General features: G+C 33.7%; 65 protein-coding genes, 1 tRNA gene and 1 pseudogene (1 of these 67 only partly in view). 56 read left to right on the top strand and 11 right to left on the bottom strand.

Translation table 11 applies throughout. The annotated features are described in order from the left end of the window. From PF572_02120 to PF572_02110, 3 genes are all read left to right on the top strand, one after another. A protein-coding gene (locus PF572_02120; protein ID MDA3839861.1) for an ABC transporter permease crosses the window boundary here: on the top strand, positions 1-815 show its 3' portion. It extends 379 nt beyond the left edge of the window; 815 of the gene's 1194 nt are visible here — the last part of the coding sequence; the start codon falls outside the window, past its left edge; its stop codon occupies positions 813-815. Positions 816-897: 82 nt separating this feature from the next. Continuing rightward, entirely contained in the window at positions 898-1458 is a 561-nt protein-coding gene (locus PF572_02115; GenBank protein MDA3839860.1) for a hypothetical protein, read from the top strand. Between the two features lie 81 nt (positions 1459-1539). Then, positions 1540-2724, top strand: a complete 1185-nt coding sequence (locus PF572_02110; protein MDA3839859.1) for an HD domain-containing protein — start codon at positions 1540-1542, stop codon at positions 2722-2724. A gap of 66 nt (positions 2725-2790) precedes the next feature. On the opposite strand, the gene PF572_02105 is transcribed toward PF572_02110, so the two are convergent. The 3 genes from PF572_02105 to PF572_02095 all read right to left on the bottom strand — a co-directional run bounded on the left by PF572_02105 (position 2791) and on the right by PF572_02095 (position 8930). Further along, positions 2791-3900, bottom strand: a complete 1110-nt coding sequence (locus tag PF572_02105; protein ID MDA3839858.1) for a metallophosphoesterase — start codon at positions 3898-3900, stop codon at positions 2791-2793. A gap of 127 nt (positions 3901-4027) precedes the next feature. After that, positions 4028-7189 carry an efflux RND transporter permease subunit gene (locus tag PF572_02100; GenBank protein ID MDA3839857.1) on the bottom strand — a complete coding sequence of 1054 codons (3162 nt, stop codon included), beginning with the start codon at positions 7187-7189 and terminating at the stop codon, positions 4028-4030. Between the two features lies 1 nt (position 7190). Then, positions 7191-8930 (bottom strand): efflux RND transporter periplasmic adaptor subunit, encoded by a 1740-nt coding sequence (locus PF572_02095; GenBank protein MDA3839856.1) that lies wholly within the window; start codon positions 8928-8930, stop codon positions 7191-7193. 398 nt (positions 8931-9328) lie between these two features. On the opposite strand from PF572_02095, the gene PF572_02090 reads away from it, so the two are divergent. The 3 genes from PF572_02090 (at position 9329) to PF572_02080 (ending at position 11312) form a co-directional block, all read left to right on the top strand. Then, complete coding sequence (locus PF572_02090) at positions 9329-10423, top strand: HAMP domain-containing sensor histidine kinase (protein ID MDA3839855.1); 1095 nt, start codon at positions 9329-9331, stop codon at positions 10421-10423. A 75-nt stretch (positions 10424-10498) separates the two neighbouring features. Next, positions 10499-10906: a response regulator gene (locus tag PF572_02085; GenBank protein ID MDA3839854.1), complete on the top strand. Its 408-nt coding sequence runs from the start codon at positions 10499-10501 to the stop codon at positions 10904-10906. Between the two features lie 127 nt (positions 10907-11033). Further along, positions 11034-11312 (top strand): acylphosphatase, encoded by a 279-nt coding sequence (locus PF572_02080; protein MDA3839853.1) that lies wholly within the window; start codon positions 11034-11036, stop codon positions 11310-11312. Positions 11313-11380: 68 nt separating this feature from the next. On the opposite strand, the gene PF572_02075 is transcribed toward PF572_02080, so the two are convergent. After that, a complete protein-coding gene (locus PF572_02075; protein MDA3839852.1) occupies positions 11381-11551 on the bottom strand; it encodes a 50S ribosomal protein L28 in 171 nt (56 codons plus the stop codon). A gap of 148 nt (positions 11552-11699) precedes the next feature. Here PF572_02075 and PF572_02070 point away from each other — a divergent pair, with 148 nt between their 5' ends. Continuing rightward, positions 11700-12323 (top strand): site-2 protease family protein, encoded by a 624-nt coding sequence (locus tag PF572_02070; protein ID MDA3839851.1) that lies wholly within the window; start codon positions 11700-11702, stop codon positions 12321-12323. 54 nt (positions 12324-12377) lie between these two features. Continuing rightward, positions 12378-12878 carry a hypothetical protein gene (locus PF572_02065; GenBank protein MDA3839850.1) on the top strand — a complete coding sequence of 167 codons (501 nt, stop codon included), beginning with the start codon at positions 12378-12380 and terminating at the stop codon, positions 12876-12878. 492 nt (positions 12879-13370) lie between these two features. On the opposite strand, the gene PF572_02060 is transcribed toward PF572_02065, so the two are convergent. The 3 genes from PF572_02060 to PF572_02050 form a co-directional block, all read right to left on the bottom strand. After that, the gene (locus PF572_02060) at positions 13371-13919 is read right to left on the bottom strand and encodes a transposase (GenBank protein MDA3839849.1); all 549 of its coding nucleotides are present in this window, start codon (positions 13917-13919) and stop codon (positions 13371-13373) included. A gap of 94 nt (positions 13920-14013) precedes the next feature. Next, positions 14014-14541 (bottom strand): hypothetical protein, encoded by a 528-nt coding sequence (locus tag PF572_02055; protein ID MDA3839848.1) that lies wholly within the window; start codon positions 14539-14541, stop codon positions 14014-14016. A 225-nt stretch (positions 14542-14766) separates the two neighbouring features. Beyond that, a complete protein-coding gene (locus PF572_02050) occupies positions 14767-15087 on the bottom strand; it encodes a hypothetical protein (protein MDA3839847.1) in 321 nt (106 codons plus the stop codon). A gap of 280 nt (positions 15088-15367) precedes the next feature. Between PF572_02050 and rpsL the strand changes: the two genes are divergently transcribed. The 48 genes and pseudogenes from rpsL (at position 15368) to PF572_01810 (ending at position 52447) form a co-directional block, all read left to right on the top strand. Beyond that, positions 15368-15793: a 30S ribosomal protein S12 gene (gene rpsL / locus PF572_02045; GenBank protein MDA3839846.1), complete on the top strand. Its 426-nt coding sequence runs from the start codon at positions 15368-15370 to the stop codon at positions 15791-15793. Between the two features lie 78 nt (positions 15794-15871). Next, entirely contained in the window at positions 15872-16339 is a 468-nt protein-coding gene (gene rpsG, locus PF572_02040; protein ID MDA3839845.1) for a 30S ribosomal protein S7, read from the top strand. Positions 16340-16846: 507 nt separating this feature from the next. Next, the gene (gene fusA, locus PF572_02035; protein ID MDA3839844.1) at positions 16847-18928 is read left to right on the top strand and encodes an elongation factor G; all 2082 of its coding nucleotides are present in this window, start codon (positions 16847-16849) and stop codon (positions 18926-18928) included. 215 nt (positions 18929-19143) lie between these two features. Beyond that, positions 19144-19596, top strand: coding sequence for a hypothetical protein (locus tag PF572_02030; GenBank protein ID MDA3839843.1), 453 nt, complete (start codon positions 19144-19146; stop codon positions 19594-19596). A gap of 108 nt (positions 19597-19704) precedes the next feature. After that, positions 19705-20892 carry an elongation factor Tu gene (tuf, locus tag PF572_02025; GenBank protein ID MDA3839842.1) on the top strand — a complete coding sequence of 396 codons (1188 nt, stop codon included), beginning with the start codon at positions 19705-19707 and terminating at the stop codon, positions 20890-20892. Positions 20893-20975: 83 nt separating this feature from the next. Beyond that, positions 20976-21323, top strand: coding sequence for a 30S ribosomal protein S10 (gene rpsJ, locus PF572_02020; protein ID MDA3839841.1), 348 nt, complete (start codon positions 20976-20978; stop codon positions 21321-21323). Positions 21324-21598: 275 nt separating this feature from the next. After that, positions 21599-22351: a 50S ribosomal protein L3 gene (gene rplC, locus PF572_02015; protein ID MDA3839840.1), complete on the top strand. Its 753-nt coding sequence runs from the start codon at positions 21599-21601 to the stop codon at positions 22349-22351. A gap of 41 nt (positions 22352-22392) precedes the next feature. After that, complete coding sequence (gene rplD / locus PF572_02010) at positions 22393-23097, top strand: 50S ribosomal protein L4 (protein MDA3839839.1); 705 nt, start codon at positions 22393-22395, stop codon at positions 23095-23097. 47 nt (positions 23098-23144) lie between these two features. Then, positions 23145-23594: a 50S ribosomal protein L23 gene (rplW, locus tag PF572_02005; protein ID MDA3839838.1), complete on the top strand. Its 450-nt coding sequence runs from the start codon at positions 23145-23147 to the stop codon at positions 23592-23594. Positions 23595-23628: 34 nt separating this feature from the next. After that, positions 23629-24468, top strand: a complete 840-nt coding sequence (gene rplB, locus PF572_02000) for a 50S ribosomal protein L2 (GenBank protein ID MDA3839837.1) — start codon at positions 23629-23631, stop codon at positions 24466-24468. Between the two features lie 123 nt (positions 24469-24591). Then, complete coding sequence (rpsS, locus tag PF572_01995; protein ID MDA3839836.1) at positions 24592-24867, top strand: 30S ribosomal protein S19; 276 nt, start codon at positions 24592-24594, stop codon at positions 24865-24867. Between the two features lie 44 nt (positions 24868-24911). Further along, a pseudogene (gene rplV / locus PF572_01990) lies at positions 24912-25238 on the top strand (50S ribosomal protein L22). Positions 25239-25559: 321 nt separating this feature from the next. Next, on the top strand, positions 25560-26249 hold the full coding sequence (gene rpsC / locus PF572_01985; GenBank protein MDA3839835.1) for a 30S ribosomal protein S3: 690 nt from the start codon (positions 25560-25562) through the stop codon (positions 26247-26249). A 73-nt stretch (positions 26250-26322) separates the two neighbouring features. After that, the gene (gene rplP, locus PF572_01980) at positions 26323-26730 is read left to right on the top strand and encodes a 50S ribosomal protein L16 (GenBank protein MDA3839834.1); all 408 of its coding nucleotides are present in this window, start codon (positions 26323-26325) and stop codon (positions 26728-26730) included. A 39-nt stretch (positions 26731-26769) separates the two neighbouring features. Continuing rightward, on the top strand, positions 26770-27003 hold the full coding sequence (gene rpmC, locus PF572_01975) for a 50S ribosomal protein L29 (GenBank protein MDA3839833.1): 234 nt from the start codon (positions 26770-26772) through the stop codon (positions 27001-27003). A gap of 64 nt (positions 27004-27067) precedes the next feature. After that, positions 27068-27319: a 30S ribosomal protein S17 gene (rpsQ, locus tag PF572_01970; protein MDA3839832.1), complete on the top strand. Its 252-nt coding sequence runs from the start codon at positions 27068-27070 to the stop codon at positions 27317-27319. Between the two features lie 43 nt (positions 27320-27362). After that, the gene (rplN, locus tag PF572_01965) at positions 27363-27734 is read left to right on the top strand and encodes a 50S ribosomal protein L14 (protein ID MDA3839831.1); all 372 of its coding nucleotides are present in this window, start codon (positions 27363-27365) and stop codon (positions 27732-27734) included. Positions 27735-27756: 22 nt separating this feature from the next. Continuing rightward, positions 27757-28089, top strand: a complete 333-nt coding sequence (gene rplX, locus PF572_01960) for a 50S ribosomal protein L24 (GenBank protein MDA3839830.1) — start codon at positions 27757-27759, stop codon at positions 28087-28089. Positions 28090-28146: 57 nt separating this feature from the next. After that, entirely contained in the window at positions 28147-28680 is a 534-nt protein-coding gene (rplE, locus tag PF572_01955) for a 50S ribosomal protein L5 (protein MDA3839829.1), read from the top strand. A gap of 75 nt (positions 28681-28755) precedes the next feature. After that, positions 28756-28941: a type Z 30S ribosomal protein S14 gene (locus PF572_01950; GenBank protein MDA3839828.1), complete on the top strand. Its 186-nt coding sequence runs from the start codon at positions 28756-28758 to the stop codon at positions 28939-28941. 43 nt (positions 28942-28984) lie between these two features. Further along, positions 28985-29395 (top strand): 30S ribosomal protein S8, encoded by a 411-nt coding sequence (gene rpsH / locus PF572_01945; GenBank protein MDA3839827.1) that lies wholly within the window; start codon positions 28985-28987, stop codon positions 29393-29395. Between the two features lie 27 nt (positions 29396-29422). Continuing rightward, positions 29423-29968: a 50S ribosomal protein L6 gene (rplF, locus tag PF572_01940; protein MDA3839826.1), complete on the top strand. Its 546-nt coding sequence runs from the start codon at positions 29423-29425 to the stop codon at positions 29966-29968. A 16-nt stretch (positions 29969-29984) separates the two neighbouring features. Further along, on the top strand, positions 29985-30341 hold the full coding sequence (gene rplR / locus PF572_01935) for a 50S ribosomal protein L18 (GenBank protein MDA3839825.1): 357 nt from the start codon (positions 29985-29987) through the stop codon (positions 30339-30341). Between the two features lie 21 nt (positions 30342-30362). Next, positions 30363-31133, top strand: coding sequence for a 30S ribosomal protein S5 (locus PF572_01930; GenBank protein ID MDA3839824.1), 771 nt, complete (start codon positions 30363-30365; stop codon positions 31131-31133). Between the two features lie 97 nt (positions 31134-31230). Continuing rightward, the gene (rplO, locus tag PF572_01925; protein ID MDA3839823.1) at positions 31231-31716 is read left to right on the top strand and encodes a 50S ribosomal protein L15; all 486 of its coding nucleotides are present in this window, start codon (positions 31231-31233) and stop codon (positions 31714-31716) included. 12 nt (positions 31717-31728) lie between these two features. After that, positions 31729-33003: a preprotein translocase subunit SecY gene (secY, locus tag PF572_01920; protein ID MDA3839822.1), complete on the top strand. Its 1275-nt coding sequence runs from the start codon at positions 31729-31731 to the stop codon at positions 33001-33003. Between the two features lie 108 nt (positions 33004-33111). After that, positions 33112-34563: an ABC transporter ATP-binding protein gene (locus PF572_01915; GenBank protein MDA3839821.1), complete on the top strand. Its 1452-nt coding sequence runs from the start codon at positions 33112-33114 to the stop codon at positions 34561-34563. A 4-nt stretch (positions 34564-34567) separates the two neighbouring features. Then, entirely contained in the window at positions 34568-35758 is a 1191-nt protein-coding gene (locus PF572_01910; GenBank protein MDA3839820.1) for an ABC transporter permease, read from the top strand. 4 nt (positions 35759-35762) lie between these two features. After that, on the top strand, positions 35763-36395 hold the full coding sequence (locus PF572_01905) for a hypothetical protein (GenBank protein ID MDA3839819.1): 633 nt from the start codon (positions 35763-35765) through the stop codon (positions 36393-36395). Positions 36396-36407: 12 nt separating this feature from the next. After that, positions 36408-37379 (top strand): calcium/sodium antiporter, encoded by a 972-nt coding sequence (locus PF572_01900; GenBank protein MDA3839818.1) that lies wholly within the window; start codon positions 36408-36410, stop codon positions 37377-37379. A 4-nt stretch (positions 37380-37383) separates the two neighbouring features. Further along, the gene (gene map, locus PF572_01895; GenBank protein ID MDA3839817.1) at positions 37384-38172 is read left to right on the top strand and encodes a type I methionyl aminopeptidase; all 789 of its coding nucleotides are present in this window, start codon (positions 37384-37386) and stop codon (positions 38170-38172) included. A 1-nt stretch (position 38173) separates the two neighbouring features. Then, positions 38174-38560 carry a Holliday junction resolvase RuvX gene (gene ruvX / locus PF572_01890; protein ID MDA3839816.1) on the top strand — a complete coding sequence of 129 codons (387 nt, stop codon included), beginning with the start codon at positions 38174-38176 and terminating at the stop codon, positions 38558-38560. Next, positions 38560-39270 (top strand): DNA repair protein RecO, encoded by a 711-nt coding sequence (gene recO / locus PF572_01885; protein MDA3839815.1) that lies wholly within the window; start codon positions 38560-38562, stop codon positions 39268-39270. Before ruvX ends, recO begins: the two co-directional genes overlap by 1 nt. A 12-nt stretch (positions 39271-39282) precedes the next feature. After that, entirely contained in the window at positions 39283-39486 is a 204-nt protein-coding gene (locus tag PF572_01880) for a hypothetical protein (GenBank protein ID MDA3839814.1), read from the top strand. Positions 39487-39516: 30 nt separating this feature from the next. After that, positions 39517-39774: a hypothetical protein gene (locus tag PF572_01875; GenBank protein MDA3839813.1), complete on the top strand. Its 258-nt coding sequence runs from the start codon at positions 39517-39519 to the stop codon at positions 39772-39774. Between the two features lie 566 nt (positions 39775-40340). Further along, on the top strand, positions 40341-42122 hold the full coding sequence (aspS, locus tag PF572_01870; GenBank protein MDA3839812.1) for an aspartate--tRNA ligase: 1782 nt from the start codon (positions 40341-40343) through the stop codon (positions 42120-42122). A 222-nt stretch (positions 42123-42344) separates the two neighbouring features. Then, complete coding sequence (asnS, locus tag PF572_01865) at positions 42345-43736, top strand: asparagine--tRNA ligase (GenBank protein MDA3839811.1); 1392 nt, start codon at positions 42345-42347, stop codon at positions 43734-43736. A 91-nt stretch (positions 43737-43827) separates the two neighbouring features. Next, a complete protein-coding gene (locus PF572_01860; GenBank protein ID MDA3839810.1) occupies positions 43828-44778 on the top strand; it encodes a DUF5671 domain-containing protein in 951 nt (316 codons plus the stop codon). 92 nt (positions 44779-44870) lie between these two features. Then, positions 44871-45017 carry a hypothetical protein gene (locus PF572_01855; protein MDA3839809.1) on the top strand — a complete coding sequence of 49 codons (147 nt, stop codon included), beginning with the start codon at positions 44871-44873 and terminating at the stop codon, positions 45015-45017. 181 nt (positions 45018-45198) lie between these two features. Continuing rightward, entirely contained in the window at positions 45199-45885 is a 687-nt protein-coding gene (locus PF572_01850; protein MDA3839808.1) for a YbaK/EbsC family protein, read from the top strand. A 57-nt stretch (positions 45886-45942) separates the two neighbouring features. Continuing rightward, positions 45943-46656 (top strand): segregation/condensation protein A, encoded by a 714-nt coding sequence (locus PF572_01845; GenBank protein ID MDA3839807.1) that lies wholly within the window; start codon positions 45943-45945, stop codon positions 46654-46656. A gap of 5 nt (positions 46657-46661) precedes the next feature. Further along, on the top strand, positions 46662-47336 hold the full coding sequence (gene scpB / locus PF572_01840) for an SMC-Scp complex subunit ScpB (GenBank protein MDA3839806.1): 675 nt from the start codon (positions 46662-46664) through the stop codon (positions 47334-47336). After that, the gene (locus PF572_01835) at positions 47336-48337 is read left to right on the top strand and encodes a serine hydrolase (protein MDA3839805.1); all 1002 of its coding nucleotides are present in this window, start codon (positions 47336-47338) and stop codon (positions 48335-48337) included. The genes scpB and PF572_01835 overlap by 1 nt, the downstream gene beginning before the upstream one ends. 55 nt (positions 48338-48392) lie before the next feature. Beyond that, positions 48393-49163, top strand: a complete 771-nt coding sequence (tpiA, locus tag PF572_01830) for a triose-phosphate isomerase (GenBank protein ID MDA3839804.1) — start codon at positions 48393-48395, stop codon at positions 49161-49163. A gap of 3 nt (positions 49164-49166) precedes the next feature. Continuing rightward, entirely contained in the window at positions 49167-50021 is an 855-nt protein-coding gene (locus PF572_01825) for a class II fructose-bisphosphate aldolase family protein (GenBank protein MDA3839803.1), read from the top strand. Positions 50022-50042: 21 nt separating this feature from the next. Continuing rightward, positions 50043-50861: a hypothetical protein gene (locus tag PF572_01820; GenBank protein MDA3839802.1), complete on the top strand. Its 819-nt coding sequence runs from the start codon at positions 50043-50045 to the stop codon at positions 50859-50861. A 131-nt stretch (positions 50862-50992) separates the two neighbouring features. Continuing rightward, positions 50993-51067 (top strand) — tRNA-Thr (locus PF572_01815). 204 nt (positions 51068-51271) lie between these two features. Beyond that, positions 51272-52447, top strand: a complete 1176-nt coding sequence (locus tag PF572_01810; protein ID MDA3839801.1) for an IS256 family transposase — start codon at positions 51272-51274, stop codon at positions 52445-52447. A 483-nt stretch (positions 52448-52930) separates the two neighbouring features. Here PF572_01810 and PF572_01805 read toward each other — a convergent pair whose 3' ends face one another. From PF572_01805 to PF572_01790, 4 genes are all read right to left on the bottom strand, one after another. Continuing rightward, positions 52931-53167, bottom strand: a complete 237-nt coding sequence (locus PF572_01805; protein MDA3839800.1) for a hypothetical protein — start codon at positions 53165-53167, stop codon at positions 52931-52933. Positions 53168-53729: 562 nt separating this feature from the next. Further along, positions 53730-54068, bottom strand: coding sequence for an inorganic diphosphatase (locus tag PF572_01800; protein MDA3839799.1), 339 nt, complete (start codon positions 54066-54068; stop codon positions 53730-53732). A gap of 102 nt (positions 54069-54170) precedes the next feature. Next, positions 54171-55544 carry a glycoside hydrolase family 57 protein gene (locus PF572_01795; protein ID MDA3839798.1) on the bottom strand — a complete coding sequence of 458 codons (1374 nt, stop codon included), beginning with the start codon at positions 55542-55544 and terminating at the stop codon, positions 54171-54173. Between the two features lies 1 nt (position 55545). Then, the gene (locus PF572_01790; protein ID MDA3839797.1) at positions 55546-56817 is read right to left on the bottom strand and encodes a glycosyltransferase family 4 protein; all 1272 of its coding nucleotides are present in this window, start codon (positions 56815-56817) and stop codon (positions 55546-55548) included. Positions 56818-57042: the final 225 nt, after the last annotated feature.

Below are 57042 nucleotides of genomic sequence, written 5' to 3'. Positions count from 1 at the left end.
ATTTAGAATTAAGTAGCGGACGTTTTTTTACTGAAGAAGAAGAAAAAGAAAAGTATATTATTTTGGGTAGTGATTTGTATGATAATTTTTTTGAAGAAGGAGAAAATGCTATTGGTGCTGAGATGACTGTAAATCAAAAAAAGATGGAAGTTATCGGTGTCTTGAAAGAAACAGGGAGCACTCTTGGGAGATTAAGCAAAGACGAAGCAATTTACATTCCTTATAAAATAGCTCTCTCAAGTATTTTGGGAAGCGGAGGACAGATCATGTTAACATTAGAAGCTGATTCAGTGGAAAATGTTACCCTGGCCACTGAAGAGGCAACAGAAATATTAAGGGAAGAGCATGGACTGCGATCTTCTCAGGATGATGATTTTCGTATAATGGATGCCGGTTCTATGGTCGGAGCAGCTCAAGATTCAGCAAGTTTAATGTCGACAATTCTAACTCTTGTGGCAGCTATTACCTTGCTTGTTTCTGGTATTGGTATTATGAATGTTATGTTTGTAACTGTTGCTGAGCGTACAAAAGAGATTGGAATAGCAAAAGCAATTGGAGGGAAACAAATAGATATTTTAGGACAATTCTTAATGGAGTCAGTTATTCTCTCTACTTTTGGAGGACTAATCGGTGTTATTATAGGACAAACCGCTGTGCCAATTATTTCAAATCTAAACATCCTAGCAATGTCTGCCTCTGTTACAGGACCAATTCTTGGTTTTTCATTTTCAGCACTTGTCGGAATAACTTTTGGTTTTTATCCTGCTTTAAAGGCGAGCCGACTTGATCCTGTGGACGCGCTTAGAAGTGAATAAGGGTCAGTTAAAAGATAAAAGTATAAAGTTAAAAGGTAAAATAGTATTGTTTAAAATTTCTTTTAACTTGTAACTAAAATATATGCCAAATAAAAAAATATTATTTTCATTATTTCTACTGTTGTTTGTGTTTTCGGCTTGCTCTTCTTCTACTTCAACAGAAGCAGGAAGTGTTATTGATAGCGATGGAACTATTTTGGAAAATTTTGGACAACCAGAAAGAACAGCAGAAATTGACGGTGTTATTAAATCAATAACTGGTAATTTAGTTACAATTGCTATCGTTGAAAAACAAGCAGGAGAAAATACCACAGAAACAACAACCGAGAAAGATGTAGTAGCAGTTGGTTTAACATCAACAACAAACATTCCAGGTGGCGGTGGTGGTGAAGGAGGAGGACCTGGTAGAGATTCTACGGTTAGTGACTCAGATAGATTGGAAAAACTACTAGAACGAAGCACTGACCAAGAAACCATTACAGTCCCTGTTGGAATAGCAATGACTAAATTTTCAGAAGAAGGAGAAGATAGAGAAAAAATGGAAGCAAGTCTAGGCGATCTTAAATCTAGCTCCATGATAAGCGTCTGGTTAAATCAAGAAATCCCAGATAGAAAGGTGGCTGAGTTTGTAAATATTAGGTAAAATAACTAAGTTTTTCATTAAAAGTTCTTATTGTGAGAACTTTTTTTTGATTTTTTAAAAGAAAAGTTATAGAATGGATATATGGAAATATCTTTGAGTAAAATAAATTCAAGAACGGCTGGTTTTAATGAGTCAGAGATTTTAGTTTTAAAAAAATACAAAGAAATTGATGAGATATTTAAAAAATTTCCCTACAATGGAAAATTTCAAGAAGAGAAAATAATAACTAGTAAAAAATGCAGGGATTTCTTTAGTTCTTCGATTAAGATGAATGAAAAAGACTGGGAAATATTGACCATGATTCGTCTCTTTGATGAACAGACATATGAACATTCCGTGGGGGCATTTATGATAGCTAGGGATAAGATAGAAAATGCATTAGAGAATGGATCTATTATTAAAAAAGGAATAGAAGATGAAGTCGGTAATATTGAAATTTTTTATAGAGCTTGTTTATTTCATGATGTCGGCAAGACGACAATCCCCAAATTTATTTTAAGGAACGACTTAACTGACAAGGACTGGGCAGAACGTTTTTATAAAGCAATGAAAAAACAAAAAAACAAACTTTGCTTTACTACAAAAAAATATTTAAAAAAATACAATATCTTTCATTTCGCAGATAAAATTGCTTATGCAGATAGTTCAAATAGAATATTGGAAATTTTGGGAGAAAAAAAAATAAGGCCAGCACAAGTTTTCCCTATAAAATATGGTGCAAGTAAAGGGGAATTAAAAAGATTAAAAAAAGATTACAATATTGACCACGATGTCTCCCTGAAAGATCTTATGCATTCACATGAGAAGGAGTCTTATAATATTCTTTTTTTGCTGGGCTATAAGAAAGAGGCGCTGATTGCTGGAAATCATGGACATGGAGGACACACATTTTCTGACAATGTTTCAAGGGCATATTCTTCCATGAGGGTTGGTTCGAGGATGAGTGATATAGTGGATTTAATTTATTTGGCTGACATTCAGGATTCATTGGGAAATGACAGATATTATCACAAATCCTTCACAAAATTAAAAATAATGGCTTTTTTGGTTGACGATGTTGATAGGGGAATAATTGATAAAACTGTTGGGTGTTTATGGGTAGGTGATGAGTTTGAAAAATTGAAAAAGGATAAAAAGTTCCAAGAAACAGTAAAAAGTTTAGATAAAAATATTGATGATTTGAATGAAAAAGAATTAGAAATTGTTAAAGATTTAAAATTAGTTAAAAATTTTCTCGAAAGTCTTTGTATATTAGAAAAAAAATAGCAAGAAAAAACATAGAATTATTTCTGCTGGCACAGAAGAGGTTCTATGTTTTTTTGTATGATAGTATTATTCCTTTGTAACTTTAATTGCAACAATTTCTGAGGGACCGAAACTCCTTAAGGGAGGACCCCATGTTCCAGCGCCACTTGTGGTATAGAGATTATAAGCTCCGTCAGTAAAAAGACCATAGTCATATCCCCTATAGATAATTTTAGTAAAGAAATTAAAAGGAAACATTTGGCCATGGTGAGTATGCCCTGCTAGCTGAAGGTTGGTTCCTGTATTTTTGAAGTAATCAATTTTAATCGGTTCATGTGTCATGACAATGCTGGGGACATTTTTATCAATTTTATCAAAAATATCATCAAGGCTAATTGCTTTCCCTGGCGCTGGATAATCGACTCCTGTTAACTGAAGACCATCAAGATTGACTGTCTTATAGGGAAGATGAATTATTTTAGTATTTTTTAGTGCATTGAGTGATTTATCAACCCCTAAATATGTTTCATGGTTTCCAGTAATATAATAAATTCCATATTCTGGCACCACTTTATTTATGGGTAGAATACTATGCTCTATATCATCGCCAGCGCCATCAAACAAATCACCCGTAATAAGAACAAGGTCAGGATTTATTTCATCTACTAGGGTGGCTATGTAGTCCATGTATTTTTTTCCATGGATAATACCAATATGAATATCGGATAATTGTACAATGGTTTTCCCTTCCCAGGTACTAGGAAGATTTTTTATTTTAACTTCAATATTTTTTACCACGGGATGTCTGGCATTTAGATAAGAAAAACCAAACCATATAAAAGATAAAAATATTATTAAATAAGCCAAGTAGCTTAGATTGACATTAATTTTTAGTATGCTGGCTGAGAAATATATTATAAAACCCAAAATGGAAAATATCAAAAGACTAACCATCATTCCCATCCAGAGGGAGCTAATATAGTAAAATGTTTTGGTAAAAAGATTGTCATATTTGTGGATTAACAAACTAGCCAAAATAAAAGAAACCGCTAAAAGAGGCAAGGAATAGAATAAAAGATGTTTGCTGGCCTTCTTCTCAATAGAAAAAAATTTAACCAAAGCAAGATATATGGGAATATTGCTAACTATTAAGATAATAATTGCAATTCCAAAGAATGAAATAAATTTAAAAACCATATTATTATTTCACTGTATTATAGCATCTAGGTATGAAATAAACAAAAAGAGACTTCACTGAAAGAAATCTTTTTAAAATAGGGTACCCTATAGAGTACCCTATAGAGTACCCTATAGAGTACCCTATTTATTTCTTATCAGTAAGTCCTTGGTAGAGAATTGGTATAACAACTAGCGTGAGAAGTGAGCCAAAACTGAGGCCAAAAATAACAGCAACGCTGAGACCAATCCAAAGCTCAGAAGCAAAAATAAGAGGAAAAACACCAGCTACTGTAGTTAGAGTAGTTAGAAGTATTGGTTGCATTCTTGCTTGCCCGCCTTCAATTATGGCAGGAATCATTTCCATCCCATGGTTTATATTTTTATTAATTTTATCAATCAAAACAATAGCATCATTAACAACAATCCCTGATAGGGCAACAATTCCCAAAAAGGCTGTGAATGAGAAGGGAAGACCAAGAATAAGAAGACCAAAAATTACTCCAATTATTGCCAACGGTAAAGAAAGGAGAATAATTAATGGTTGTCTAAAGGAATTAAATTGTAATACTAAAATAAAGGCAATGAGAATGACAGCCAAAATCATTGAATAAAATATTTCTCTAAAAGATTGTTCAATGTCTTCAACTTCTCCTCCGACTTTAATGCTGAATCCTTCAGGCAATTCTATATTTTTTTGCTTCTCATCAAATTCAGTTAGTATTTTTTGTAAATCACCCCCTTCAACTAAAGAGGCATTTATGGTTACAACTTGATCACCATCCAAATGGTTGATACTTAAGACAGAAGGTTCAAGACTAACATCAGCAACCTGGCTCAATCTTATTGATTCTCCTTTTTGGTTAAATATTAAAATGTTTTTCAAATCTTCAATATCTTTAAAATCATTTTCAGCATATTTTATAGTGATATAAACATCCTCTGAATCGATAGTGATTAAAGAAGCTTCTTTTCCAAAAATTGCATTTCTCATCGCATTGGCAACATCAACTGTTGTTAGACCGTAAAAACTTGCCTTTTGTCTATCTATGGAAAATACAAAATCTCCACTTGAATCAGAAACATTATCTACAACATTTATTGTCCCGCCTATTCCGCTTAAAACTGACTTGACTTCATCACCAAGCGCGATTAGTTCCTTGAATTTATTACCGGAAATACGGACTTCAATCGGTGCACCCGTAGGAGGTCCTGCTCCTATTTCCTCAACAGTCACTTCAGCCTCTCTAATATCTTTTATTTCTTCTCGAACTCCGGAAGATATGTCAAAACTTTTCTTTTTCCTTTTATCTTTGTCAGTTAAGTTAACTGTGATTGAAGCTAGATGGGAGTTGTTTGAGCTAGCACCAGAGCTTGCTCCTTCAGTCATCCCGATAGAAGCGCTTGTTCCAAGGTTTGTAACATAATTATCAAGCTCAGGAATTTCATTTATTATTTTTTCTATATTACTAGCAACGTTCTTTGTGATATCGAGGGCAGAGCCAGCAGGGAGCTTGATGTTAACAACGAAATAGTCATTATCAATCGGTGGGAACATTTCAACTCTAAGCATTCCAAAAATAGGAACCAAGAGACTAATCACAAAGAGAATCCAGACGCTAGCCAGTAGTCTTCTTCTTTTTTTCTTACTTGGAAGGACTGAATTAAGATAGTTGGAATAAAGGTTTTTTATTCTATTCATTCTTGCCTCAACCCAGAGATGTCTTTTTTTGTTTCTTAGACTGTCTCCGTCTTTAGATCTTTCAATTTTTAGAAATCTAGAACTTAGTGTCGGTATTAGAACGAGTGACACAAAAAGAGAGGAAAGAAGGGCGGCCGTGATTGTTTTTGGGAGAACTTGGATAAATTCACCCATAATTCCAGAAACCAAAAGCATTGGGAGAAAAGCTGAAACAGTTGTGAGAGTTCCTGAAATGATTGGTTTTTTATAATTCCAAACAGAAAGAAGAGATGAGTGACAGGCATTTTTCTTGTGCTTGGAACTATATTCAGCAATTCCTTCAATAATAATAATTGAGTTATCAACCATTAGTCCCAGAGAAATAACCAGGGCAAAGAGAGCAAGGCTATTTATAGTTCCACCTTGAAGTTTTATAATAATAAAAGTTATTAAAAAAGCGAGAGGAATAGACATCGCTGTGATTAGGGAACCCCGAAAACTAAGAACCATCATTAGAATAACAAGGATTAAAAACATTGTCTGGAGAGCACTTGTCCCGAGAGTCTTTAAATCTTCTTTTATAAAAACGGCGTTATCATTTGTCTTTTGAATAAGAAGATTTTCTGGAAGACGATTGTCTTCTTGCAACATTGATATTTTGTATTGTGACTCATCAACAATGTCTAGAATATTACCTCCCGTTTTTTTATAAATTTGTAGAGATATGGTGTTTTTTGGGCTTGTTCCAGAAAACCCAATTCTTGATTCGGTTGTTTTTTCTTTAAAAGTGTCTATTACAGTAGCAACGTCACGCAAATAAATGGGAGTTTCAGAAATACTGGCAACGACAATGTTACTTAAATCATCAATGTTTTCAAAACGTCCCTTTACTCTAATATTATAATTAAAATTATCAATTTCAATATCTCCACTTGGAAGGTTAAAATTGTTTAGGGAAATTGTGTTTGCTATCCTTCCAATAGAAAGATTGTATTTACTTAGGTCGTCTTTTTTTACAATTATTTGGAATTCTCTTTCAATATCTCCTAGAATATCGACACGAGAAACATTTTTGATAGTTTCAAATTCGTCTTCCAAAAATCCAGCTATTTTATGTAGCTCAACGTCAGAAAAATCACCAACTAGAGAATATGTAACAATAGGGAAATCAGAAAAATTTATTTCGGAAACAACTGGATCACTTGCATCACTTGGGAGCTCAGGCTTAGCTAGGTCAACGGCATCTTTTAGGTCGGCAATACTTGTTTCTATATCAGCCTCAGCTTCAAATTCTACAAAGATACTAGAAAAACCGAGGGCTGATCCAGAGGTGTATCTTTTTAGGTTATCAAGATTCTTAATTTCTTTTTCAACTTTGTTGGTAACGGAGTCCTCAACATCAGATGGATTTGCTCCAGGAAATACTATTGAGACAAGGGCGTAGGGTACTTTTATTTCTGGGTTTGCCTCCCTTGGGAGAGTTGATACAGCAAAAAAACCGAAAACAAAAATAATCAATAAAACCAGGTAAGTAAATCTGTAATTTGTAATAAAAAAACCAAAAAAAGATTTTTTTTCTTTTTCAAGAGCTTTTTCTAATTCAGCTTCAATTCTTTGATTAATTTCCATATTATAAATTTATTTCAATTTTATCTCCATCGTTGAGGTTTTTATTCCCCTCAATAATTAGACTATCTTCTTCGGATAGTCCAGTTATTATCTCAACCAAATTGTTTTGAACTTCTCCAATTTCAACTTTTCTTTTAACTGCAATTCCATTTTCATTCAGAAAAACAAAATTTTCGTTTTGCGAAATAGAAACAGCCTTTAGAGGTAAGAGAAAAAAGTTGTTTTTTGATTTAATATTTTTATTGGTAGGAATATCAATATTTACAAAAGTTTCAGCAATTAAATCTTTGTTTTCATTATCGTAGGCTATTTCGACTTCTACCTTTTTGCTCAATGAATCAGCAGATGGATTTATTTGTGATATAAAGCCTTTGAACTTATTCTCAATAAGAACCCCGTCTCCAGTTTTTATTCTATATGCTTCGTCATATGGGAGCATTATAATTATTTTTATTAAGTCTAGTTTTGAGATCTCACCAATTTGCGTTCCAGGGCTCACTTCTTGACCAACTTCAATCATTTTTTTTGTGACGATTCCACTGATAGGACTATTAATACTAAGATCTCCAGCTCTCTGTCTTGCTAGGTTGAGTTGACCGAGAGTATTATTTTGAGCTATTTCAGCTGAAATAATTTGTTGGTCTTTTGCATTTTTTGTTTTTTCTAGGCCAAGTTCTGTATTTTGGAGAGCAATTTCTGAAAGTTTAATTTGGTTTTTGGCCGCAGCTAAAGAATTATCTAGCCTATCGATATCAGCCTTGGAATTTATTTCAATATTCTCAATTGACTGCTCTAAGCTTTTCGTTTTTGCTTCAATTCCTAATATAGATATTCTTAGTTGATTAAATTTTGAAATTTGCGTGCTTAAGGTTGTTTCGCTAAAATCAACAGAGCTAACCGTACTATCTAGGACTAGGATTAAATCATCTAGGGCGACCTTGGTTAGTTGCAGACAATTAACAGATTTATTTATTAAGTCTAGAGCTTTTTCTGGATTGGCTGGTTCGGAGAGAAGGGATGTATAGGAGTTTTTAGCATTGAAATATGACAGAGTTGATTTGCTTAGGCTCTGTTTATCTTTGGCGGCAATAACATTTTTAATTCCAGAAATCTGTTTATCTCCCTCGGCTTTTATAATGAAGTTAATTTGATCGAGAGTATCAAATAAAATACTTAAATTATTATTGTGTGTAATAACAGCATTATTTTTTAGATCAATTTTGTTTTTATCAATTTGAATAATTCCATTATCATAATTATCCTGAGCTGTTTTGAGTTGAATTTTGGATAATTCAAGGCTTTCCCTTGCGTTCGCTACATTAATTTCTGATGATTGGATGTCTTGTTCAGTCGATGTTTTGACAATTTCAAGACTATTTTTTCTGCTTAGGTAATCGTTCTGAGCGATGAGTAGATTGGAAGAGATTGTATTGTCCCCGAGAGATACCAATCTTTGACCCAAAACTATATTATCTCCAATGTCAAAAAAGACTCCTCTGACAGTGGCAGATTCCATGGCAACTAATTTAATTTGCGAATCAGCTTTTACGGAGCCAACAGCTTCTATTTTATCTTGGTCAACACTTTCATTCCCCACACTTATGACAGAAACAGGTATCGCTATTTTTTCAGGAACACTTTCTTCTTCTTCATTATCTTTTAATACAAAGAATGCAAGCAAGAATATCAATAAGACAATCAAACTAATAATTATGTATTTATTCTTAAAATTTATGTTCATAATGTTTTATGTGAAATTATTTTTAAAATTTATCGAAATGACAATTTATCATAATTGTATTTTTTTGTCAATCATAAATTTGTCTAATATTAAAAAGAAAAAAGAGTTTTTTACCTTCATTATTTTTAGCTAAATTGGTATTAGGCGTCCCATTCATGGCATTTATTATGTTAGCAATCTCTGGGATAATCGGCTTGTTTCTCTTGGGGAGTCTCTTCATTCTTGATTTTAGCTCTTTTTATGAGACGGTTAAGATGTTTTGGTCTCATAAAAAGCAGAGACGATTTCGATTGTAATTAAAGCTATATTTAATATAAACAGGAATATCGGAGTTTACCCGGTATTTTTGTTTTACGAAAAACAAATATTAGTGTAAAATTAGAAGATAAGTTTACCCTATGAAACTATCAAATAAAATTACTGCAATAATATACTCATCATTTGTATTTTTTCTTGTGACAATTTTTTGGGTTGATGATGTCGTTGTTATTTTAATAAGCAACTTGATATTTTTTTATTTTGTTCTTCTTTTAATCTTCTTTGTTTTTAGAAAACAAGACGAGAAATTAAAGATATTAAAAAGAAGAATAGAGGAGCTTGGAGCAGGGGGGTATGAAGAGAAATTAGAAGTTCATGGTTGTGACGAGATATCCAAACTGGCAGAGTCAATAAATAAATTAATGGTTGATATCAAATCAAAGGCGACAAGCAAGGCTTCGAAAAACAAAGAAATTGAGGCAGCTAAGGTCGATTTTGTTTCCTTGGCCTCACATCAATTAAGAACCCCTCTTTCTATTATAAAGTGGTATATAGATTATATCGTTTCGGGTGATGCCGGCGAAGTAAAAGGAGATCAGTTGAAGTATCTAAGAGAAACATACAAAGCCAACGAAAGAATGATAGAACTCGTGAATAGTCTTCTAATTGTATCTAGAATTGACTTAGGGACATTTTCAATCAATCCAGAGATGTCTGATATAATACCTGTTTCAGATGAAATTATAAAGAAGTTTAAAAAAGAAATAGATAGCAAGGGGATAAATATCATAAAAGAGTACGATGAAATTCCAGAATTAAATGTTGATCCTTCTTTAATGAGACTTGTTTTTGAAAATTTAATTTCTAATTCTGTTAAATATACTCCAGACAATGAGTCCATAAAAATATCAATTAAAAAAGAGGATAAGGATATTTTAATAAAAGTATCAGACAAGGGGTGCGGTATTCCAGAAGAGCAACAATCCAAAATATTTACTAAATTATTTAGAGCTGATAATGTTAAAAAAATTGAATCAGTTGGGACGGGCTTGGGGCTTTATATAATTAAGGCTATTATTGAAAAATCAGGAGGTAGTGTTTGGTTTGAGTCTCCGAGCAGGGAGCCTTTCGGCAAAAATAATGGAGATATAAAAAATGCAGGCACAACAATATTTATTAAGATTCCTCTAGGGGGAATGAAAAAAAAAGGAGGAACAAAATCTTTGTCTGTTTAATTTACAGCTGAGGAACATAAATTCCCAGCTACAGGGAAACCCCTTGGGTTATTTTAATCTAATTTATATAAAAGTATGGGAAAATCAAATAAAAGAACAGTATTAATAGTTGAAGATCAATTTTCAATGGCTGAAGCTTTATCTTTAAAACTAAAAAAAGATTATAATGTTTTGGTTGCAAACGATGGAGAAGAGGGTCTTAACATTGCCCTAAAAAAAAATCCAGACCTTATAATGCTTGATATTATGATGCCAAAGATGGACGGCCTAACTGTTATGAATAAAATTAGGGAAGATGATAAGTGGGGAGCAGATGTGCCTATTATTATGTTGACTAATATTTCTGATCCAGTTCATGTGGCCGAAGCTTCCAAGGTTGGCGTATTCGATTTTTTAGTAAAGACTGACTGGAAATTAGATGATGTAGCAAGAATAGTTAAAGAGAAGATTGATAATTTGCCGAGTGAAGAGGATGAAGAATAGAATGTTATTATTTATTTAAATAATATGTTTGTTGAAATAGATAAAATGGGAATTACTTTTATAAAAATTTTTTCCATAGAATTAATTAGTTTAGCAGGGATATTAACTGCACTGTATTTTTTGTAATATGAAGATTCAATATGCAATAAAAATAAAGGGGGATGTAAAAGGAATAGGTTTTAGATTTTGGTTGAAACAAAGAGCAAGAGACTTGGATTTGGTTGGTTTTGTTAGGAATCAAGACAATGGGAATGTTTACACGCTTGTTCAAGGAACAAAAGAGAATTTAGATGATTATCTTGATTCGTGCAGTGAAGGACCGGAATTGGCTAAAGTGAAAAAAGTTGAACATGAAGAGAGTGAAATTGATGAGGGTCTAGAGAATTTTGAAATAATGCAACATTAAATATATAGGATTGTAGATACAAAAAAAACTTCTTAAATAATAAGAAGTTTTTTTAATTGAAAAAAGCCTTAAGCTTTCGCTAGAGTTCTTAAACATGAAGTGCAAACTTTGTATTTTTTGTCGCCAATTTTTTTAGTTTGCAAATTTATGTATTGTCTTTTGATTGTTTTAATATTTGAGTGAGATCTTGAAGCATCCTTAGATGAACCTCTTCCACACAATTCACATTGCCTTGCCATAACACAAAAAAATTTATAAAACATTTTTAAATGGTTTTATAAATATATAATTAATATCTTTATTTTATAGATATGATATTAACACCTTTTGATAAATTAATCAAGCTGTGTTAATATCTAGGTAATAATTAACTATAATCAATTAAAAATGGATATACAAATTGTAATTTTTTCAGTAGTAGTTCTTATATATTCGGCTATTATTCATGAATATATGCATGGTTGGATGGCTGAAAGACTGGGGGATACTACCGCCAAGGATGAGGGGAGACTAACTATGAATCCGATACCACATATAGACCCAATTGGGTCACTACTTTTGCCTTTTATCTTAATATCAACAGGAGCCTCTTTTGTCTTCGGTTGGGCGAAACCAGTTCCTTTTAATCCAAACAATTTGCGAGACAGAATTTATGGAGGAGCGAAAGTAGCGGCTGCTGGACCCTTCGCTAACCTAATAATGGCCTTGTTTTTTGGTTTGGTTTTGAGAATTATTCTTGCTACTCAACCATTTTTTGTAAATCAAATGATGTTTGATTTTATAGTGATAATAGTCCAAATCAATCTTCTTTTAATGATTTTTAATCTAATGCCAATTCCGCCTCTAGATGGCTCAAAAATACTAATGCCGTTCCTGCCTTATCATTGGAAGATACGATTTTTGAAAATGGAGCAATATGGGTTTATTTTAGTGCTAGCTTTTGTGATGGTTGGTTTTCAATTTATAATTCCTGTGATTAGTTTTTTGTTTAGGTTGATTGTGGGGGCTTAAGGAATTAAAAATTTAGATTTACGAATTTAGAATTAATTTTGAATAGGATAATTTATGAAAATTTATTTAGCAGGCAAAGTCCCAAAGGGAAAGAAGAAGGTGAAAAATTTTAAAAACTGGAGGATTGATTATTCGGAAGTTATTAAAAAATATTTTGATACTGAATTTATCGATCCTTTTGACAGGACTGCTGATGAAAGTGATTTTTTTGGTGTTTTTGGTTTTGATTGTAAGCTGATTAAGAATTCAGACATAGTTATTGTCAACGCAGAAAATCAGATGGGCGTAGGAACTTCTCAGGAGATGGTAATAGCAAAATATTTCAATAAGCCAATAGTCACAGTGTTACCTAAGGACACCTATCATCGCAGAAAAAATATTCAAATCAAAGATTCTTTTATAGAAGATTGGATTCATCCTTTTGTGTTCTCAATGTCAGATTTTATAATAGAAGATATCTCCGAAATAAAATTAGTAAAAGAAAATCTAAAAAACAAAAAAATAAAAGGAATTTCAGTTATTGATGAGTCAATTAATTATTATAATGGAAAATAATGGGATGTTTGATGTTTTGAATATTCTTTAAGTATTTTTTCACCCCAAGAGCATTTTGTCATTTCGGCCGAACGAAGAGAGTGGAGAAATCTCTTATTTCTTATGTACTTTTTCGAAAAAGTACCAAAAACAGTGAACTGGTAAATTTTGGATCATTACGCTATGAAAGCTAATAAAATTCCGAACTCGTCATTACACTAGCGTTTCATTCCTCAAACAGCGGACATTTTATGGAGCTTTCTACCTGTCCGAAATGTCGTTAACACATTAAATATACTTTCCATGTTTAGCGATATTAAGCATTATGATTATATAGGGTTGTTAATTTCGAGCCAGGCGGGCGCTTCATTTTCTTCCAAAATTTCCCAATGTTCACAAGAAAAGTATAAATAAGTTCGTATCTAGCTGGCTCCTGGTTGTACCCGGAGTTGAAATGCAGTGCGTTTTTTTTTGCCTCGTCACAGTCTCTCGTCAGAGGACTGTGATGTCGTTTTATATATCCATAACATCAATATCATAGTGACCTTTCCCGAGAGTATAGTTTGATGCGCTGGAGTGTTTAAAATTTTCAGGAGAATCTGCTAGTCTCCAATGTTTGTTGCAGGGATTTTTGTGGATATAGTTAAGTTTTTCAAGGAAGAATTTCTCACTTTGGATAATTAATGAATCGAATCTGTTTTCAAATAGCTTATGTTTGGCCCCAACATTCTTCCTCGCATTTTGATTAAAAAAATCTAAAAATTCACTTTTATTATCCTCTTTCAAGAACTTAACTATGTCGTATGCCAGAAATCGTTTAGCGTTCATTATTAACACCGAAAGTGTAGGTGATTTAGCTGATATTTTTATTAGCAAATGAATGTGATTTGGCATTATCACGTATGAATAAATGGTGTTGTTGTATTTCTCCTTCACATAGTCAAACCACCTGTATATTAAATCAAAGTATTTATCTTGAACAAAAATATTCTTCCACCCAAGAATAGTGAATGTTATAAAATATGTTTCATTCGGAATAGATATTCTGTTTCTCGTTGACATAAAAATATTGTATCATAAAAAGATATAATTTATCTAAATAAAAAAACGTCACAGTCCTCTGGCGAGAGACTGTGACGTGGCGGAAACTTTTTGATTAAATTTTTGAAATTGCATCTTCAATTTCTTCAATCATATTTCTATTTGAAATCCTAATCTCAATCTGGACTGCTCCAGATTCGATAAAGTTTCGATTTGTTATGTACATCGATTGTTCGTCTGTGGTGAAAGTACCTCCACTGACATAAGGAGTTTTTCCGACATTGATAATGACTTGTTTAGTCGCGATTTTTTCAATGTGGTCGACATTTTTAACTTCCATTAAGTAGTAGCCATTTTCTTCAAGTTGATTCATAATTGTGGCAACATTAATGCAATTTGCTTGATTGTAGTTATGAGCGGCCTTGCTGTTGGAGTGAATTATCACGGACTGGACTTCAACTAATAAACGAAAATCCTTTAAATAATAGAATGAACCTCGGGAATAATCGTTACCTTCTTGATGAAAGCTGAAGTGATGGTTGGCGTGTTCGGGGTCAAACTTCGAAGTTTGATTAACATTTGCCGAGCAGGCAGAGAGGAAGAGAGACACAAGAATGAAAATAATTGCGACATGGTTTTTCATAAAAACTCCTTTTTTGGTTTGTGATTGTTTATGTTCTCAAAATGAGAACACGTAACTTTGATTGTTTACAGAGTTCTAACATAGAAATGTAAAAGGACAATATATTAATATAGAACATATTTATGTATTTGTCAATAGCACCTTTCTGTCACTTTATTTTTACCAGCTGGCTCCTGGTTGTACCCGGAGTTGAAATGCAGAACGTTTTTGTTGAGTAGTGGTTTTTTATTCTTCTGTTTTAATTGTGCAGTTGAATATGTTTTTGATAGTTATTGTGTCTTCTTGGGTTAGTGGAGATGGTTTACGGTTGAGTTGACCAGCATAAGCTTTTGGAGGGTAGGTGGCGATTGTGAATTTCCCAATGATTTCTTTCTCGAAAATTAGACTTAACAACCTTTTTAAAATAGTTTCAAGATTTTCGCTACCATGTGAACCAAAAATATTTTCTGATGTTAAAACGTAACCTCTTGGGCGATTATCTTCAGAGAAGATATGAATTACAGCAGGAGTAGGTGGGGATGAATATGTTTCATCGGATACGGTCATAATTACCTCCATTGTCATTAAAAGGTTAAAGAGCTATTTAGTTTTTGTATATTAATGAAGATTGTTTGTAATGTCAACGATATTGGGGGGGGATGAAGATTTAATATTTTGGAAATAATTATCAAATCAAACATTCAATCAAAAATCAAAAATCTTCATTCTTTTAGCTCTTGACTTATTTTAAATATTTTGATAAATTTAATGAAGAAATTTCATATCCCTTTTACGAGGGGTTTGTTTTAGTATTAATAAATTTTTTAGATAAACCAAATATTATAGTATGCCAACAATGAACCAATTAGTTCGAATAGGACGAAAAAAAACAACTTCAAAAAGTAAGTACCCAGCACTACAATCAACTCTTGATACTCTTCATAGAAAGAGAACTGAGTTAAAAAAAGGAGCTCCATTTAGAAGAGGGGTTTGTTTGAAGGTTACAACAACTACACCAAAGAAACCTAACTCAGCTTTGCGTAAGATTGCTCGTGTTAGACTTTCTAATGGAATGGAAGTTACAGCCTATATTCCAGGAATGGGACATAACCTACAAGAACATTCAATTGTATTGGTTAAAGGTGGTAAAACAAAAGATTTACCGGGTGTACGTTACAAAGTGATTCGTGGTGTTTATGATACTCAAGGTGTACAAGGAAGAAAACAGTCTAGATCAAAATACGGTGCTAAATTAGATAAGAAAGCATCCTAGAAAACCTTTAGGTTTTTGTATGCTTGGGAATTCATCTTCCTCAAGTGTAAGAAATAATTAATAATTTTATAAATATATATGAGAGGTAAGCAAGCTCCAAAAAGAAAAATTGACGGTGATGTTAAATTCAATGATTTTGATGTCGCTAAGTTCATAAATTACATAATGAAGGACGGTAAAAAAACTACTGCTCAAAGAGTTGTTTATGATGCTTTTGAAATAGTTAAAAAAGAAACAAAACAAGATCCAAGACACATTTTCAATAAAGCCCTAAAAAAGATTTCTCCATTACTTGAAGTTAGGGGTAAAAGAGTTGGTGGTGCTAACTACCAAGTTCCTTTCCAAGTAAGAGGGGAGAGAAGATTCACTCTAGGTTGTCGTTGGATAATTGAAGCTTCAAAAGCTAAAAAAGGAAAATCAATGGCAGAGAATCTAGCCGATGAAATAGTTTTGGCATCAAAAGGTGAAGGAGCAGCTGTAAGAAAGAGAGAAACAGTTCATAAGATGGCTGAGTCAAACAGAGCATTCGCTCATTTTTCAAGATAACTATAGGAGGTAGAATTGGATTGGTCACGGAAAAAACATAAATGTCCTGAGTGTAAAGAAGAATTTGAAGATTTTGAATCTGTAAGAGAAAAATTGAAGGGTGACGGAAAGGGAGAAAGAATTTTTTGTATAGATGCTTGTCCGCTCTGTGGTCATGTCTACTCTGAGGGATGTCTCACGCCAGTCAGTAACAGTTGGATATCTAGGATTACCAGAAAATTTATGTTTATCTTTAAAGCAAGCTAACAAAAAGAATAGGAGGATATTAAAATGATGACCCTTGTAGATGCAAGTAATCAAATTACGCCTTAAGCTAAATCAATTTGAAATATTGGATAATGAAATTGAAGATTCTATAAAAGAGCTTCTCGAGTGTTTCAAAAAAAGTGATACTTAATCCGAAAAACACAAAGGGAGACTAGTTCTCCCTTTTATAACTATAATTTAAATATAATATATATATAATTCAAGATTCATGATTCAAGATTCATGATTCTAAATAATAATATGGCTCGAGAATTTTCATTAGAAAAAACAAGAAATATTGGTATCATGGCCCACATTGATGCTGGAAAAACTACGTTCACCGAGCGTGTTTTATTTTATACAGGGAAAAAACATAAAATTGGCGAAACGCATACTGGTGAATCTGATATGGATTGGATGGAACAAGAGAAAGAAAGAGGTATCACCATTACATCAGCGGCTACTACTTGTTTTTGGGCTGACAATAGAATAAATATTATTGACACTCCTGGTCACGTTGACTTTACTGTTGAAGTAGAGCGTTCCCTGCGTGTTCTTGATGGCGCTGTCGCTGTTTTTGATGGATCTGCTGGTGTTGAGCCACAATCTGAAACTGTTTGGAGACAAGCTGATAAATATCAAGTGCCAAGACTTTGCTTTGTGAATAAAATGGATAAGATGGGAGCAGACTTTGAAATGAGTTTAGCTTCTATTCGAGATAGATTGAGTTCAAAGGCAGTTGCTATTCAACTTCCAATTGGATCAGAAAATGATCACAAGGGTGTTGTTGATTTACTTACTCAAAAAGCCTATGAGTTTGAAGGAGGATTTGGTGAAAAAATAATTGAAGTTGAAATACCAGAAGAAATGAAAACAATCGTTGAAAAATATAGAGCTGAATTAATTGAAAGAGTAGTTGAGGTAGACGACACTTTGACAGAAAAATATTTAAGTGGAGAGGAAATTACAATTGATGAACTTAGTGCAGCTATCAGAAAAGGTGTTATCGCGAATGAATTATATCCAGTTTATGCTGGTTCAGCCTTGCAAAATGTTGGAGTACAATTAGTGCTTGACGGTGTAGTAAAATATCTACCATCACCCCTAGATGTTCCTGCTCTTGAAGCTATGAATGTGAACGATGAAGAAAAGAAGATTCTAGTCAATCCTAGTGATGATGAAGGTTTCACTGCCCTGGCTTTTAAGGTTGCTACTGATCCATTCGTAGGAAGATTAACTTTTGTAAGAGTTTATTCTGGTGTTCTTCAATCTGGTTCTTATGTTTATAATACAACAAGTGGAGCTAAAGAAAGAATTGGAAGACTTGTAAGAATGCATGCCAATCACAGAGAAGAAGTAAAAGAGGTTTATGCTGGAGATATTGCTGCTGTTATTGGATTTAAAGATACAGTTACTGGGAATACTTTAACAAGCGGGGATAGAAAATTAATTCTAGAATCGATTACATTTCCTGAACCTGTTATTAAAATTGCTGTTGAGCCAAAAACAAAAGCTGATCAAGAAAAAATGGGGATGGCTTTGCAAAAATTAGCCGAAGAAGATCCTACATTTAGAGTAGAAACTGACGAGGAAACAAATCAGACTTTGATTTCAGGAATGGGTGAACTTCACCTAGATATTATTGTAGATAGAATGAAGAGAGAATTTAAAGTAGAAGCTAACGTCGGTCAGCCACAAGTATCATATAGAGAAACAATTAGAACATCAGCTGAGCAAGAACATAAATATGCTAAACAATCTGGTGGACGTGGTCAATACGGACATGTTTATTTGCGTGTTGAGCCAAATATCGAAGGCGGTGGTTTTGAATTTAAAGATGAAATTAAAGGTGGATCTATTCCAAGAGAATATATTCCAGCTATTGAAAAAGGTGTTCGAGAAGCTATGGACCAAGGTGTCCTTGCTAACTATCCAATGGTTGATGTAAAAGTTGCCGTTTATGATGGTTCTTACCATGAAGTTGATTCAAGTGAAGCAGCTTTTAAAATGGCCTCAATTTTTGCCTTCAAGGACGCTTGTAGAAAAGCCGGTGCTGTAATACTTGAGCCAGTCATGAAAGTCGAAGTTACTACCCCAGAAGATTATATGGGAAGTGTTGTTGGTGATATCAGTTCAAAGAGAGGTCAAATTGATCAAATGTCAGATAGAGGAAAAATAAAAGTGATTGATGCTAAAGTACCATTATCAGAAATGTTTGGCTACTCAACAGACCTTCGTTCCATGAGTCAAGGTAGAGCAAATTATTCTATGGAATTTTTACAATATGAAGAAGTTCCAAAAAATATTGCAGAGAAAATTATGGGAGATAGAGCAAAGAAATAATTTTTAAACTCTAAATTATAAACACTAAACTCTAAACAAATTCAAAATAATAAAATCAAATTTACAAAATAATTTTAGGCTTACTGTATTTGAGATTAGAATTTATTTAGGATTTAGATATTAGGATTTAGAATTTTTCCGATAGCAGTGTTATTTGTTTAGAATAATAAATTTTTTTAAAAAATGAGGAGGGGGAGAATTAAAGTTTTAAAGATATGGATTCACAATTTAGGAGAATAATAAAATTGATTAGAAAGACAGGCGACAAACTTGTGGTTCTAGATCACAATGAACCAGAAAATGCTTATGCAATAATGAACCTTGATGAGTATGAAAAAATAAGCGAAACTTCTAGTGATTTGCGTGGCTTGACAGAGGATGAAATGATTGATAAAATAAATCGCGATATTGCTTTATGGAAAAATGACACTATCAGTGATGAAAATATTGACAATAATGATGAAGAATCACTAAAAGACAAGGTGAATGACGAAGTCAGACAAGGTGAATCACCGCTAGGTGAGAGAGGGTTCCCTGGGGGAGAGGGTGACCTGGGTCAAGAGGAAAGAAAGCCTAAGAAAAGTTGGAGTATTCCCAGTGAAAGAAAGAAAGACACAGAAGAAATCATTGAGGAAGATAGGCAATATTTAGAAGAGATAAATTATTAATAATATAATTTTTTAATTAAATAATAAGTTTCGGCTGGTTGCCCAGCCTTTTGTTGGTCGGGCAAAAAACGCGTTCATAAAACTGAGCGGGGCCAAAAAAAAATTAACATGGCGGAAATTTTCGACAGATCATTACCACATGTCAACATTGGTACAATTGGCCACGTTGACCATGGTAAGACTACATTAACTGCAGCAATCTTAGCTGTGCTAACAGCTGCGGGCAAAATGGCATCTAGCAAAGACATTAGTCAAATAGATGCTGCTCCAGAAGAAAAAGAACGTGGTATTACAATTGCTACTGCTCACGTTGAATATCAAACAGACAAGCGTCACTACGCTCACGTTGACTGTCCAGGTCATGCTGATTATGTAAAGAACATGATTACTGGTGCTGCTCAAATGGACGGTGCTATCATTGTGGTAGCTGCAACAGATGGTCCCATGCCTCAAACAAGAGAGCATATTGTGCTAGCTAGACAAGTTGGTGTTCCATATATTGTTGTATTTCTAAACAAATGTGACATGGTTGAAGATAAAGAACTCATTGACCTTGTTGAAGAAGAAGTAAAAGATTTATTGAATAAATACGAATTCCCTGGAGATGAAACTCCAATCATTAGAGGTTCGGCTCTAAAGGCTTTAGAGAATCCAACAGGAGATGATGCAAAACCTGTATTAGATCTAATGGATGCTGTTGATTCATTTATCCCAAATCCTGTAAGAGATGTTGAAAAACCTTTTTTAATGCCTATTGAAGATGTATTTTCAATTGAAGGTAGAGGAACTGTTGTAACAGGGAGAATCGAAAGAGGACTTCTAAAAATTAATACAGAAGTTGAAATCGTTGGTATAAGAGATACAGCAAAAACTACAGTTACTGGAATTGAGATGTTTAATAAACAACTTACTGAAGGTCAAGCTGGTGATAATGCTGGTATTCTTTTGAGAGGTACAAAGAAAGATGACGTAGAGAGAGGTCAAGTATTGGCTATCCCTGGAACTGTCACTCCTCATACTGAATTTGAAGCTCAAGTATATATCCTATCTAAGGATGAAGGCGGAAGACACAAACCTTTCTTTAAAGGTTATAAGCCACAATTCTATATCAGAACTACTGATGTAACTGGAGAGATTGAATTACCAGCAGGAACTGAAATGGTTATGCCTGGTGATACTGTTAACATTAATGTTAAACTTATTGCTCCTGTTGCCCTAGAAGAAAAGCAAAGATTTGCTATTCGTGAAGGTGGAAGAACAGTTGGTGCTGGTGCAGTTGTAAAAATCACAAAATAGATATTTAGGGCTCCTTAATTTATTAAGGAGCTTTATAATGCCTATATTAGGTTTTAGATAAAAATTAAGCTAACTAAACAGTTATGCCAAAAGACACAAAAAAAGAAAGCACAGAGAATGAAGATTCTAAACAAAAAATTAGAATTAGAATTAAGGCTTTTGATCATAAAATCATTGATCAATCTACAAGGAAAATCATCGAAACAGCAGAAAGAAGTGGAGCTCAAATTTTTGGACCCATCCCTCTTCCAACTGAAAAGAAAAAGTATACAGTTATGAGATCCACTTTTGTTCATAAGGATGCTCGTGATCAGTATGAGATGAGGACACATAAAAGATTGATTGATATTATTGAACCATCAGCTAAAACCATTGAAGATTTGACTAGTCTTAGCTTACCAGCTGGGGTTGACGTCGAGATAAAAATGTAGTAAACTGTACTTAGTAAATTATTGAAATATTATTGTACTGAATATTGTTGTAAAAACTCTTTTATTAAATTGATAAAAGAAAGTCTTAAGGTGATAATTAGTACTTATAAGAGAGGTAAAAATCAAACAAAAAGCATTATAATAAAATTAAATTTCTGTTTTCTAGAGTATTAAGATGATAGATATTGTATTATTGTAGCTGGTTTAGATTAAGCCAGTTTTTGTTTATTTAAAGGCAACAAGTAAAAGCTTGCGCTGCCAAGAAAGAAAAATATATGAAATTTATTTTAGGAAAAAAAATTGAGATGACTCAAATGTGGAGAGATGACGTAGCAGTAGCAGTTACAAAAGTTGAAGTTGGTCCATGTACAGTTGTCCAGATAAAAAACGATAAAAAAGATGGTTATTCAGCGGTTCAAGTTGGGTATGGTATTAAAAAAGAAAAAAATATCAAAAAACCTCAAATCGGGCACTTTAAAGGGCTCGATAATTTTAGATATTTAAAAGAGTTTAGAGTTAAAGCCCAAGAAATCTCCCTCAAGAGAGGTGATAGATTTGATGTTACTAGTTTTGAAGTAGGAGATTCTATTAACTTGAGCTCTGTTTCAAAAGGTAAAGGTTTTCAAGGGGTTGTTAAAAGACATGGTTTCGCTGGTCAAATCACAACTCATGGTACAAAGGATCAAGTAAGAATGCCTGGGTCTATTGGTGCGACTGGACCGGCTCATGTTTTTAAAGGAACAAGAATGGGTGGCAGAATGGGCGGAGATCAAGTTACTTTTAATGGAGGTGTGATTATTGATATAGATGTTGAAAAAAATATTCTCTACATCAAGGGAGGAGTTCCTGGTGCTAGAAATTCTCTTGTTTCATTCAACGCTCCTGGAGAGGTTAAAGTTTTGGAAGAAGTTAAAGATAAAAAGCCTGAAGAGAAGAAAGAGAAAGCGAAAGAAGAAAAAAAAGATAAAAAAGTGGAAGAAGCCCCAATTGAAGCAAAAGAAGAGGTGAAAGAAGATAATAAAAAATAATTCAAAATTCGAAATTAAAAATTCGAAATTCAAAACATAATATGCTTAAAGCTAGTATTTACAATCAAAAAGCAGAAGTAGTTGGAGACATAAACTTACCAGAGAATATTTTTGGAGTAAAAGTGAAAGAAAGTTTAGTCCACCAAGCAGTTGTTGCTCAAATGTCTAATGAAAGACAAATTTTAGCTCATACAAAACAAAGAGCCGATGTTCGTGGTGGTGGTAAAAAACCTTGGAAACAAAAAGGAACAGGTAGAGCTAGGGCAGGTTCAAGCAGAAGTCCTATTTGGATTGGTGGTGGTGTTGCTTTCGGACCCTTAAAAAATAGGAATTTTTCAAAAGACTTAAATTTGAAAATGAAAAGAGCGGCTTTGTTTATGGCTCTTTCAGATAAGCTAGCAGAAAAGAATGTTGCAATTTTAGATAAAATAGTATCTGAAAATTTTAAAACCAAAGAATTTGATAAAGTTGTTGCAAGTTTTGAAAAAGGAATTTTAAAAAATGAATCAAAGGTTAAAAAAGAAGAAGCTGACCCTAAAGATGGTAAAAAGAAAGTATTAAAGGTAAAAAGAAGCGTGCTTCTTATTAATGCAAATAATGAAGAGAAAGATAAATATTCAGCAAACAATCTAGCTGGTATTAAATTAATAAATCTTGATAATATTAATATCGTTGATTTGTTAAGATACAAAAAACTAATCATTACAGTTGATGCAATCAAAAAAATCGAACAAAGATATAAGTAAATAACAGAAATTCCTGCCTGCCGGCAGGCAGGTAGAATTAAAATAATATGGGAATTTTTAAAAAAGCGGACGAGAAAAATGACGACAAGGAGTCAGCTGCAAAAAAAACAACTAAATCTACTGAAAAAAAAGAGAGCAAGAAAGAGTCTATGAAAGATTTGTATTCTGCTTCAGAAAAGCAGGTGAAAAAAACTGACAAAGAAAAAGTACACGGGAATGCTTACAAGATTCTTGTTAAACCATTAATTACCGAAAAGGCTAGCATAGAAGGGGCTCTAGGAAAATATACTTTTGAGGTTGCAATTAATACAAATAAAGTTGAAGTAGCAAAATCTTTTGAAGAAGTTTACGGAATTAAACCAACTGCTATTAATGTTATCAAGATGGAAGGCAAAAAGGTTAGGCATGGAAAAAGTATTGGCAGAAGGAAGGATTGGAAAAAAGCTATCGTTACTCTTCCGAAGGGGAAGACAATAAATCTTTACGAAGGAGTTTAGGAAACTAAGAATTTAAAATTAAAAATTTGAATATATGGGTATTAAAAAAGTAAAACCAACTACACCAGGAAGAAGAAGTGCAACCTTCGATGATTTTGCTGATATAACGAAAACAACTCCTGAAAAAAGATTAGTTATTCCAAAGAAAAAAACTGGAGGAAGGAACAATCAAGGGAAGATAACTATCAGACATAGAGGTGGCGGAGCTAAAAGAGCAGTTAGAATTGTTGACATGAAAAGAGACAAATTGGATATTCCTGCTAAAGTAGTTGCTATTGAATATGACCCAAACAGAGGGGCTAGATTAGCCCTTCTTAATTATGCAGATGGTGAAAAAAGATATATTATAAAACCAACCAAAACACAAGTTGGAGATGAAATATTAAGTTCAAGCAATAAAATTACCATCAAAGATGGTAATGCAATGCCACTTAAATATATTCCAGCTGGTGTTCCTGTAAGTTGTGTTGAAATCGAACCAGGACATGGAGCAAAATTAGCTCGTGGTGCAGGGAATGCACTACATGTTATGGGAGTAGAAGGAAAATTTGCCCAATTAAAACTACCTTCAGGAGAAATTAGACTTGTTAAGAAAGAAGCGATGTGTACTATTGGACGAGTTTCAAATGTTGATAAGAGGCATATTAAATTAGGTTCAGCTGGTAGAAAGAGACATCTTGGAATAAGACCAACTGTTCGTGGTTCTGCTATGAATCCAGTTGATCATCCACATGGAGGTGGTGAAGGCAACCAATCTATTGGTCTTAAACATCCAAAGACTCCATGGGGTAAGCCAGCATTGGGTGTTAAAACTAGAAGGAAATCAAAATCTTCAGATAAACTAATTATCCAGAGAAGAAAGAAAAAGAAATAATAAATAATCCGCCTACTCCGTCAGCTGACGGATGTGGCGAGACAAGGTAATAATTAAGTTAACCCAGTGGAATAATTTTGAAAAAATTCTTGCAATGCAAGATTTCACAAGGGTAAATATAATATGTCAAGAAGTTTAAAAAAAGGACCATATATCAACGAAAGATTACAAAAAAAAGTTGTAGCGATGAATCCTGGTGATAAAACTGTACTGAAAGTTTGGGATAGATCAAGTACAGTAACTCCGGAAATGGTTGGTTTCACTTTTGGTGTTCACAATGGAAAGGCTCATTCACTTGTTTATGTGACTGAAAACATGGTTGGACATAAGTTAGGAGAATTTGCACCTACTAGAAAATTTGTTAGCCACGGTGGTAAAATGGCAAAAGCTCAGAAATAATTAAAAGATTTTAGGATATTTCAAAAATAGAATAATATAAATATATGGAAATAAAAGCAAACGTAAAACATTTGAGAACCTCAGCTAGGAAGACTAGATTAGTCGTTGATCTTGTTCGTGGAATGCCGGTTGAGAAAGCACTTGACCAATTAAAATTTGTAAATAAAAGAGTAACGGGTTCAGTGTCAAAGTTGATAAATTCTGCAATTGCTAACGCTGAAAATGCTTTCGAACTTTCAAAAGACAATCTTTTTATTAAAGAAATTAGGGTTGATGAAGGAGCTACTTTGAAAAGATGGATGCCAAGAGCACACGGAAGAGCTACTCCAATTAGAAAAAGAACTAGCCATGTAAGCGTTGTTTTGGGAGAAATCAAGGACAGTGGTGAGAAAAAAGCTAAAAAGCAAAAGATTGATGCCCCTGTTAAATTAGGAGAGCAAGCGAAGAAAGAAAAGAAGGAAGAAAAAATTAATAAGAAAGAAACAGGAACAACTAAAAGTGCTGAAACTAGTTCAGCAGTTCCTGCTCAAGAAAAAGTAGCAGACACAAAGCCTGAAGGTCACACAAAAAATGCCGAGGGTGGGTCCAAGGGGTTTGCTAAAAAAGTTTTTAGAAGAAAAAGTGGATAAATAATCACTTATACAAAATCACAGAAAGACAAAGAAATATAAAATAATAAATTTATAATAAATATGGGTAAAAAAATTAATCCAAAAATATTTAGAATATCAATCACCAAAGCTTGGACATCAAAATGGTTCAACGTGGGACAAACATATTCAAAAAATCTTGAGCAAGACGTTAGAGTAAAAAGATTTTTACTTCATGAGCTAAGAGAAGCCGGTGTTGATAAGGTGGAAGTTGAGAGAAGTGCTAAAAAAATTGGTGTTTCAATCCACACTGCAAAACCAGGAGTTATTATTGGGAGAGGAGGAACTGGTGCTGAGGATTTGAAAAAGAAAATACACGCTAAATTTTTAAAAAATTTCAGATTAGGGGATATTAATTTAAATATTTTTGAGGTAGATAGACCAAGTCTTTCATCACAAATTGTGTTGCAACAAATGGCCCTAGAGATAGAGAAAAGAATGCCATTTAGAAGAGTTATGAAACAAGCAATTTCAAGAGTCGAGAGAGCTGGAGCCCTAGGTGTTAAGGTTCAGGTTGCCGGGAGACTAAACGGAGCAGAAATTGCCAGAAGTGAGAAATTGTCTTCAGGAAAAGTTCCCCTGCATACCCTGAGAGCTGATATTGATTACTCTCGTGGAGTAGCTAGAACTACTTTTGGAGCTATTGGGATTAAGGTTTGGATTTACAAAGGAACAGTATTTGAAAAAGGGTCTGAAACCGCCAAAGGGGAAGTAATTGGAAAAAAGAAATAATTATTAAGTTGACCCCGTGGAATAATTTTTAAAAAATTCTTGCAAAGCAAGATTTCACAGAGGTAAATAATATATGTTGATGCCAAAAAAAACTAAATATAGAAAGTCGCATGCTCCAAAAAGAGGAGGCAAGGCAACAAGAAAAATGAAAGTAAGTTTTGGAAGCTTTGGTCTTCAATCAAAAGAAGCCCACTGGATAACATCAAGACAAATTGAAGCTGCCAGGAGAGTTATGACTAGATTTACAAAAAGAGGCGGTAAGATTTGGATTAGAATTTTTCCAGATAGACCAAGAACTCAAAAAGGTGGAGAAATCCCTATGGGTAAAGGTAAGGGCGCGGTTGACCATTATGTAGCCGTTGTTAAGGCCGGAACAATGCTTTTTGAAATGGATGGTGTTGAGAATGACATGGCAAAAGAAGCCATGGAAAAAGCCGCTCATAAACTTCCTGTTAAGTGTAAATTTATTGCTAAAGATTAATTAGACCCACGCCTAAAAATAAGCGTGGCAAGTAAATATATGGAGATTAAAGAATTAAAGGAAAAAAAAGAAAACGATTTACATAGACTTTTAGCTGAAACTAGAGACAAGCTAAGAGAGCTAAGGTTTAAAGATGCGAATAAACAATTAAAAAATATTAGAGAAATTAGAGAAGGTAAAAAAACAGTTGCAAAAATATTAACATTGTTTAATTCAAAGAAAGATATAGAAGAAACATCAAAAGATGACGATAAAGACAAGGTGAATGATTAGATCAGGGAACGTGGCCTAAGCCAAGTTGACACAAGATAATTATTTCAAGTTTTAAAATAAATTTATGAATAACAAAGAAAAAAAAACAATTAAGAAGAAATTTAATGGTGTCGTTGTTAGTGATAAGCAGGACAAAACTATTGTTGTTAGCGTAGACACTGTGAAAATTCACCCAAAATATAAAAAAAGGTATACGATGTCAAAAAAATATAAAGTTCATGATGAAGAAAACAAATTCAAGACAGATGATAAGGTTTCATTTGTAGAATGTAGACCATTGAGTCGTGACAAAAGATGGAGAGTATTGTCAAAATAGCTCAATATATAAAAATTAGAAATTCAAAAATTATAATAAGAATATGATCCAAGTAGAATCAAAAATTAAAGTAGCTGATAATTCAGGCGCTAAAAGAGTGTTGGTTATTAGAGTGCATGGTGGTTATAAAAAAAGATACGGCGGAGTAGGCGAAGTGGTTACTTGTGCAGTTAAGGAAGCAGCTCCACACACACCTATTAAAAAAGGCGATGTTGTAAAAGCAGTGATTGTAAGAACAAAAAAAGAGATTAGGAGAGCGGATGGAACTTATCTCAGATTCGATGATAATGCTTGCGTGATTATTGATAAAGAGAAAAAGGAACCAAAGGCAACTAGGATTTTCGGGCCAATTGCTCGTGAAGTGAGGAGAGCTGGTTATTTTAAAATAGCTTCTCTTGCTCCTGAGGTTTTGTAAAAATAAATAAACTACTAATAATATGAAAATAATTAAAGGCGACAAGGTTAAAGTTTTGGCAGGGAAAGATAAAGGGAAAACAGGGAAAGTTTTACAGATATTTCCAGAGAAGCAAAGAGTAAGTGTTGAAGGGATTAATATATTAATCAAACACTTAAGACCAAGGAAACAAGGAGAACAAGGTCAGAGAATAGAATTTCCAGCTCCTCTCAATATTTCTAATTTAATGCTAGTTTGTCCAAAATGTTCAAAACCAGCTAGAGTTACTTATAAATATATTGAGCTTGAGAAAGATGGTAAAAAATCAAAGAGGAAGATTAGATACTGTAAGAAATGTGATCAAGCGTTAAATTAATTTGAAAATTTATGGCAAGCCCCTGCAATATAGTAGGTAATGTCAAGTAAAAATATTATGATAAAAGAATATTATACCAAAGAAGTTTTACCAAAATTGATTGAAAAATTTCAGTATAAAAATAAAATTCAAGCACCTAGGATACAAAAAATTGTAATCAATGTTGGCTTTGGAAGACATTCAAAGGATAAAGATTATGTTAAGAATGTTCAGGAAACATTACTTAGAATCTCAGGACAAAGACCAGTTTTAACAAAAGCTAAGATGTCTGTCGCTTCTTTTAAGGTTAGAGAAGGAATGATTATTGGAGCGAAGGTAACACTGAGATCATCTAAAATGTATGACTTCCTTGAGAAGCTAGTTTATGTAACTTTTCCTCGTGTGAGAGATTTTAGAGGGATTAGCGATAAAGGTATTGATAGAACTGGAAATATTACCATAGGTTTTAAAGATAATTCAGCCTTTCCAGAAGTTAAAGCAGATGATCTTGAGAAATTGCATGGTCTGGAAATCTGTATTTCAACTACAGCAAAAACAAAAGAAGAGGGAGTAGAATTGTTTCATTTAATGGGATTCCCATTTAAAAAATAATAAATAATTTCACCCCGTGGAATAATTTTGAAAAAATTCTTGCTAGGCAAGATTCCACAGGGTTAAATAATATATATGGCTAGAAAAGCTTTAATTGCAAAATCAAAAAAAACTCCAAAGTTTTCAACAAGAATTGTGAGAAGATGTTGGAAGTGCGGTAGAAATCATTCTTATATGAGGGATTTTAATTTATGCAGAATTTGCTTTCGTGAGTTGGCGGAAAATGGTGATATTCCAGGAATTACCAGATCATCTTGGTAAGCAATTGATAAAAATAATAAATAAGTAATTTTATATAAAAAATATGACAGACCCTATCGGAGACATGTTAACAAGAATAAGAAATGCTTCTGCTGTAAATAAATCTGATGTGACCATGCCTATGAGTAAACTTAAATTCCGGGTTGCAGAGACACTAGAGAAAGAAGGTTGGATACAGAAGGCTGAGGTAGTAAAAGCATCTAAGGATGAATCAAAATCATCTTTTGATGAGCTTAAGCTTGTCTTGAAATACAAAAAAAGTGGTAAATCTACTATAAACGCAATAAAAAGAATCTCAAAACCAGGTCTCAGAGTTTATGTTGGGAAAAGTGAACTTCCGAAAGTTCTCAATAACCACGGGATAGCTGTGATTTCGACATCTCAAGGTGTTATGACTAACAAAGAAGCAAGAAAGAAACAACTTGGTGGAGAAGTTCTTTGTGAAGTTTACTAAAATAATAAATTGATTAATTAAAATATTATGTCTAGATTAGGAAAATTACCAATAGAATTACCAAGTGGTACTCAAGCAAAAATTGATGGAGATTTTATAGTTGTAACAGGGCCTAAAGGGGAACTGAAAGAAAGAACTAATAAAATGGTCAAAATTGATATCTCAGAAAAAGAAATTGTTGTGAGTATTAAAGATATTGAGAGTAAAAAAGAAAAATCATTTTGGGGTCTCTATAGAAGTCTTATTAATAATATGGTTGTTGGTGTAAACGATGGTTTTGAAAAAAAGCTAGAAATAAACGGGGTTGGTTATAAGGTAGCATTGCAGGGCCGCAAGTTAGTTTTGAATGTTGGATTTTCACATCAAGTCGATTATGAGTTGCCAGAGGGGATTACTGCATTGGTCGAAGCTAATATTATTACAATCTCAGGAATCGATAAACAATTAGTTGGCGAAGCAGCAGCTCAAATCAGAAAAGTTAAAAAGCCAGAACCTTATAAAGGGAAAGGTATTAAATATATTGATGAAATAATTAGAAGAAAGGCTGGTAAAACAGCAGGTAAGACTGATTAATAAATAAAATTTGTATATGAATAATAAAGAAAAAAATAAACAAGTTAAAAAAGCCAGAAGACATGCTCGAGTTAGAGCTAAAATTTCTGGTACTTCAGTCAGACCAAGAATATCAGTTTTTAAATCAAATAAAGGCATGTTTGTTCAGTTGATTGATGATACAAAGGGAATCACTATTCTTAGTGTTAACTCAAAAGAAATAAAAATTGAAGGTGATAAAAAAACTAAAAGTTTTGAAATTGGAAAGTTATTAGCTAAAAAAGCTATCGAAAAAAAGATAGAAAAAGTTGTTTTTGATAAAGGCTCATTCAAGTATCATGGTAGAATTGAGGCTCTAGCTAACGGTGCACGTGAGGGTGGTTTAATATTTTAATAATAATTAGATAAATATAATATGGCAGAAGAAAAACAAGTTACCAAAGAAAACAAGGTGAATGGCGAAGTCAGAAAAAGTGACCTGGGTCACAAAGATGGCAAGGCCTTAGCCCAAAAGCCAGAATCTTCAGTGGTTGCGAAAGAAAAAGCAGAGGTAGCAAAAACAGGTGAAAAAGCAATCGTTGCCAAAAATACTGTTGGGAAGTCTGTTTATGGTGAAAAGAAATTTGCTAAAAAAAGAAAAAAGAATTTTGAAAGAGATAAACCTCAAGATGAATTTGAGCAAAAAATTGTTGATCTAGCTAGAGTTACTCGTGTGATGGCAGGAGGAAAAAGGATGAGATTTAGAGCTTGTGTTGCTATTGGAAACAAGAAAGGAAAAGTTGCAATTGGACTAGCTAAGGGTGCTGATGTTACTCTTGCAGTTTCAAAGGCAGTAGCAAATGCCAAGAAAGAAATCATAGATGTTTCTATTATAAATGAAACAATTCCACATGAAATTTATCAAAAGACAGGAGCTGCTAAAATTCTTTTTAAACCAGCTAGAAAAGGTAAGGGTGTAATTGCTGGTGGCGCTGTTCGTATTATCTTGGAGCTTGCCGGCGTTACTAACATTACTAGTAAAATTCTTGGAACGAACAATAAAGTTAGTATTGCTAAATGTACAATTGAAGCTCTGTCTAGCTTGAAGAAGGTGGAGAAAAGAGAGCCGAAAAAAAAGCCGGTTGAAAATAAGGAAGTTCCAAAAAATATTCCAACAAAAACTCCAGCTGTTAAAAAAACTAGCTAAAAAAAGTAATTTAAATTATACTGTATAAAGGGACTGCTATTAAATATTAGCTTAGTAATAAGTTTATATTTACTAACAATCCCATAAATAAAATATTATGGCGTTATCATTGAATACAATTAAGGCCGAAGCCGGGTCAACTAAAAAAAGAAGAAGAGTAGGGAGAGGGAATGCTTCTGGCACAGGGACTTATAGTGGAAAAGGACAAAAAGGACAGAAATCAAGATCTGGTGTTTCCGGTTTGAAAAAACTTGGAATGAAACAAACCTTATTAAGAACCCCAAAGATGAAAGGGTTTAAATCAATTAAGCCAAAGGATCAAGTTATAAATATTTCAGAATTAAACAAATATTTCAAAGAATCTGAAATTGTTAATGCTAAAACTTTGTTAAAAAATGGTTTAGTAAATAACTATAAAAAAGAGATTAAAATTTTAGGGAACGGTGTTCTTAAAATTAAGAATTTAAAATTTCATAATATCAAATTAAGTGATTCTGCTCGCGAAAAAGCTGAAAAGCTTGGAGCTAAAATTACTATAGAGAAAAAGAAGAATTCAGCTGAAAAAACAAAGTCAAAAAAATAAATTTAAAACCCTATGATCAATAAAATTGTTCAAATTTGGAAAATAAAGGATTTAAGAAAAAACATCCTATTCGTTGTAGGGATGCTTGTCATTTTTAGGTTTGCCGCTCATATCCCAATTCCAGGGGTTGATGTGATGGCCCTCAGAGAGTTTTTTGGTGGAAATCAGGTTCTTGGTCTATTGAATGTATTTTCTGGTGGTAGTATGGCTAACTTCTCTGTTGTGATGATGGGCATAGCTCCATATATTACATCTTCTATTATTTTTCAGTTGTTAGCCATGATAGTTCCTCAGCTTGAAGAAATGCAAAAGGAAGAAGCTGGAAAACAAAAAATAAGTATGTGGACACGTTGGGCAACAGTTCCATTGGCTGCCCTACAGGCATTCTCAATGGTTATTTTACTCCAAAGATCAAATACCGGAATACTTATCAATGTTACACCTTTTGATATTTTTTCAATGGTTCTAACTATAACTGCTGGTACAATATTCCTTATGTGGATAGGTGAGCTTATTACGGAAAAGAATATTGGTAATGGTATCTCTCTTTTGATTTTTGCAGGAATTGTTTCTAGTTTTCCACAAACACTGCAGGGAATTGTCGTTAACTTCGATCCAAGTCAGCTAACTACTATTATCGGATTTGCACTTGTCGCTGTTGTAACTGTTTTAGGTGTTGTTTGGATAACGGAAGGACAAAGAAATATTCCAGTGCAGTATGCTAAACAAGTTCGTGGTAATAGATCGTTTGGTGGCACAACCACCCATCTACCTTTAAGAGTTAATATGGCTGGTGTTATTCCAATTATTTTTGCTATATCTGTTGTTTTATTTCCATCGATGGTTGCTCAGTTCTTTCTTCATGCAGAAACGGCCTGGATTGCTAATTTTTCTCAATGGATAATAGATGTCCTCGCAAATCAGCTTATTTATGGTTTCTTGTATTTTGTTCTTGTGTTTGCTTTTACATATTTCTATACAGAAATTATTTTTCATCCCGACCAAATTGCTGAAAATCTGCAAAAGCAAGGTGGATTTATTCCAGGGATTAGACCAGGAAGACATACCGCTGAGTACTTAGCTAACACTACTCATAAAATAGTATTTATCGGAGCTCTATTCTTGGGTTCAATTGCAGTCTTGCCCTTGATACTGGGCTATTTCTCCGGTGGCGCCGCTGGGCTTGCTATCGGTGGTACTAGCCTTTTGATTGTAGTAGCAGTTGTTATTGAAACTGTTAGACAAATTGAGGCTCAACTGACAATGAGAGAATACGAAGGATTATAAAAATACAAATTTCATAGAAAAACCTCCTTTTTTTGGGGTTTTTTTTATACTTTTAACATGGTATAATGTTATTAATAAATTAGTGATTATACACTCCTTATTTTGATTATGAAACCAATATTTCGTCTTAAAAATCTTAATTTCATATACAACGAAGGTCAGTCAAATGAATACCAAGCGCTAGTGAATATTTCTCTTGAAATTTTTCCTGAGGAATTTGTTATTCTTTATGGCCCTTCAGGGTGTGGAAAATCAACCCTTTTGAATGTTATAGCCGGACTGGAAATACCCGCCAAAGGGACTGCTTTTGTTTATGAAAGAGATATTTCCGATATGACGAAGAGGGAGCATGTTGATTATCATAGAAAAACTATTGGAATGGTCTACCAATCATATAATCTAATCACTAGTCTTTCTGTTCTTGATAATGTTGTTTTACCTCAGATATTTTTGAGCAGTAGAAAGAAAAAGAGAGAGGTAACAGGGATGGAGCTTCTAGAGAGATTCGGCATCAGGAAACAAGCCGATAAATTGCCTTCTGAATTGTCTGGTGGTCAACAACAGAGAATAGGTATCGCTAGGTGTATTATCAATAACCCAGAGATTATTCTAGCTGATGAGCCAGTTGGTAATCTGGATTCAGTTTCTGCTAAAAATGTACTTGGTATTTTTAAAGACTTAAATGAGCGAGAGAAGAAAACAATTGTTCTTGTAACACATAATCCAGAATATCTTTCTTACGGAGATAGAATATTTTATCTAAAGGACGGTATTATTATTAAGGAAGAAATAAACAAGAATAAAGGTGAAATAAAAGACGCAAAAGAAGAAGAAATAAAAGCACCAACAAATGAGCTACAGGCTCTAATGAGGACCTATCAAGGGCTCACCCCAGAACAGATTAACATTTTAATAATGCCATATAAGGCAAAAATGTTTACTCACCATTTCATAACAAACAGAAACGCAGAGGAGACGAAAATTTTTGAAGATTTGATGCAAAGATATTTAGGTGAATCAGTCGGGATGGATGATTTTCTTGATATTTTAAATAGACCTTACGTGGATGGCGGAGTTGGTTTTGATATTAGAACAGCTAGAAAGGTTACGGAGAGGGTCGGTAGAATAATGGAAATGTCAAAATTTGTTTATCAGGAAAGGAAACAGTCGAAGAACGAACAGGGCTTGCATGACATTTTCCCAGTTGAGAGAAAAGCTGAGATTTTAACAAAATATTTAATTAGGGAATGTTTTTCAGATTATAAAAAAGCCCCATCAGAAGAGAAACAGAAAAAATTAGAAAAATCAGTTTTTGAAAGATTAAGTGAAAAAATCAACAAACCAGAAATGTACAATATTCTCGATAAACCAAGCAGTGAGGATGGTGTAGGTCTCAATGCTAAGACTGCCCGTTCTGTTTCAGAGGAGATTGAGCTTATATTAATCCTAGGATTTGGAGTTAGTCAGAATAGAAAATTTTTAGATAAAAAAAGAGAGCAAATGTATTCTGCTCTAGATAATAAAGATATGTCGCAAAAGTCTTCCGACATACCTCAATAACAAAATGTTAGTTCCTGATTTATTTAGATTAGCTACAAGGATGTTTAGAACAAATCGTTCTAGAACCATCCTGACAATATTGGGTATTGGTGTTGGTATTGGAACCATTCTCTTTTTAGTTTCTCTTGGTTATGGTTTACAACGGGTGATTTTAAGCCAAATTACTACCTCTGACGCTCTTTTAAGTCTCGACGTTACTATTTCCGATTTGGACGGAATAAGTCTAAATAAAGAGTCTGTAGAAAAAATTGGAGCCATACAGCAGGTTGAAATAATATCTCCGTTAGTATCGATGTCAGCTCAAATGAAATCAAATGATGTTTCGTCCGAAGTAATAGCAAATTTTGTAGATTCCAATTTTTTCAGGTTAGATGGAACCACTTTGAAAGACGGGGATTTTTATGGAGAAAATGAAAAGAACAAAGTTATTGTTTCCCTAGCCTCTCTTCAATTATTTAGCATAGCAGAGGATGAGGCTATTGGTAAGAAAATTAATTTTTCAGCCTACAAGGAAACAGATAAAAGTGGAGTTAGGGAGTTAGTAGAGCTTGGTGATGATTTTGAAATCGTTGGCATTGCTGATGATGAAAACTCTAGTTTTGTATATTTACCATATTCATTGGTTGAAATAATTGGGGATGTTGATTTTTCAAAAATTAAAGTTAAAGTAGATAAAGAAGAAAATCTTGAGATTGTTAGAGCTTTTTTAATTGATGAAAACTTTTTAGTGAGTGCTTTGTCTGATATTATTGAACAGGCAAACCAAATATTTAATGTAGCCAAAATTGTTCTTGCGCTCTTTGGTGTTATTGCTTTGATTGTTTCGGCAATTGGAATGTTTAACACCATGACGATTGCTTTACTTGAGCGTACTCAAGAAATTGGTATTATGAAGGCCCTCGGAGCCACTTCTCTTGATATATGGGAAATGTTTTTGTCAGAATCTGTAATTATTGGATTTACTGGTGGTGTTAGTGGTATATTGATAGGAATGCTTGGCGGGGAGATTTTTAATAATATAATTAATATGCTGGCCGGCGCTTATGGAGGCGATAAAATAGATTTATTTTATACCCCAATCTGGTTCATAACAACGGTAACTATTTTTTCAACAGTTGTGGGACTTGCTACCGGTTTTTATCCAGCTAAAAGAGCAGCGAGTATTAGCGCTTTGGTTGCTCTACGTTATAAATAAAAATATGAAAAATACTCTCAATAAAAGACTATTGATGGATTCACTTAAAAGCAATTATGACTCCAAAATAAGAAGCACCGGGGCAAAATTGACAGGATCTTTAAATAAGGATACACATGTTAAGTATTTTGCAGACGAACTATCAGGGTCATCAAAGCTCCAAGCATTAAGAAAACTAAAGGACATGGGACTTTCAGTGAAGGATAGAAGGCATTTTGCAGAAAACGTTTCTGAAATTTCGAGAGTTTTTGGAGTGAAGAAAGAAGGGAATATCGAACCGAGCAAAAGTGAATTAAGAAGAATGGCGAAGAGAGAAAAGCTTAAGATGAATAGAGCTGGTAATGACAGCAATGGCGCCGCAGAAGAAATAAAAAATAGTAAAAACAACAGGGTTTCTCATGTTTTTTCTGATAAAAAAGAAAATCAGGAAAGTAGTATTGGTGCTTATTTACATAGTGATGAAAATGATCATATTGTAACTGCTCTTGGCAAAACTTCTGGTGGGGTTTCTTCTGGGTCTAGGGCAAAATCGAATGATGCTGTTGTTGAGAAAAGAAACAATGTTACCCCAATCACAAAGACTGGAAATAGAAAAAATTCTTCAACAGGGTCCACGCCCGTTTCGCTAGCAGCGTAATTAAATTAAATTATGTATATAACAATAATATTATTCATTTTAGGGTTTGTCTTCTTGGTTAAAGGAGCAGATATTTTAGTTGAAGGATCGTCTTCAATCGCTAAAAAATTTGGTCTATCAAACTTAGTCATTGGTTTAACGATAGTTGCTTTTGGGACATCGGCTCCAGAGCTTATAGTTAGCTCTATTGCTGCCTGGAATGAATCAACTGGAATTGCCCTGGGCAATATAATAGGATCAAATATTTCTAATACTCTTTTAATTCTAGGCGTTTCTGCTATTATTTTTCCTCTGGCTGTTAAAAAAAGTACCGTATCAAAAGAAATTCCTCTGTCACTTCTAGCTATCCTAGCAGTAGCTTTTTTGGTGAATGATACGCTTATTGATGGAGTGGATATAAGTTCTTTAACAAGGATTGATGGTTTAGTTTTAATATTATTTTTTTCCATTTTTATCTACTATACTTTTGGAATTAGTAAAATAAACAGTTCAATAATAGAAGAATTGCATGAAGAAAAAATAAAGAAACGTAGTGACTCATCATCTGTTCTAATGATTTTAGGAGGTCTTGTTGGTCTCTACTTCGGAGGACGCTGGATAGTTGAGGGGGCAATCGTTTTTGCAAGTAGCTTTGGTTTATCAGAAGAACTGATTGGTCTTACTATTGTTGCCATAGGAACATCATTGCCAGAATTAGCAGCTTCAGCGGTGGCTGCGTACAAAAAGCATACTGACATTGCAGTTGGAGCAGTTATAGGGTCAAATATTTTTAATTTATTTTGGGTTCTAGGTTTGAGCTCAGTGATAAATCCAATAGTGTATAATCCTATTCTTAATGTCGACATAGCAATACTTTTCTTCGCAACGATATTGGTTTTATTCGCTGTATTCTTTGGTAAGAAGAGCACAATAGGAAAATGGGAAGGAGTTTCTTTGTTAGGAGCTTATATTTCCTACATGATTTTTTTAATAATTAGAGGTTAATATTATGATTTACGGGATTAGAACAGAGGAGGAAATTAAAATAATGAGAGAGGGTGGTAAAATTCTTTCTTCAGTTATGAAGACACTTGGTTCAAGAGTTAAGTCAGGAATAAGTACCGGTGAATTAGAGGATTTAGCTTGCGAGCTAATTGAGAAAGCTGGAGGGAGACCTTCTTTTAAAAATTACAAAATTTCACCAGATTCAGCTCCATTTCCAACAGCACTTTGTACTTCAATAAACGAAGAAGTTGTTCACGGACCAGCCTATCCTTCTCGAGTAGTTAGTGAAGGAGATATTATATCTATTGATGTCGGAATGGAATATCCATATTCAGAAAACGGGCAAGGGATGTATACGGACATGGCCCGAACATTCCCCGTTGGGAAGATTGATAAAAAAATTGAAGACTTAATAGACGCTACAAGAAAATGTCTTGACTTGGGAATAAAGCAAATTAAACCAGGCAATACTATAAACGACATAGGAAGCACAATAGAAAACTACATTGAGTCGAAAGGATTCTCAGTCGTCCGTGATTTAGTTGGTCATGGTGTTGGACGGGCAGTGCATGAGGAACCACAGATTCCTCATTATTATGCCGGGAAACATTATGATATAAAATTAAAAGAAGGCATGACAATCGCAGTTGAACCGATGGTTAATATGGGTTCTTGGGAGATAGATGTTCTGGATGATGAATTTACCTTTGTTAGTCGTGACGGCTCAACTAGTGCTCATTTTGAAGATACTATTTTGATAACAAAAAAAGGAGCTGAAATTATAACCAGATAGTATGGAAGAAAGAAAATATTTAGGGATAGACTGGGGAGAGGCTCGAATTGGACTATCACTTGGAGATAATGTTTTGTATATCGCCACGCCCCACGTAGTTGTCGCAAACTTAAAAGAAGTTTTAGAAGAAATAGAAAAAGAAGATATTGATGAAATTGTTTTAGGCTATCCAAGAAGATTGGGGGAGGGTGAAGAGAGACTTCACCAGGGTTACCTGATTTTTAAAAAACAATTGGAAGAAGCAACAGAAATAAAATTAAATTCTTTTGATGAAAGACTTAGCTCAAAGGCAGCTGATGCTCTTGTTGGAAATAAAAAAACAAAAGCCCCAAGAGACGCTGTGGCTGCGATGATAATACTACAGTCATATCTAGATAGCATAAGTTAATGGAAGAGACAGTAAACACAAAATCAATTGTATTAGAAAGACGAGACTTCAGAGAAAATGATGTGCTCGTTTCTTTTTATAGCCCAGATAGAGGTAGAATGAATCTAATTGCCAGAGGAGCCAAGAAAAAAACATCAAAATTAGCAGGGCATATTGAGCCTCTAAATATTGTAGATATAATGATTATCAAGGGGAAACAATATGACTATGTAGGCTCAGTTAAAAATTTTGAAAACTTTCCAAAAATAAAAAATAATTATGAAAAATTAATTTTATCCCAAAGTGTTCTATACTTATATAAGAAACTTTTAAAAGATGGAGAAGAAGATTCTTTGACCTACAAACTTCTTTATGATTTTCTTTATTTTTTAGAGGAGAATGAAATTAGTGATTACGAATTGTATTTTGCAATATTTAAAATAAAGTTTTTTTATCTTTTGGGCTATACACTGAATTTGAAAAACTGCTCTCGTTGTTCTTCTGACATTTTAGAAGAAGAATATAAAATGAGTGTGCCAAGCGGTGGCCTTCTTTGCGACAAATGTTGTAAGAAAGAAAATATATTGACAATTTCAAATAGCTGTATTAAAATGCTAAAATTAGCAACAAAAACAAAAGATACCGAAATAATTAAAATTAAAATAAACAAAAAAGATAAAAAAGATTTTTTATCTATTATTAGTTCATTCGAAAAATATTACTCATACTAGATTGGAGGTTTCATGCGACTCGAGAATGTTGAGAGGATTTTATTTGGAACAGATGCTTCCAGGGACATTAACCCATCTCAAGAAAAAACCACTGATGAAAAAGTTTGTGTGGCCGACCCTCAGAAAAAAAGAATTGATGAAAAAGTTCCCAAGGTTAATCCACCTAGAAAAAAAGTTACGAGAAGTGGAAAAAAACATGATAGTAGCTTATTTTAATTTCTTTTACATTAATGAAGGAGGAATCTAATGGAAAAAAATATTCAGAATGTTGCAGGAAGGGATTTGCCTCAAGAGACTTTTGATAGTTATATGGAAAGAATTGAAAATGGCAATGAACTAGCAGATTTCCATATTACTGAGCCTAGGGGTTTGAGCATGCCTCTTGTTAAAAGAACCATTGAAGAAGCCAAGTTTTTGACAAATCAGCATGTTGCTCTTTTAGGTAAAAAAGTTCGCCTTGTTATTAAAACGAACCAATGGGGTGGTGTAACAATTGATTTGTAGAAAAAGAGCCGAGATTACTATAATCTCGGCTTTTAAATTAGTAGGTGCTTGACATTAATCATTAAATTATATAATATATAAATTAGTAAAATAAAATATTAACATGCCGATATATCTTAGCTGACACTAAGAGAGGCGCAGGAAGAAATTCGCATTGCGAAAATTAGAACCTGACGGGTAAGCCCGTAATAGCTGTAAATAAGTGTCCCGTTTTCGGGAAATGTGGGTGGTACCACGGATCTACTCGAAAACCACAGATATCGTTTCTACTGCAATTTGAAAATTTTGGCTATAATCGTTTTAAATTATCTCAAAGTATTTTTATACTCTTCAAAAATTTAAATCAATTTTATCTCAAAATTATCAAATTTCGTTACAAAACATATCCATGGCTTGCTCGAGAAAAGGTTCGTCCCTATATATTACGATTTTAGTGATATGTGGAGACGAACTTTTTTGTTTATACAGGCAAGTAAATTCTAGGCTCTAAGTACTAAATTCTAAACAAATACAAAATAGTTTTGCAAATTATTATTCAAGATTCATAATTCATTATTCAAAAACATATGATTAGAACACATACTTGCGGAGAGTTAACAAAAAAAGAAGTAGGTCAAGAAGTAATATTAACTGGCTGGGTTCACAGAAGACGTGACCATGGTGGTATTATTTTTATTGATCTCAGGGATAAATATGGTTTGAGTCAAGTGAAGTTTGATCCAGAAATAGATAAAGCAGCCATTGAAATAGCTAACAAATTTAGAAGTGAATGGGTTATTAAGGTTGTTGGAAAAGTAGTAGCACGCCCAGATGATATGATTAACAAAAAGATGGCTACAGGTGAGATTGAAGTTGAAGTGATTGAAACTGAAGTTTTAAGTGAATCAAAAACACCTCCTTTTGAGTTGGATGAAGAAAAGGCTGGAGAAGCCAATGAAGCTATAAGATTGAAATATAGGTTTATCGATTTAAGAAGAGAGAAGCTTCAAAAAATGTTGCAAACCAGACATAATTTTATTCGCTATATTAGAGACTATTTTGAAAAAGAAAAATTTCTTGAAGTTCAAACTCCAATCCTAGCTAATTCAAGTCCTGAAGGTGCTCGTGACTTTTTGGTACCTTCAAGATTACATCCCGGAACATTTTACGCTCTCCCTCAAGCACCTCAACAATTTAAACAACTTTTGATGGTTGGTGGTATCGATAAATATTTTCAAATTGCTCCATGTTTTCGTGATGAAGATCCTCGTTCCGATAGACATCCAGGAGAATTCTACCAAGTAGATCTTGAAATGAGTTATGCAAATCAAGAAGATGTTTGGGCGGTAGTAGAAAAATTAATGATAGAATTAACAAACGAGTTTTCAGATAAAAAAATAATAAATGAACCTTTCCCTAGGATTACTTATCATGATGTTCTAGAAAAATATGGCTCTGATAAACCAGATCTTCGTTTTGATATGCAGATTCAGGTTGTTACTGACAAAGTTAAGGACAGCGGTTTTTCTGTTTTCTCTGGAGCAGTGGCTAATGGAGGAGTGGTCCACGCTTTGAAAGTAGATGGCGGAGCTAAATTTAGCAGAAGAGAAATTGATGAGCTAACAGAAGTGGCTAGATCAAAAGACGCTAAGGGACTTGCCTATATTACATTTAAGGAAGACGGAAGTCTAAATTCTCCAATTATTAAATTTCTTGGTGAAGACTTAGCTAAAAGTTTAATGGAAGATCTCGGTGCAAAGGCAGGTGATATTGTATTCTTTGGAGCAGACAAGTGGAAAGTAGTTTGTGAGTCACTAGGAGCAGTCAGAAGTGAATGTGGAGAAAGACTTGGACTGAAAGATCCTAAAAAAGCTGCTTGGCTTTGGATTTATGATTATCCAATGTATGATTATTCTGAACTTGAAGAAGGTAAAATTGATTTTTCACACAATCCTTTTTCTATGCCACAAGGTGGAATGGAGGCACTTGAAACCATGGACCCACTAGACATCAAAGCATACCAATACGACTTAGTTGTAAATGGATTTGAAATATCATCAGGAGCTATCAGAAATCACAAACCAGAAGTAATGTACAAGGCTTTTGAAATAGCTGGTTATACAAAAGAAGATGTTGATGCAAAATTTGGCGGAATGATTAAAGCCTTTCAATACGGTGCTCCACCTCATGGAGGAATCGCTCCAGGACTTGATAGACTTTTAATGGTTTTACTTGATGGTGATTCAATTAGAGATATTTATGCCTTTCCAAAAGACGGGCAAGCAAGAGATGCCATGATGGATTCACCTTCGGTAGTTGATGAAAAACAATTAAAAGATGTACACATCAGACTTCGTAAGAATGATTAATTTCTAATTTTGATTGAATTTCGAATACTTTAATATTTTAAAATCCCCTCTTGAGAGGGGTGCCCGCCAGGGTGGGGTGTGTAAAAAATGGTGAGATAAAACGTGAAACACACCCCGTCTTCTCTCTGTCGTTCGAATTTACCCCTCTCAAGAGGGGATTAATAATTATGTAATTAAAAATTGATTCGAAATTTGTAATTCAAAATTCAAAATTAAATATATATGTCAAATCAAAATATCAAACAACTATATAAGGAAACTAAAAAATATTTAAATGAGGATATTGCTCTAAAGGGTTGGATTCGAAATATTCGTTCTTCAAATGCTTTTGGGTTTATTGAGCTAAATGATGGTAGTTTTTTTAAAAGCATTCAGGTTGTTTTTGAAAATAACTTAGATAATTTTGAAGAAATTTCAAAAGTAGGCATCGGTTCAGCAATTTCTGTAAAAGGAATTTTAGTTAAGTCAGAAGGTGGAGGACAAGATTTTGAAGTTAAAGCTAGTGGAGTTTTGATTGAAGGTGATTCCGAGCATGACTATCCATTGCAAAAGAAAAGACATTCTTTTGAATATTTGAGAACAATTGCTCATTTGCGTCATCGTTCAAATACTTTTTCGGCAGTTTTTAGGATGCGTTCAAGTTTGAGTTTCGCTATTCATCAATTTTTTCAAGAAAGAAACTATATTTACTCCCACACCCCAATTATCACAACTAGTGATTGTGAGGGGGCAGGAGAAATGTTCCGAGTAACAACTCTTGATGACAAAAGTGCTAAAAAAGATGATAAAGGGAATATAGACTACAGTGAAGATTTTTTTGGAAAGCTGTCCGGACTTACAGTTTCCGGACAATTAAACGCGGAGGCTCTAGCTCATGGCTTTAAGGACGTCTATACTTTTGGTCCAACTTTTCGAGCGGAGAATTCCCACACCACAAGGCATGCCGCTGAGTTTTGGATGCTAGAGCCAGAGGTCGCTTTTGCAGACTTGAATGATAATATGGATTTAGCAGAAGATTTGATCAATCACATGATAAATCACGTGATTGATCATTTGCCAGAAGAGATGGAATTTTTTAATAAATTTATCGACAAAGGCTTACTGGAAAGATTAGAAAAAATTAGGAGTTCAAAGTTTGAAAGGATTACCTACACAAAAGCTATTGAGATACTTGAAGCAGCAACCAAGAAATTTGAATTTCCAGTGAAGTGGGGGATTGATTTACAAACTGAACACGAGCGATATATTTGTGAAGAAGTTTTTGATAAACCAGTTTTTGTGACAGATTATCCAAAAGAAATAAAAGCTTTTTATATGCGATTAAACGATGACAAAAAAACCGTCGCCGCTATGGACTTGCTCGTTCCGGGAATTGGAGAAATTATCGGAGGCTCACAGAGAGAGGAACGCCTAGAAGTGTTAACAGAGAGAATGAAAGAAGCCGGTCTCAATCCAAGTGAATATCAATGGTATCTTGATTTACGAAAATACGGAGGCACAAAACACGCCGGCTTTGGTCTCGGATTTGAAAGAGTAATAATGTATTTTACTGGAATGCAAAATATCCGAGATGTCATAGCATTCCCAAGAACTCCAAAAAATGCCGAATTTTAAAGATTTAATCCTTAATATGTGACATACTTATATTAAGTTAACGTTTTTTTAATGTATTTAATATAATATATAAATAATTAATAATAAATTTATGGAAAAGAAATCTATCTCAGCAAAATTCGCATTTTTTTATTTATTGTCTCTGGCCTCTCTTATTTCAATGGCGCTAGCCGTTGGTAATATTATTTTTCAAATTATAAATAAAAATATTGTTGATATTTTAAATGAGTTTAGTTCCTCATACTCTTCCTCAACCTTGCGTTTTGCTATTGCCTCTATTTTAGTGTCAGCCCCTATCTACTATCTTTCAACAATTACCATTAATAAAAGTTTAAAAAAAGGGGAATTAAAAGAAGATTCAGAAATAAGGAGATGGTTAACTTATTTGATAATGTTTGCTTCTTTCATGGTTTTATCTGGATGGTTTATTGGTGTTGTTTTTAATTTTCTTGGTGGTGAACTAAGTTTGAAATTTGGATTAAAAGCTTTAACGGCAATCGGCATTGCAGCCGCAATTTTTTCTTATTATTTTTATGATATTAGGAGACACGATATTGAAGAGAAAAAAGACAAAGTGGTCCTTTCATATTTTTATAGCACACTCCTAATTGTTGTTGTTGCACTTATCTCGGCTTTTATTTTCGTTGAATCTCCTACAGAAGCTAGAGAAAGAAGAATCGATAATGAAATACTATCAAGACTCGACAATATAAATATGGGTCTTGAGCAATATTATTTAGAAAATAGTGGTTTACCAGAAACCTTAGATGAAATGCTCCAAGAATCTTCTTTTATCAAATCTGATAAAATAAAAGATCCTAGAAAAAATGAAGTTTTTCAATATGAGGTCATAGAAGACAGGGAATACAAAATTTGTGCAAACTTTTCTCTCTCAAATGAAGGGTCTGATTCTGATTATTCCTATGCATACCTAAATGAGAGATGGCCTCATCCATTGGGAGAATACTGTTTTACAAAGAATGTTGAGAATCTTAAAAGATTAAACTTGGAAGGAGTATCACCGAAAGAGATTATCCAATAAAAGATTGATGAGTTTATCAATTTATAGTATAATAAAAAAATAGCCAAAATTGTTAGACTGTTTTTTTAGTTCTTTCAGAAAGGAATATCAAGATGGGAAAACTTAAAATCCCAGAAGGAAAGCCAAAAGAATGTAATTTAATTGGTTTTTCGCCAGAATGTTTTGGCAGACAACGAGACGAAAGAGACATGAAGCAAGAAAATAAAATGTGTCCTGGTTGCCCCTTCAATGTAATATAGTAAAATAAAAAATTCGGCCGCCAAAAGAGCGGTCTTTTTTTGCGCTTGAGGAACATGAATTCCCAAGCATACAAAAACCCACAGGTTTTATATTTGATTATTTATATATTTTATGTTTTAATATTTTTTGCCAATAAAGCTAAATTAAGATATAATTGATATATTAAATAATACTAAAAATATGGCTAAAAAAACAAAAATTCCAGCAAAACTACTCACTTATCTCGATAAGGCTGGTATAAATCATGAAATATTAGAGCACAAAACTGTCTATACTGCTTTTGATGCAGCATCCACAATGAAAAAGAAAATAAATGAGATTGCCAAGTCATTACTAGTAAAAGCTGATAAAGATTATTATGTTGTTGTCCTGCCAGCGGATAATAATTTAAATCTAGATAAGGTTGCTAAAATTATTAAAAAGGAAACAGGCAAAGAAGTAAAATCAGTGAAAATCCCTGGAGAGAAAATAATGCAAGCAGTTTTTAAAATAAAAGCAGGGACAATGAGTGCTTTTGGAAATATCTATAAGCTACCAGTGATAGTTGATGAGAGTTTGGCTAAGGTTAAAAAGGCTGTATTCTCTTCTGGCTCATACAATCATTCAATAGAAGTAGCCACAAAAGATTTTATAAAATCAGAAGAAGCTATTTTAGGTTCTTTCGGAGTGAAAAAGAAAATAAAAGTTCAGAAGCCTGTTATTAAGAAAAAAAAGGTGAGTCCCAAAAAAGTTGTGAAAAAATCCGTCTTAAAGAAAAAACCAGTAGCGAAGAAGAAGCCAGTTGCTAAAAAAGCTGTCAAAAAGACTTCAGTTAAGAAGAAGCCAGTTGCTAAGAAGGTGGTAAAGAAAAAAATAGTAAAAAAATAATAAGCTACCCGTCTTGAAATCTTCGATTTAAGGCCGGGTACTGACTCACAAGTCAGTATGAAGATAAAACTTGAAAAATTTGAAGGACCATTGAGTCTTCTTTTGAAATTGATTGAAAAAGAAGAGCTTGATATTACCCAAATTTCCTTATCAAAAATTGCCGACCAGTACGTTGAGTATATTAGAAATTCTTCTTTTATTGACCCCGAGGAATTGGCTGATTTTTTGTTATTAGCGGCACGGCTTCTTTTAATAAAATCAAAAGCAATGCTTCCTTATCTCTATCCTGAAGAGGAAGCGGAGATTGAGGATTTAGAAAGACAACTTCGGATATATAAAGAGTTTTTGGATGCAACTAAAAAAGTTGAAATTATACTGGGCAAAAAGAAGTTTATGTTTGCTCGTGAGTTTAATAGAAAAGTGGCCCTAGGGAATACAAGCGTTTTTTCTCCTCCAAAGAGCTTGGAAAAGAAGGAAATGGCAGAAGTTTTTAAGTCACTACTCATAAGGATTAAACCAGCCGAGAAACTTGGTGAAGACAAGATTGAAACAAAGGTTAGTATTGAAGATAAAATTTCTTTTATAAAAAACTTAATAGGGACCAGAATAAAAATGAGTTTTTCCAAAATATTTTCACAGGCAAAAACGAAAACAGAAAAGATTGTTAGTTTTCTTGCTATGCTTGAATTAATAAAACAAAAAGAAATTGTCGCAGAGCAAGGTTCACTTTTTTCGGAAATTAGTTTAAATAAATACAAAGAAATTAATTAATAAATATGAGTAGTTTGAAATCAAAAATTGAATCACTTTTGTTTGTATCAGCTAAGCCAATGTCATCAAAGCAATTGGCCGATGTTTTTAAAAAAGATGAGACAGATGTTAAGAAGGCTGGAGACGCCTTGGTTGATATATACAAGAATGATCAAAGGGGAATACAAATAATTAAAAATGGTTCCAAATATCAAATGGTAAGTTCCCCGGAAAATTCTTCTTTCGTGTCCGAGTTTATAAAAGATGAGACAACTGGAGAGTTATCAAGACCGAGCCTTGAAACGCTAACCATTGTTGCCTATAGGGGACCAATTGCGAAACTTGACCTAGATAGAATTCGAGGCGTTAATTGTAGTTTGATACTTAGGAATTTATTGTTAAGGGGATTGGTTCTGGCCGATGAAGATAAGGAGAGAGGAGAAACTATTTTTAATGTTAGTTTTGATTTTTTGAGATTTTTGGGAGTTAACGATGTTAAGGAATTGCCAGATTATGAAAAATTACATAAAGACGAAACGATTGATAATATATTAAATATTGATCCTTCAATAGATTTGGCTCATACAGAAACGAAAGAAGATAAAGAAGATTCTAGAGAAGGGGATGTGGAAGAAAAGATTGAGGAAGATGGTTACAATAAAGACACTGGTGATAATCAAGAAGAACAAATAAAAGAATAATGAAAAAATTTTTATTTTCTAATAAAATATATCTACCAATTGTGTTCCTTCTGAGTGTAACGATGATTTATGGGGCATATTATGTCGAGGCTAATTTTGTTCAAGTAGAAGATGAAGGAAGAGTGTTGGGGCTTAGTGAAGAATATGTGAATGAATATTTTTTGCCAGTTTCACCAGATATAGATGAGGAGTACTCAAGGGAATTTTTTGAACTAGAGAACTTTCCTCAAAAAATGAATAAAGGGAATATTCCAGAATTTAATTCTTCAAGCGTCTATATCTACAGTCCAACGAGCGATTATGTTTTTGCGGAGAAGAATTCAGAAAATGTTCAAGCGATTGCGAGTATAACAAAATTAATGACAGCTCTAGTTTTTCTTGAAAATAATTCTGGTTGGGAAAATATTTATGAAATTAAGAGAGGAGATAGAATTGAAGGAGGCCGTGTTTATGTGTATTTGGGAGATAATGTAAGAGTGGTAGATCTGTTTAATCTAAGTTTAGTAGCGTCAGCAAATACTGCAACAAAAGCATTGGTTAGCTCAACTGGTTTTTCAGAGGAAGAGTTTGTTCAAAAAATGAATGAAAAAGCAAAAGATTTAGTGATGAATAATAGTAGATTTGTAGATCCAATAGGGATAAGTTCACTAAATGTTTCTACCGCTCGTGATCTTTCTTTATTACTTAAGGAGGTTATGGAAAAGAAGGACATTAGAGAGACAACAGAAAAAAAAGAATATAGTTTTAAAACCGTCGAAGGTGTTGTTAAAAGAGCCTATAGTACTGATGGCCTTCTTGGGAAATACCCAAAAAATGGTGTTAGTCTTCTGGGGGGAAAAACAGGATATATTGATGCAGCGGGATTTTGTTTTGCTGGGGTTTTTAAAAATAACAAAGACAAAGAGGTTATTTCCATAATTTTAGGTGCTAGCGACCCTCATACACGCTTTAGTGAGACTGATGAACTCGTCTCTTGGATTTATTCAAGTTTTATTTGGTGAAACTTTTTATAAAAACGTGATATACTATAGTAATAAATAATGAATTGATAAAAATATGAGTAAAAACAAAATAGTTATAGCTAATTGGAAAATGAAACTAACTTTAGCTGAGAGCAAAGAACTGGCTCAAAAAGTGAAAGATAAGTTTGTGGGCTTTAATGAGGATGAAGTGGTGATTTGTCCTAACTTTCTTTCAATTTGTGAAGTAGACAAGATAATCAAAGATTCTCCTGTTGGGTTAGGAGCTCAAGATGTTTTTTGGGAAGAGCTTGGAGCTTATTCAGGAGAGATTTCTGCTAGCATGCTGAAGGAAGCAGGTTGTAAATATGTTATTATTGGACATTCTGAGAGAAGGAAATTTTTAATGGAAAATTATGAGATGATTCATAAGGAATTAAAATCTGTTATGGCCGTAAAAGGAATGGTTCCTGTCGTTTGTATTGGTGAAAACTGGGATGAAAGAAAAACAGAAAGGAGAGACTACGTTTTGTTTGAGCAGTTGCAACAAGCTTTAACTGGGATTGAAGTTGGTGAACATCAGGAAATAATAGTTGCCTATGAACCTATTTGGGCTATTGGGTCAGGGACTGCTATCGAGCCTGCCGAAGCTGATTATGCTCATAAAATTATTAGACTTACTCTTAACGATATGTTCGGAGAAGAGACAATCCAAAATAATTTTAAAATTATTTATGGAGGAAGCATCAATAAAGACAATGTTGTAGGCTTTAACGGGCTAGATAATATTGACGGTCTTTTGGTTGGTGGGGCTAGCCTTGATGCAGATGAATTTTTAATTGTCGCTAATAAAATACTAAAAAAATAAACTATGCTATCTCATATAAAAGATATTATTAAGGACGCCGAAGAAAAAGGATATGCCGTTGGAGCATTTAATGTTCATAATTTAGAGTCTATTCAAGCTGTCGCAGAAGTTGCTCAAGAGTTAAAATCTCCTGTTATTATTCAAGCATCAGAGGGGGCAATAAAATATATTGGGATGAAAAATTTCGTAAATCTAGTTACAGTTGCAGCTACAGATATAGCAAAAGATGTTCCAGTAGCTTTTCATCTCGATCATGGTGGCTCAGCTGAAATTGTATATAAATGTATTGAGGCTGGATTTACTTCTGTCCATATTGATGCTTCAGCCTTGCCTTTTGAAGAAAATTTAAAACTGTCTAAAGAAGTAATTGATTTCGCACACCAAAAAGATATTTGGGTTCAAGGAGAAATAGGAGCAATTATGGGTGGTCATGGTGTGGTTGGAGGAACTATCGAAGATGTCCCAATTGCAAAGCTTGAAGATGTGATTGAATTTTCTGAAAAGACAGGAGTTGATACAATTGCAGCTGCTATAGGGACAGCTCATGGAAATTTTGATAATGAAGATGTTAAGATTGATTTACTTAAAGCAATAAAAGAAAAGACGAAGAAACCCTTTATTTTACATGGAGGCTCTGGTGTTCCTGACGAGATGATTACAGAAGCAATTAAAGAGGGTGTAAATGTGATAAATATAGGGACGGATATAAAGGTCGCTTTTTCTTCAACACTCAAAAAGACTTGTCTTGATAATCCAGAAGAGTCAGATCCAAGAAATTTGTTAAGACCATGTATTGACGCTGTTAAAGATGTGGTTGCTAATAAAATGAAATTATTTGATTCTGTTAATAAAGCATAAAAAATAAAAAGTTAAAATAAAATGTCGATGTTTAATATTATTCCATTACTCGTAATACTCATAAGTCTAAGCGTTATTATTGTTGTGGTAGTAAGAAAATTTTCAGCACTAGCCAATCTTGATGTAGACAACATGCCCGCTGAAAAAGAAGCAAGATTTAAAGAGAGATTAATATCAGAAAGACTTAAAAGGGGATTCCTAAAATGGAATTTCAAAATAATGAAGAACCTTGGGCCAGCTCTTTCCTCTACCGGCAGGGGATTATCTTGGGTTTATGATAAGTTGAATGAGGTAAAAGAGAGACATGCTCCACAAAAAAACCTAAGCGAAGATGATTTTGAAAAAAAGATAGGAGATCTTTATTCAAAAGTAGAAGAGTCTTTAAAGAGCGATAACTTAGTGGAAGCAGAGAGATATTTGATAGAAATTATTGGTTTTAGCTCAAAAGACACGAAGGCTTTCAAGATGCTTGCCGACCTATATTTTGAGAAGAAAAATTATGAAGAAGCTTGTCAAACATATGAGCATGTTTTAAAAATAATTGAAGATAGCATTTCTGGTGGAGAGCTTACAGTTGAAGTCTTGCCAGAGAAGGCAAGGTTGTATTTTGATATTTCTCTTGCTTGCAAAGAGTTAGAAAACCTACCCAAAGCAAATAAAAATATCGGCCTCGCTCTTGAAATTGAAGCTAGTAATCCAAGATTTCTTGACACCTTAGTTGAAATAAGTATAATGAACAAAGATAAAGAGAGGGCATTGAGAGCCCTAGAGAAGTTAAAGAAGGCAGACCCTGATAATCAAAAGTTACCAGAGATAGAGGGAAAGATAAATATGTTGTAAAAATACATTAAATTCAAAAGTAACTTTTTTAGTTATTTTTTTATAGTCGAGGAACATAAATTACCAAGTATACGAAAACCACTTAGGTTTATTATGCCAAAGTACTTTCTTTTTGAGAGCAACTGGCTTATGCCGAGATAGCTCATTGGTAGAGCACTTCCATGGTAAGGAAGGGGTCCGGGGTTCGAGTCCCCGTCTCGGCTCCATATAAAAACACCAGCAAATGCTGGTGTTTTTTATTATACGTAGTTGTTATATAGGGCTTGAACTCTAAATAATTGTCATTCCGGGCTGAGACTGTATAATAAAGTGTGTCTGGTATAATCTAAATATAACTATTTAGATAATAAAAAAGACCAGACAAAATATCGCTCTCAACAAGTATATTTTGGTGGCCTTTTCCAAACACTATGATAAATAATAACAAGTATTTAGAAACAAGTCTAATTAATTTGAGAAATTCACTATCAAGTTGGTCTATGGAGGAATTTATTGTTTCAACTATTGAATCATTGATGAGCGTGGAACGAAGTGAATATTTAAATCAAACTGGTAGCAGTGATAAAGGGAATGGTTTCTATCTGAGAGCGTTTAAGACATTTTCTCGTAATTCTTTAAGAATAAATATCCCTCGAACGAGATCTGGAGTATTCTCTCCGGATACACTGGAATTAGTTAAACTAGGTCAAGAACAGATGAATGAGTTAGTTTTGTCTCTGTACAAAAAAGGGATGACCAGTAGAGACATTTCTGAGTTAGTTAAACAATTATTCGGTGATAGTGTCAGTGCTACTAAAGTGACTAATTTAGCTAAAATATTCCATGAATTTAGGATTGCTTGGGAAAATACCAAACTGGATAATCACTACAAAGTAGTGTTCTGCGATTGTATATTTATTACTGTTAGACGTGGTGATAGCTACTCCAATGAGGCAGTTTATGTAGCCTACGGCGTCAAAAACGACAACACTAGAGAACTATTAGCTCTCAGCATTAACCCCACAGAATCGGCTACAGAGTGGGGAGAAATATTGGATGATTTAAAAAAGAAGAGAGGGATTAAAAAAATTGATTTAATAGTAGCTGACGGGATTAGCAGTCTAGAAAATGAGGTTCATCGAGTATTTCCAGAAACTAGATTTCAGAAATGTATTGTCCATAAAATGAGGAATATTTTAAATAAAACTAGACCAAAGGATAAAGCAGAGATGGCAATAGACCTCAAAGAATTGTTTGATAATTTTAGTGAAAATGACACGACTGAGAAGGCATTAAAAAAAGTGGAGATATTTATACAGAAATGGAAAAATAGATATCCAAATATTGCTAGTTTTTTTAAAGAAGGAAAAATTGAATATTATTTCACCTATATAGAATTTCATCCAGAGGTTAGAAGGATGATATATACTACAAATAGTATTGAGAATTTAAATAGAATAATTAGGAAAGCAACGAAGAATAAACTATCTTTTGAAAAACCAGAATACTTATTAGACTATGTTTTTATGGTTATTAAAGAATTCGAAGAAAAAAACTTCCAAAAATATCCAGTTACAAACTACAAGTATTTTAAAATAATTAATTAACCAGACACACTTTTCTTGACAGTCCCTCCGGGCTTGTTTACCCCATAGCCTGACGTATGGGGACCCGGAATCCAGAAAAACCCTTTGTCATTCTAAACTTGTTTACCCCGCCAATCACTTGACTGGGGTCCCCGTCGGGTTGTTTTAGCCGATTCTTGACTTAATTTGGTAATATGTTAAATTGTATAAAAGTTTGTAAACGGCTGTTTGGTTGCAGTGTAGATAGTGAATAATTCTGCACGGTGGGTTCGATTCCCTCGTATAGCTGGTCTAGAAATAGGTTTCTAGTGTGTAGGATAAGCGAGAGGCTTTGAAGCTTTCACGTCAGTTAAGGTGGAGCCGACCTTGAAATATCGCTCATAGAAACCGAAGATGAATCTGGGAAAGGGAAAACTAGACCAGGTCACTTCAAAGGACATCAAACTTTTGGGGAGTTCATTTTATGAGCTCCCCTTTTTCTTACAAAAAAATAGGGTACTCTATTTAAATATAGGAATCAGCTCCTGAGGGATGAAGATAGGTTGGAGCATTTTTCATCTCATCGGGAGTGAATATTTGTATCAGTTTAAATTTTCCAGAGGTGGTTTTGGCTAGATTGTCATGGGTAACTTCTATGACATGTGCTAGGCCCCAGTATAGCCATTTACCATCAATGTTGTGTGCTAAAAAATTGCGGACAGGTGCCCGATAGGGCGAGGTGTGTAATATTTTTATTATCATAATATAATAAATTAGAGGACTCTATAGAGTACCCTATAGAGTCCTCTAATTTATGGAAATGTCATTTCGGACTTGATCCGGAATCCAAAAAACAAGTTTTACAAAATACTCAAACTGCAAACTTATTATTATGTACTTTTTAGAAAAGTACCAAAATCGTTCACTAAGGAAAATTTTGGATACTTAGCTATGAAAGCTAATAAAATCTCGAACTCGTTACTCCGCTGGCGCTATGCTCCTCAAACAGCGAGCATTTTATGGAGCTTTCTACGCACGTCTCTAGTCAAAATCTCCCGATGTTCACAAAGTTAAGTTTTTTTGTGTCTAAGATTAATTGCAATAATACAGAAATATCTTTCGACATAATATCTTAGCTGGCTCTGGGTTGAACCCAGAGTCGAAGTGCACCATGTGCAATGATTCATTGTAAATAATATTTTAGGTTTAGTTTATGTTATTCTTTAAGATTTTGCATTATAACTCCAGGTACAACCTGGAGCCAGCGGGTAAATAAATAGCACATTCAATTGAATGCGCTATTTTGTATTTTTTTAAAAATCAATTACCGTATAATTTCTGACTTAAAAAATTTTTCTTGAAATTCTGTTAAGGCAATTATTTGTTCATCTGAATAATTTTTATTTTCAGGGACAATAATTAGTTTATCATCATCGTCATTTGTTCTATGGATAATGGCAACACATTTTCCTTCAAATTCATTTACTGCTTCAAATACTCCTAAAACATAAGCATCTATTTCTTCTCCATCTGGGGCGTTTGTGTCTGGGACATATCCGTAATTGAGTGGGTATACAAAATCATGCTTGGGATGTTTAGACCCAAGTGGTCTATCTATTTTTACATGAATTGTTTTGTTTAGATATTTTTTTGAATATTCCATTTGCTTGATTTCTCTATACTTTTTAAAATAGATTAACACTAGCAAGACTGAGTCTTTTTGATTTTAGGTGAGATCAAGGGTGGAAGTTTGTTTATTGTCGTGTTACATCTTTTTTACTTTCTTCAACTTCCTTTCTTTTCGCAAATCAATAACATGGTTCTTCGCCTTATTTAATTCAATAATAAAATTGGGATTGTGGAAGTGTCCGTCATCTTTTTCGTGTATATCATCAACTGCCTTTTTGATGACCTTTTTCTTCCCCTTTTTATTTATCTGCTCTAATTTTTCATTAACTCTAATTTTTAAATCGTTTAAAGCATTCATAAAATTAATAAAAGCATCATAAGGTGTATCGTAGGGACTAAAATATTTGTGTACATCGCCATCATTGAAAAATTTGGTACACATATAATAAAAATGATCAGAAGTTTGGAGGCGTCGCCAAGTTTTTATTAGTTTTTCGTCCTTGGTCTCAAGAACATTTTTTTCCATGGCATATATTTTTTCCATAGAATCTCGTTGGATATCGTTAGATAGCCAAGCGGACAAGTCTCTTTCTTCATCAGCCCAGGAGACATAATGAGGGAAATCAATTTCTCCAAAATCATCGTACTTGGCGATTGCTTCACTTGGGGTGACAAAATCATTGTCTGGATTTTTTAATACTTCATTTGGCAAATTTTCTAGAAATTTAAATATACCTGTATCTTCCCATTGGTGTTCTCCAAATGTTTCATAGTCCATGAAAAGATTAATCAAATTTCCGGCTCCATTGTGATCTGAAACCCATGAAGAAAAAGTTTCTGCAAGTAGGGGGTGAGCGGCCCAGCCTTTGTCTGAAAAACGGAAAGCGATATCGTCGGATAGTTTATAGTTTTTTAAAAGTAATTTTATATTCTTTGTCCCAGGAGAGCGGTAAACAAAATTGGGACTTCGCCAGTCTAGAATATGATCAGCTCCTTCAGCTATTACACCCTTGTATCCCATGGCCTCTGCCTCTTGAGCTAGTTCATTGTTGAATATTAATTCCGTATTTCTAAATACTTGTGGCTCGACTTCAAAAAGATCCCATATTTTTTGCTTGTGCAATTCGACTTGTTTTCGAAACTCGTCCTTTGAATATAGGAAGGAAAGTGAATGGTAATATGTCTCTGAAAGTATCTCTGCTCGTCCGGTTTTTACGAGGTCTTGAAAAGATTTTAAAACTTCAGGAAAACCGTCTTCAAGTTGTTCAAGAAATACTCCCGAAAGAGAAAAACTAACCTTAAACTCAGGGTGTCTGTTGAGGAGTTCGAGAAGAAGTTTGTTCGTAGGTAGGTATGATTTGTTGGAAACTTTTTCCATTATCAATTTGTTGTTTGTTTTATTGTCACTGGCATCATTGAAGTATTCGGGGTCATTGCCAACATCAAAAACTTTGTAAGGTTTAATACGAAGAGGTTGGTGTACTTGAAAATAAAAACAAATTGAAGGCATATTATGTAGGATTAAGAATCATTTTATTATAAATATTTAAACATTTGACCGCCGCTTTTTGCCAGTTGATTTCTTTTACCTCATTTCGGCCATAGTGTATTAATTGATTGTTTAAACTGTTGTAAGCAAGTACAGATAAAATCTTGTTTGCCATTTCATCGATATTCCAAAAATCAGCTTTTAAAACATTTGTTGTGACCTCTGCTACTCCTGATTGCTTTGATATTAAAACCGGTGTGTTGTTTATCATTGACTCCAAAGGAACAAGCCCGAAAGGTTCAGAGACAGAAGGCATAACAAATAAGTCTGCAACTTGATAGGCGTGCGCCTGATCGGTGCTGTTGAGCCAGCCGATAAATAAAACTCTGTCTGATATTCTGAGTTCAGCTGCTTGTTTCATTATTTTTTCTTTCATGTCGCCAGATCCAGCAACAAGAAAATATACTTTAGGTTCATTCTCTAAAACTTTTTTGGCCATTTTAATAAAATAGTCAGGTCCTTTTTGAATAGTGATACGGCCTAAAAATAAAACAATTTTTGAGCCGTCTCTTTTTAAGCTAGCTAATTTGTTATTTAGAATTTCTTTTTGTTTGTAGTAATCTTCATCAATTCCATTGTGAACAACTTCAACCTTATTTTCTTTTACGCCGTAATGTCTGGTAACAGTATCTTTTGTTAATTGACTTACAGCGACAATTTTATCGGCAGCTTCGAAACCTTGTTTTTCAATTTCAAATACTTTTTCATTAGATCCTTGGTGGCCTGTTCTATCTAGTTCGGTGGCATGGATATGGGTGATAAGTGGTTTGCCAGAAACTTTTTTAGCCTCAATACCAGCAGGGTATGAGAGCCAATCGTGGGCATGAATTATGTCATGTTTTTCATTCTTTGCTATTTCCCTGGAGAGGGCTCCATATCTTAAAACTTCAGAATATAGGTCAGTTGCATATGGGACATAACCCTTTTTTTTCAAAACTTCTAATAGTTCTTGTTTTGATTTATAAACTTCTTCGTCTAAATAAGGGTATAAAAAAACCTCCAACTCTTTTACAGTCATCTGATTGTAAAGAGTAGAGAGGTCAGTATCGTCGGCAAATTTCATATTAAGGAAATTGTGCGGATTACCAAGATTTTTTGGGAGTACAAAACAAACATCGGCTCCTTCTTTGACTAGAGAGCGAGTTAAACCGTAACAAGCAACGCCCAGACCTCCGCTATTGAAGGGTGGAAATTCCCAGCCGAACATTAATACTCTTGGTTTGTTTAAATCCATGGGGATGGAGTGTGTTTGAGGCCAAAAAGCCTTTTTAATACATTAGTATTATACAACTTTTTTGATTTTTAAACAAATAATAAAACTGTTGATAACTTTACTGTTTTTGGTAAGGTGTCAACACATTTTGTGATTGAGTAGCTATACTCTCTTGGCTGGTATTAATGTTAAAAAATGATTGAAATGGTTTGAAGAAATCATCTAGAATCAAACAGGGGAAATTAC

The sequence above is a fragment of the Patescibacteria group bacterium genome, from assembly GCA_027858235.1.
In the GTDB taxonomy this organism is placed as follows: Bacteria; Patescibacteriota; Patescibacteriia; order Patescibacteriales; family BM507; genus BM507.
This window is presented reverse-complemented; position numbering and strand designations above follow the sequence as displayed.

Excerpts from the sequence above, each read along its gene's own strand:
- PF572_02115 (MDA3839860.1), top strand. The coding sequence starts at position 898 with ATGCCAAATAAAAAAATATTATTTTCATTATTTCTACTGTTGTTTGTG.
- PF572_02110 (MDA3839859.1), top strand. The coding sequence starts at position 1,540 with ATGGAAATATCTTTGAGTAAAATAAATTCAAGAACGGCTGGTTTTAAT.
- PF572_02105 (MDA3839858.1), bottom strand. The coding sequence starts at position 3,900 with ATGGTTTTTAAATTTATTTCATTCTTTGGAATTGCAATTATTATCTTA.
- PF572_02100 (MDA3839857.1), bottom strand. The coding sequence starts at position 7,189 with ATGGAAATTAATCAAAGAATTGAAGCTGAATTAGAAAAAGCTCTTGAA.
- PF572_02095 (MDA3839856.1), bottom strand. The coding sequence starts at position 8,930 with ATGAACATAAATTTTAAGAATAAATACATAATTATTAGTTTGATTGTC.
- PF572_02090 (MDA3839855.1), top strand. The coding sequence starts at position 9,329 with ATGAAACTATCAAATAAAATTACTGCAATAATATACTCATCATTTGTA.
- PF572_02085 (MDA3839854.1), top strand. The coding sequence starts at position 10,499 with ATGGGAAAATCAAATAAAAGAACAGTATTAATAGTTGAAGATCAATTT.
- PF572_02080 (MDA3839853.1), top strand. The coding sequence starts at position 11,034 with ATGAAGATTCAATATGCAATAAAAATAAAGGGGGATGTAAAAGGAATA.
- PF572_02075 (MDA3839852.1), bottom strand. The coding sequence starts at position 11,551 with ATGGCAAGGCAATGTGAATTGTGTGGAAGAGGTTCATCTAAGGATGCT.
- PF572_02070 (MDA3839851.1), top strand. The coding sequence starts at position 11,700 with ATGGATATACAAATTGTAATTTTTTCAGTAGTAGTTCTTATATATTCG.
- PF572_02065 (MDA3839850.1), top strand. The coding sequence starts at position 12,378 with ATGAAAATTTATTTAGCAGGCAAAGTCCCAAAGGGAAAGAAGAAGGTG.
- PF572_02060 (MDA3839849.1), bottom strand. The coding sequence starts at position 13,919 with ATGTCAACGAGAAACAGAATATCTATTCCGAATGAAACATATTTTATA.
- PF572_02055 (MDA3839848.1), bottom strand. The coding sequence starts at position 14,541 with ATGAAAAACCATGTCGCAATTATTTTCATTCTTGTGTCTCTCTTCCTC.
- PF572_02050 (MDA3839847.1), bottom strand. The coding sequence starts at position 15,087 with ATGACCGTATCCGATGAAACATATTCATCCCCACCTACTCCTGCTGTA.
- rpsL (MDA3839846.1), top strand. The coding sequence starts at position 15,368 with ATGCCAACAATGAACCAATTAGTTCGAATAGGACGAAAAAAAACAACT.
- rpsG (MDA3839845.1), top strand. The coding sequence starts at position 15,872 with ATGAGAGGTAAGCAAGCTCCAAAAAGAAAAATTGACGGTGATGTTAAA.
- fusA (MDA3839844.1), top strand. The coding sequence starts at position 16,847 with ATGGCTCGAGAATTTTCATTAGAAAAAACAAGAAATATTGGTATCATG.
- PF572_02030 (MDA3839843.1), top strand. The coding sequence starts at position 19,144 with ATGGATTCACAATTTAGGAGAATAATAAAATTGATTAGAAAGACAGGC.
- tuf (MDA3839842.1), top strand. The coding sequence starts at position 19,705 with ATGGCGGAAATTTTCGACAGATCATTACCACATGTCAACATTGGTACA.
- rpsJ (MDA3839841.1), top strand. The coding sequence starts at position 20,976 with ATGCCAAAAGACACAAAAAAAGAAAGCACAGAGAATGAAGATTCTAAA.
- rplC (MDA3839840.1), top strand. The coding sequence starts at position 21,599 with ATGAAATTTATTTTAGGAAAAAAAATTGAGATGACTCAAATGTGGAGA.
- rplD (MDA3839839.1), top strand. The coding sequence starts at position 22,393 with ATGCTTAAAGCTAGTATTTACAATCAAAAAGCAGAAGTAGTTGGAGAC.
- rplW (MDA3839838.1), top strand. The coding sequence starts at position 23,145 with ATGGGAATTTTTAAAAAAGCGGACGAGAAAAATGACGACAAGGAGTCA.
- rplB (MDA3839837.1), top strand. The coding sequence starts at position 23,629 with ATGGGTATTAAAAAAGTAAAACCAACTACACCAGGAAGAAGAAGTGCA.
- rpsS (MDA3839836.1), top strand. The coding sequence starts at position 24,592 with ATGTCAAGAAGTTTAAAAAAAGGACCATATATCAACGAAAGATTACAA.
- rpsC (MDA3839835.1), top strand. The coding sequence starts at position 25,560 with ATGGGTAAAAAAATTAATCCAAAAATATTTAGAATATCAATCACCAAA.
- rplP (MDA3839834.1), top strand. The coding sequence starts at position 26,323 with ATGTTGATGCCAAAAAAAACTAAATATAGAAAGTCGCATGCTCCAAAA.
- rpmC (MDA3839833.1), top strand. The coding sequence starts at position 26,770 with ATGGAGATTAAAGAATTAAAGGAAAAAAAAGAAAACGATTTACATAGA.
- rpsQ (MDA3839832.1), top strand. The coding sequence starts at position 27,068 with ATGAATAACAAAGAAAAAAAAACAATTAAGAAGAAATTTAATGGTGTC.
- rplN (MDA3839831.1), top strand. The coding sequence starts at position 27,363 with ATGATCCAAGTAGAATCAAAAATTAAAGTAGCTGATAATTCAGGCGCT.
- rplX (MDA3839830.1), top strand. The coding sequence starts at position 27,757 with ATGAAAATAATTAAAGGCGACAAGGTTAAAGTTTTGGCAGGGAAAGAT.
- rplE (MDA3839829.1), top strand. The coding sequence starts at position 28,147 with ATGATAAAAGAATATTATACCAAAGAAGTTTTACCAAAATTGATTGAA.
- PF572_01950 (MDA3839828.1), top strand. The coding sequence starts at position 28,756 with ATGGCTAGAAAAGCTTTAATTGCAAAATCAAAAAAAACTCCAAAGTTT.
- rpsH (MDA3839827.1), top strand. The coding sequence starts at position 28,985 with ATGACAGACCCTATCGGAGACATGTTAACAAGAATAAGAAATGCTTCT.
- rplF (MDA3839826.1), top strand. The coding sequence starts at position 29,423 with ATGTCTAGATTAGGAAAATTACCAATAGAATTACCAAGTGGTACTCAA.
- rplR (MDA3839825.1), top strand. The coding sequence starts at position 29,985 with ATGAATAATAAAGAAAAAAATAAACAAGTTAAAAAAGCCAGAAGACAT.
- PF572_01930 (MDA3839824.1), top strand. The coding sequence starts at position 30,363 with ATGGCAGAAGAAAAACAAGTTACCAAAGAAAACAAGGTGAATGGCGAA.
- rplO (MDA3839823.1), top strand. The coding sequence starts at position 31,231 with ATGGCGTTATCATTGAATACAATTAAGGCCGAAGCCGGGTCAACTAAA.
- secY (MDA3839822.1), top strand. The coding sequence starts at position 31,729 with ATGATCAATAAAATTGTTCAAATTTGGAAAATAAAGGATTTAAGAAAA.
- PF572_01915 (MDA3839821.1), top strand. The coding sequence starts at position 33,112 with ATGAAACCAATATTTCGTCTTAAAAATCTTAATTTCATATACAACGAA.
- PF572_01910 (MDA3839820.1), top strand. The coding sequence starts at position 34,568 with ATGTTAGTTCCTGATTTATTTAGATTAGCTACAAGGATGTTTAGAACA.
- PF572_01905 (MDA3839819.1), top strand. The coding sequence starts at position 35,763 with ATGAAAAATACTCTCAATAAAAGACTATTGATGGATTCACTTAAAAGC.
- PF572_01900 (MDA3839818.1), top strand. The coding sequence starts at position 36,408 with ATGTATATAACAATAATATTATTCATTTTAGGGTTTGTCTTCTTGGTT.
- map (MDA3839817.1), top strand. The coding sequence starts at position 37,384 with ATGATTTACGGGATTAGAACAGAGGAGGAAATTAAAATAATGAGAGAG.
- ruvX (MDA3839816.1), top strand. The coding sequence starts at position 38,174 with ATGGAAGAAAGAAAATATTTAGGGATAGACTGGGGAGAGGCTCGAATT.
- recO (MDA3839815.1), top strand. The coding sequence starts at position 38,560 with ATGGAAGAGACAGTAAACACAAAATCAATTGTATTAGAAAGACGAGAC.
- PF572_01880 (MDA3839814.1), top strand. The coding sequence starts at position 39,283 with ATGCGACTCGAGAATGTTGAGAGGATTTTATTTGGAACAGATGCTTCC.
- PF572_01875 (MDA3839813.1), top strand. The coding sequence starts at position 39,517 with ATGGAAAAAAATATTCAGAATGTTGCAGGAAGGGATTTGCCTCAAGAG.
- aspS (MDA3839812.1), top strand. The coding sequence starts at position 40,341 with ATGATTAGAACACATACTTGCGGAGAGTTAACAAAAAAAGAAGTAGGT.
- asnS (MDA3839811.1), top strand. The coding sequence starts at position 42,345 with ATGTCAAATCAAAATATCAAACAACTATATAAGGAAACTAAAAAATAT.
- PF572_01860 (MDA3839810.1), top strand. The coding sequence starts at position 43,828 with ATGGAAAAGAAATCTATCTCAGCAAAATTCGCATTTTTTTATTTATTG.
- PF572_01855 (MDA3839809.1), top strand. The coding sequence starts at position 44,871 with ATGGGAAAACTTAAAATCCCAGAAGGAAAGCCAAAAGAATGTAATTTA.
- PF572_01850 (MDA3839808.1), top strand. The coding sequence starts at position 45,199 with ATGGCTAAAAAAACAAAAATTCCAGCAAAACTACTCACTTATCTCGAT.
- PF572_01845 (MDA3839807.1), top strand. The coding sequence starts at position 45,943 with ATGAAGATAAAACTTGAAAAATTTGAAGGACCATTGAGTCTTCTTTTG.
- scpB (MDA3839806.1), top strand. The coding sequence starts at position 46,662 with ATGAGTAGTTTGAAATCAAAAATTGAATCACTTTTGTTTGTATCAGCT.
- PF572_01835 (MDA3839805.1), top strand. The coding sequence starts at position 47,336 with ATGAAAAAATTTTTATTTTCTAATAAAATATATCTACCAATTGTGTTC.
- tpiA (MDA3839804.1), top strand. The coding sequence starts at position 48,393 with ATGAGTAAAAACAAAATAGTTATAGCTAATTGGAAAATGAAACTAACT.
- PF572_01825 (MDA3839803.1), top strand. The coding sequence starts at position 49,167 with ATGCTATCTCATATAAAAGATATTATTAAGGACGCCGAAGAAAAAGGA.
- PF572_01820 (MDA3839802.1), top strand. The coding sequence starts at position 50,043 with ATGTCGATGTTTAATATTATTCCATTACTCGTAATACTCATAAGTCTA.
- PF572_01810 (MDA3839801.1), top strand. The coding sequence starts at position 51,272 with ATGATAAATAATAACAAGTATTTAGAAACAAGTCTAATTAATTTGAGA.
- PF572_01805 (MDA3839800.1), bottom strand. The coding sequence starts at position 53,167 with ATGATAATAAAAATATTACACACCTCGCCCTATCGGGCACCTGTCCGC.
- PF572_01800 (MDA3839799.1), bottom strand. The coding sequence starts at position 54,068 with ATGGAATATTCAAAAAAATATCTAAACAAAACAATTCATGTAAAAATA.
- PF572_01795 (MDA3839798.1), bottom strand. The coding sequence starts at position 55,544 with ATGCCTTCAATTTGTTTTTATTTTCAAGTACACCAACCTCTTCGTATT.
- PF572_01790 (MDA3839797.1), bottom strand. The coding sequence starts at position 56,817 with ATGGATTTAAACAAACCAAGAGTATTAATGTTCGGCTGGGAATTTCCA.